Origin of the sequence: Buchananella hordeovulneris, assembly GCF_001907235.1 — a bacterium.
Lineage (GTDB): Bacteria > Actinomycetota > Actinomycetes > Actinomycetales > Actinomycetaceae > Buchananella > Buchananella hordeovulneris.
Genome location: NZ_MQVS01000008.1, coordinates 57,672 through 115,342, shown reverse-complemented (window position 1 = coordinate 115,342; position 57,671 = coordinate 57,672). Strand labels below are relative to the sequence as shown.

43 protein-coding genes, 2 tRNA genes and 1 CRISPR repeat array (2 of these 46 cut by a window edge) are annotated in these 57,671 nt (G+C 65.9%); of the genes, 30 read left to right on the top strand and 15 right to left on the bottom strand.

Translation table 11 applies throughout. From position 1 onward, the window contains the following. The 4 genes from BSZ40_RS08385 to BSZ40_RS08370 form a co-directional block, all read left to right on the top strand. Positions 1-642: the 3' portion of a metallophosphoesterase gene (locus tag BSZ40_RS08385; protein WP_073825196.1), read on the top strand. The gene continues 327 nt to the left of window position 1, outside the view; 642 of the gene's 969 nt are visible here — the last part of the coding sequence; the start codon falls outside the window, past its left edge; the stop codon is at positions 640-642. Between the two features lie 229 nt (positions 643-871). Beyond that, positions 872-945, top strand: a tRNA-Pro gene (locus tag BSZ40_RS08380). Positions 946-1,227: 282 nt separating this feature from the next. After that, the gene (locus tag BSZ40_RS08375; RefSeq protein WP_073825194.1) at positions 1,228-1,590 is read left to right on the top strand and encodes a DUF6054 family protein; all 363 of its coding nucleotides are present in this window, start codon (positions 1,228-1,230) and stop codon (positions 1,588-1,590) included. 65 nt (positions 1,591-1,655) lie between these two features. Next, positions 1,656-2,939, top strand: a complete 1,284-nt coding sequence (locus BSZ40_RS08370) for a hypothetical protein (protein ID WP_073825191.1) — start codon at positions 1,656-1,658, stop codon at positions 2,937-2,939. Positions 2,940-3,349: 410 nt separating this feature from the next. Here BSZ40_RS08370 and BSZ40_RS12395 read toward each other — a convergent pair whose 3' ends face one another. Further along, positions 3,350-3,481: a hypothetical protein gene (locus BSZ40_RS12395; RefSeq protein WP_281246640.1), complete on the bottom strand. Its 132-nt coding sequence runs from the start codon at positions 3,479-3,481 to the stop codon at positions 3,350-3,352. 130 nt (positions 3,482-3,611) lie between these two features. Here BSZ40_RS12395 and BSZ40_RS08365 point away from each other — a divergent pair, with 130 nt between their 5' ends. Continuing rightward, positions 3,612-4,202 carry a hypothetical protein gene (locus tag BSZ40_RS08365; RefSeq protein ID WP_073825188.1) on the top strand — a complete coding sequence of 197 codons (591 nt, stop codon included), beginning with the start codon at positions 3,612-3,614 and terminating at the stop codon, positions 4,200-4,202. Between the two features lie 17 nt (positions 4,203-4,219). Here the strand turns inward: BSZ40_RS08365 and BSZ40_RS08360 are convergent, their stop codons facing one another. Further along, positions 4,220-5,230: a LacI family DNA-binding transcriptional regulator gene (locus tag BSZ40_RS08360; protein WP_073825186.1), complete on the bottom strand. Its 1,011-nt coding sequence runs from the start codon at positions 5,228-5,230 to the stop codon at positions 4,220-4,222. Between the two features lie 82 nt (positions 5,231-5,312). Between BSZ40_RS08360 and BSZ40_RS08355 the strand changes: the two genes are divergently transcribed. From BSZ40_RS08355 to cas6, 6 genes are all read left to right on the top strand, one after another. Then, on the top strand, positions 5,313-8,699 hold the full coding sequence (locus BSZ40_RS08355; protein WP_084542739.1) for a glycoside hydrolase family 2 TIM barrel-domain containing protein: 3,387 nt from the start codon (positions 5,313-5,315) through the stop codon (positions 8,697-8,699). After that, entirely contained in the window at positions 8,699-9,169 is a 471-nt protein-coding gene (locus BSZ40_RS08350) for a NanQ anomerase/TabA/YiaL family protein (protein ID WP_073825182.1), read from the top strand. Before BSZ40_RS08355 ends, BSZ40_RS08350 begins: the two co-directional genes overlap by 1 nt. Before the next feature lie 7 nt (positions 9,170-9,176). Further along, positions 9,177-10,634: an amino acid permease gene (locus BSZ40_RS08345; RefSeq protein ID WP_073825179.1), complete on the top strand. Its 1,458-nt coding sequence runs from the start codon at positions 9,177-9,179 to the stop codon at positions 10,632-10,634. Positions 10,635-10,814: 180 nt separating this feature from the next. Then, a CRISPR array of direct repeats spans positions 10,815-12,000; the repeat unit is 37 nt; unit sequence GTCTTAATGCACCTTTAGTCGCGAGGTGCTTGTTGGC. 533 nt (positions 12,001-12,533) lie between these two features. Then, positions 12,534-14,510: a CRISPR-associated endonuclease Cas1 gene (cas1, locus tag BSZ40_RS08340; RefSeq protein WP_073825178.1), complete on the top strand. Its 1,977-nt coding sequence runs from the start codon at positions 12,534-12,536 to the stop codon at positions 14,508-14,510. Then, a complete protein-coding gene (gene cas2, locus BSZ40_RS08335) occupies positions 14,486-14,788 on the top strand; it encodes a CRISPR-associated endonuclease Cas2 (RefSeq protein ID WP_245793975.1) in 303 nt (100 codons plus the stop codon). The genes cas1 and cas2 overlap by 25 nt, the downstream gene beginning before the upstream one ends. A 55-nt stretch (positions 14,789-14,843) precedes the next feature. Continuing rightward, positions 14,844-15,650: a CRISPR system precrRNA processing endoribonuclease RAMP protein Cas6 gene (cas6, locus tag BSZ40_RS08330; protein WP_073825174.1), complete on the top strand. Its 807-nt coding sequence runs from the start codon at positions 14,844-14,846 to the stop codon at positions 15,648-15,650. A gap of 10 nt (positions 15,651-15,660) precedes the next feature. Here the strand turns inward: cas6 and BSZ40_RS08325 are convergent, their stop codons facing one another. The 3 genes from BSZ40_RS08325 to BSZ40_RS08315 form a co-directional block, all read right to left on the bottom strand. Then, positions 15,661-16,011, bottom strand: a complete 351-nt coding sequence (locus BSZ40_RS08325; RefSeq protein WP_073825171.1) for a Fe-S protein — start codon at positions 16,009-16,011, stop codon at positions 15,661-15,663. Between the two features lie 86 nt (positions 16,012-16,097). Then, complete coding sequence (locus BSZ40_RS08320) at positions 16,098-17,552, bottom strand: hypothetical protein (RefSeq protein WP_073825170.1); 1,455 nt, start codon at positions 17,550-17,552, stop codon at positions 16,098-16,100. Next, positions 17,549-19,861, bottom strand: a complete 2,313-nt coding sequence (locus BSZ40_RS08315; RefSeq protein ID WP_143180920.1) for a hypothetical protein — start codon at positions 19,859-19,861, stop codon at positions 17,549-17,551. The genes BSZ40_RS08320 and BSZ40_RS08315 overlap by 4 nt, the downstream gene beginning before the upstream one ends. Positions 19,862-20,044: 183 nt before the next feature. Here BSZ40_RS08315 and BSZ40_RS08310 point away from each other — a divergent pair, with 183 nt between their 5' ends. Genes BSZ40_RS08310 through BSZ40_RS08285 form a run of 6 tightly spaced genes read left to right on the top strand, consistent with a single transcriptional unit; the run spans position 20,045 to position 30,521 of the window. Next, positions 20,045-21,865 (top strand): Cas10/Cmr2 second palm domain-containing protein, encoded by a 1,821-nt coding sequence (locus BSZ40_RS08310; protein WP_073825166.1) that lies wholly within the window; start codon positions 20,045-20,047, stop codon positions 21,863-21,865. Then, positions 21,862-23,727 carry an RAMP superfamily CRISPR-associated protein gene (locus BSZ40_RS08305; RefSeq protein ID WP_073825163.1) on the top strand — a complete coding sequence of 622 codons (1,866 nt, stop codon included), beginning with the start codon at positions 21,862-21,864 and terminating at the stop codon, positions 23,725-23,727. The genes BSZ40_RS08310 and BSZ40_RS08305 overlap by 4 nt, the downstream gene beginning before the upstream one ends. Continuing rightward, positions 23,724-25,466, top strand: a complete 1,743-nt coding sequence (locus BSZ40_RS08300; RefSeq protein WP_073825162.1) for an RAMP superfamily CRISPR-associated protein — start codon at positions 23,724-23,726, stop codon at positions 25,464-25,466. Before BSZ40_RS08305 ends, BSZ40_RS08300 begins: the two co-directional genes overlap by 4 nt. Continuing rightward, positions 25,459-25,968 (top strand): hypothetical protein, encoded by a 510-nt coding sequence (locus tag BSZ40_RS08295; protein WP_143180919.1) that lies wholly within the window; start codon positions 25,459-25,461, stop codon positions 25,966-25,968. Before BSZ40_RS08300 ends, BSZ40_RS08295 begins: the two co-directional genes overlap by 8 nt. After that, complete coding sequence (locus BSZ40_RS08290) at positions 25,965-28,316, top strand: hypothetical protein (RefSeq protein WP_073825158.1); 2,352 nt, start codon at positions 25,965-25,967, stop codon at positions 28,314-28,316. Before BSZ40_RS08295 ends, BSZ40_RS08290 begins: the two co-directional genes overlap by 4 nt. A 42-nt stretch (positions 28,317-28,358) precedes the next feature. After that, entirely contained in the window at positions 28,359-30,521 is a 2,163-nt protein-coding gene (locus tag BSZ40_RS08285; RefSeq protein ID WP_073825155.1) for a hypothetical protein, read from the top strand. 422 nt (positions 30,522-30,943) lie between these two features. On the opposite strand, the gene BSZ40_RS08280 is transcribed toward BSZ40_RS08285, so the two are convergent. Then, complete coding sequence (locus BSZ40_RS08280; protein WP_158020882.1) at positions 30,944-35,287, bottom strand: cell wall-binding repeat-containing protein; 4,344 nt, start codon at positions 35,285-35,287, stop codon at positions 30,944-30,946. A gap of 127 nt (positions 35,288-35,414) precedes the next feature. Here BSZ40_RS08280 and BSZ40_RS08275 point away from each other — a divergent pair, with 127 nt between their 5' ends. Beyond that, positions 35,415-36,668: a PH domain-containing protein gene (locus tag BSZ40_RS08275; protein ID WP_073825151.1), complete on the top strand. Its 1,254-nt coding sequence runs from the start codon at positions 35,415-35,417 to the stop codon at positions 36,666-36,668. 126 nt (positions 36,669-36,794) lie between these two features. Here BSZ40_RS08275 and BSZ40_RS08270 read toward each other — a convergent pair whose 3' ends face one another. The 3 genes from BSZ40_RS08270 to BSZ40_RS08260 form a co-directional block, all read right to left on the bottom strand. Next, the gene (locus BSZ40_RS08270) at positions 36,795-37,601 is read right to left on the bottom strand and encodes a hypothetical protein (RefSeq protein WP_073825148.1); all 807 of its coding nucleotides are present in this window, start codon (positions 37,599-37,601) and stop codon (positions 36,795-36,797) included. 326 nt (positions 37,602-37,927) lie between these two features. Continuing rightward, complete coding sequence (locus BSZ40_RS08265) at positions 37,928-38,251, bottom strand: hypothetical protein (protein WP_222842767.1); 324 nt, start codon at positions 38,249-38,251, stop codon at positions 37,928-37,930. A gap of 232 nt (positions 38,252-38,483) precedes the next feature. Further along, positions 38,484-38,566, bottom strand: a tRNA-Leu gene (locus BSZ40_RS08260). Between the two features lie 500 nt (positions 38,567-39,066). On the opposite strand from BSZ40_RS08260, the gene BSZ40_RS08255 reads away from it, so the two are divergent. From BSZ40_RS08255 to BSZ40_RS08215, 9 genes are all read left to right on the top strand, one after another. Continuing rightward, entirely contained in the window at positions 39,067-39,765 is a 699-nt protein-coding gene (locus BSZ40_RS08255; RefSeq protein WP_073825147.1) for an FHA domain-containing protein, read from the top strand. After that, positions 39,762-40,244, top strand: coding sequence for an FHA domain-containing protein FhaB/FipA (locus tag BSZ40_RS08250; protein WP_073825144.1), 483 nt, complete (start codon positions 39,762-39,764; stop codon positions 40,242-40,244). Before BSZ40_RS08255 ends, BSZ40_RS08250 begins: the two co-directional genes overlap by 4 nt. Further along, the gene (locus tag BSZ40_RS08245; RefSeq protein ID WP_073825142.1) at positions 40,241-41,707 is read left to right on the top strand and encodes a PP2C family protein-serine/threonine phosphatase; all 1,467 of its coding nucleotides are present in this window, start codon (positions 40,241-40,243) and stop codon (positions 41,705-41,707) included. The genes BSZ40_RS08250 and BSZ40_RS08245 overlap by 4 nt, the downstream gene beginning before the upstream one ends. Positions 41,708-41,710: 3 nt before the next feature. Continuing rightward, positions 41,711-43,231, top strand: coding sequence for an FtsW/RodA/SpoVE family cell cycle protein (locus tag BSZ40_RS08240; RefSeq protein WP_073825140.1), 1,521 nt, complete (start codon positions 41,711-41,713; stop codon positions 43,229-43,231). Continuing rightward, positions 43,228-44,682, top strand: a complete 1,455-nt coding sequence (locus BSZ40_RS08235; RefSeq protein WP_073825138.1) for a peptidoglycan D,D-transpeptidase FtsI family protein — start codon at positions 43,228-43,230, stop codon at positions 44,680-44,682. The genes BSZ40_RS08240 and BSZ40_RS08235 overlap by 4 nt, the downstream gene beginning before the upstream one ends. After that, a complete protein-coding gene (locus BSZ40_RS08230) occupies positions 44,679-45,872 on the top strand; it encodes a serine/threonine-protein kinase (protein WP_073825135.1) in 1,194 nt (397 codons plus the stop codon). Before BSZ40_RS08235 ends, BSZ40_RS08230 begins: the two co-directional genes overlap by 4 nt. Before the next feature lie 33 nt (positions 45,873-45,905). Beyond that, positions 45,906-47,948, top strand: coding sequence for a Stk1 family PASTA domain-containing Ser/Thr kinase (gene pknB, locus BSZ40_RS08225; protein ID WP_073825134.1), 2,043 nt, complete (start codon positions 45,906-45,908; stop codon positions 47,946-47,948). Between the two features lie 135 nt (positions 47,949-48,083). Beyond that, entirely contained in the window at positions 48,084-49,748 is a 1,665-nt protein-coding gene (locus BSZ40_RS08220) for an alpha/beta hydrolase (protein ID WP_073825131.1), read from the top strand. 40 nt (positions 49,749-49,788) lie between these two features. After that, the gene (locus tag BSZ40_RS08215; RefSeq protein WP_073825130.1) at positions 49,789-50,406 is read left to right on the top strand and encodes a DUF4853 domain-containing protein; all 618 of its coding nucleotides are present in this window, start codon (positions 49,789-49,791) and stop codon (positions 50,404-50,406) included. 381 nt (positions 50,407-50,787) lie between these two features. Here the strand turns inward: BSZ40_RS08215 and BSZ40_RS08210 are convergent, their stop codons facing one another. Genes BSZ40_RS08210 through BSZ40_RS12095 form a run of 4 tightly spaced genes read right to left on the bottom strand, consistent with a single transcriptional unit; the run spans position 50,788 to position 53,705 of the window. After that, positions 50,788-51,420, bottom strand: coding sequence for an anthranilate synthase component II (locus BSZ40_RS08210; RefSeq protein WP_073825127.1), 633 nt, complete (start codon positions 51,418-51,420; stop codon positions 50,788-50,790). After that, a complete protein-coding gene (locus BSZ40_RS12010) occupies positions 51,420-51,575 on the bottom strand; it encodes a hypothetical protein (RefSeq protein WP_169832940.1) in 156 nt (51 codons plus the stop codon). The genes BSZ40_RS08210 and BSZ40_RS12010 overlap by 1 nt, the downstream gene beginning before the upstream one ends. A 1-nt stretch (position 51,576) precedes the next feature. Continuing rightward, positions 51,577-52,320: a class E sortase gene (locus tag BSZ40_RS08205; RefSeq protein WP_073825126.1), complete on the bottom strand. Its 744-nt coding sequence runs from the start codon at positions 52,318-52,320 to the stop codon at positions 51,577-51,579. A gap of 20 nt (positions 52,321-52,340) precedes the next feature. Further along, entirely contained in the window at positions 52,341-53,705 is a 1,365-nt protein-coding gene (locus BSZ40_RS12095) for a DUF881 domain-containing protein (protein WP_222842766.1), read from the bottom strand. A 105-nt stretch (positions 53,706-53,810) separates the two neighbouring features. Here BSZ40_RS12095 and BSZ40_RS08195 point away from each other — a divergent pair, with 105 nt between their 5' ends. Continuing rightward, complete coding sequence (locus BSZ40_RS08195; RefSeq protein ID WP_073825123.1) at positions 53,811-54,077, top strand: cell division protein CrgA; 267 nt, start codon at positions 53,811-53,813, stop codon at positions 54,075-54,077. Positions 54,078-54,245: 168 nt separating this feature from the next. Here the strand turns inward: BSZ40_RS08195 and BSZ40_RS08190 are convergent, their stop codons facing one another. Together BSZ40_RS08190 and BSZ40_RS08185 are read right to left on the bottom strand one after the other, a co-directional pair. Further along, entirely contained in the window at positions 54,246-55,115 is an 870-nt protein-coding gene (locus tag BSZ40_RS08190; RefSeq protein ID WP_073825120.1) for a rhomboid family intramembrane serine protease, read from the bottom strand. A 70-nt stretch (positions 55,116-55,185) separates the two neighbouring features. After that, positions 55,186-55,707 (bottom strand): peptidylprolyl isomerase, encoded by a 522-nt coding sequence (locus BSZ40_RS08185; protein WP_073825258.1) that lies wholly within the window; start codon positions 55,705-55,707, stop codon positions 55,186-55,188. Positions 55,708-55,849: 142 nt separating this feature from the next. Here BSZ40_RS08185 and BSZ40_RS08180 point away from each other — a divergent pair, with 142 nt between their 5' ends. Then, positions 55,850-56,539, top strand: coding sequence for a hypothetical protein (locus tag BSZ40_RS08180; protein ID WP_073825119.1), 690 nt, complete (start codon positions 55,850-55,852; stop codon positions 56,537-56,539). Between the two features lie 540 nt (positions 56,540-57,079). Next, positions 57,080-57,671, top strand: the 5' portion of a protein-coding gene (locus tag BSZ40_RS08175; RefSeq protein ID WP_124852884.1) for an ABC transporter substrate-binding protein. 419 nt of this gene lie beyond the right edge of the window; only the first 592 of its 1,011 coding nucleotides appear in the window; its start codon is at positions 57,080-57,082; the stop codon falls past the right edge of the window.

Below are 57,671 nucleotides of genomic sequence, written 5' to 3'. Positions count from 1 at the left end.
CTGCGCCTGCCGGGGGCGTTCGTGCTCGGATCGAACGATTATTGGGCACCGAAACTGAAGTCACCGACCCGCTACCTGCGCCGCGATCCACGCCAGGCGGACGATCCCGCCGAGGAGCGGGTGGCGCTGCCGACCGCCGAACTGGTCGCGGCCTTCACGGACGCGGGTTGGCTAGATGCCACGAATACGCGGGGACGCGTGCGGGCCGGGCGGTGGAGCGTGGAGATCACCGGCGTAGACGACCCGCACCTGGACGCCGACCGGTTCCCGGTTGACGGTGTCGACGAGGGAGCGGAAGGTCGGCAAGCGGCGGGTGGCACCGAGGGTGGGGCGGCCGGCGCACCGGACTTGCGCCTGGGATTGGCGCACGCCCCCTACCGGCGAGTGCTCAACCAGTTCGCCGCCGCGGGTGCCGACCTGGTCCTGGCGGGGCACACCCACGGCGGGCAGTTGCGGGTGCCGGGCTGGGGGGCACTGGTCACCAACTGCGACCTACCTACTCGCCACGCCGCCGGGCTCTTCCCCTGGCCGGAGACTGCCAGCCCAACCTGGGTGCACGTGGACGCGGGCATCGGCACCAGCCCGATGGCGCCGGTGCGCCTGGCCTGCCGCCCCGGGGCGACACTGCTGACCATCCTTTGAGGGGCGGGCCTGGGCGGCCAGCGAACAGGGATTGGCGGTGGCCACCGTTACCATCCTTTGAGGGGCGGGCCTGGGGGCCGGGCGGGCAAGCAGCTCTCCGCAGCCCCGCCCCCGTAGCCCGACCGGGCTTGGGCAACACGGAACGACAGGGAGGCGCAAGTGGTGAACGTCTCGCACAGGCCGATTTCCGTTAGGGCCGGAAGTGGGGCTATACTTCACGAGTTCCATTCGGGGTGTGGCGCAGCTTGGTAGCGCGCTTCGTTCGGGACGAAGAGGCCGCAGGTTCAAATCCTGTCACCCCGACTAAAAATCCGGTGCTCCACTGGCGTGGGCGCCGGATTTTTCGTTGCCCAGCAGCCTGCTCCCGGCCGGGGCGCCCGCTGGGCAGTGGCGGGGGGCCGCCGGGCCGTGCACCCGCAGGCGACCGCCCTAACTGTCCACCAGGGGAGCACAGGCGCCATATACGCCACTTATGGCTCGCTGGTGGTCAGTTAGGGCGACCCGTGCAACCTAGCTCTTCGCTTCACCCGTGCGGGCGGCAGCAATTTCGTACGATGAGCGCATCCAACCGCGAGGGAGACCCCAATGGCAGAGCTAATGCGCACGGTGAACGGCCAGCTGGAAGCATTCGTCGAGTATTTGGCCGACTACGTCCTCGCCAAGTCCTCCAGCGCCCACATCGAGACCTCCAGCATCTTCAACTCGGGGCCAACGAAGATCGCGGTGTTGGCGTTTGAGCGCTACAGCTGGACGGGCGGCAACCGGGTCGGCATGGTGGTGACGGTCGCGGGCAGCGATAACGTGCTGCAGGTGCATGGGGTCTCCCTCGGCGGCAGCCAGGCAGTGTTCTTCAAGATCAATACCTTCGGTGAGGAAAGCTTCTTGGCCACCCTGGATGAGACTCTCAACGAGTGGGAAAATCGGCAAAATAGCCCCCAATTTCACTAGCTTTTTCGCCACCGACAGCCCACAGGTACCGCTATAGTGCTGGCCGGGCGAGGAGGAATGTCCGTATGGGGTGGCGTGTAGTCGGGGCGGCACTGGCCGCTGTCGTGGCAGCGAGCGGGTGGCCGCTGCAACTGGCACAGGTGGGGCAGGCAGCGGAGTTGCCCACCGTTTCTGTCACCCCGGCCCCGCCAACGGCGGAGGTGGAGGAGGCCGACAGCGAGGAACTGGACTCTCCTGCCCCTACCCTGCCCGGGGACATGAGCCAGGAAGTGACCGTGGATGTCGGCGCTGACACCCCCGCCCTCCCCGCCCAATCGGGCTCCGCTGCTCAGCCCGCCGCCCCGGTGCCCGTCCCCGCCGATCAAGCGATGGCTTTGGAACCGGGCGAGGGCCGCCTGTTCGTCGGCAGCAACGGCACCCAATTCGCCTACCACTGGTGGCAGGCGGGCGCCAACGGCACCGTCGTCTACTTCGACGGCGATGGCACCTCAAGCTTCACGGACCTGGACCCCGGGGGATTTAGCGATCTGGTTTCCAACAGTGCACGCGTGCGGGGCATGAACTTTGTGTTCCTGAACCACCCGGACGGCGGGGACAGCTGGTGGGAGAACGGCGACCCGGACACCTGGGCGGTGGCGGTGCGCGAGTTCATCTCCAGGGTGCCCAATGACAACTTGGTTCTGGTGGGCTACTCGGGTGGGGCCGAGTTTTTGGCGCGGCACCTGCTGTTGCCGGGCACTGACTGGCTGCCCGCCAACTCGGCGGCGGTGATGATCGGCGGGGGCGACATTGAGTGGGAGGAAGTCTCACCGGCTGGCATCCGACGGGACGTGCTGCTGGACTGGGTAGTCGGTGCGGGGGATGATTCGCCGGGATGGTCAGCGCTGCGGACCAGCGAAGTGGCGCACGAGGCCTACGTGGCGGCTGGGTACACGCGTGCCGCCCGCGTCGTGACGTGCGGCAGCCACGATTCCTACGACCTGCCGTCGATCATCGGCTGGCACGCCGACCAGGTGCTGGCGCAGGCCACTAACCTGCCCGACCCGGTGTGGGGGCCGGTGGTTGACCCGGAGCCGTTCGCGGCCTGCGACGGTTCGGCCTTGCCAACCCGCCCCGGGCAGCAGGTGCCGCGGGCCCCGCGCATGTCGGCCGCGACCCTGCGCCTGGTGGGTGACAGCTTGCGGCAGCAGCTAAACCAGCCTGCCACCTTCGAAGCTGACGCGTCACCTGACTCCCTTTTGGCGACGGTGGACGACGGCTGGGGCACCCTGGCGGCCGGTGGCGCCGCGTTCGCCTTGGGGTGGGCGGCGCTGCGGCGGGTGCGGGGCCGCCGCCACGTCAGCGAGTGACGACGCTGCTGCCCTCGACGGACGCTTTCGCTTGAACGCTATTCCATTCGCATGTTTGGCGGCAACGTACCAGAATAGCCATCGCCACGACTACTGTTCCGTAGACGCTGACTCATAGATGACTTTTCCAGGTCTGTGGTGATTTGGGTGATGGCTTGTTGGAGTTGTTCTTCGTTGTGGGCGAAGTCTTTTAGGGCTTGTTGCAGGCGGGTGGTGAATTCGTCGAGTTCGGCGGCGTTTTTGCGTAGTTCGTCGGCCAGGGTGAGGATGAAGTTTTGGTAGGCGCGGCGGAAGCGTTGGGCGCCGGGTTCTACGCCCCAGCGGGCGGTGGTTTGTTGGGCGGCCCAGTCTTCGCAGGCTTTAATGCCTTTGTCTAGGGCGTCCTTGCCGTCGGCGGCCAGGCGGGCGCGTTATTGTTCGGCTAGTTCGTAGTCGATGGACAGGTCTTCTTCGTCTGGGCCCATGGTCGGCTCCTTGCCGTTGGTGGGATGCTGCCGCTCCAGCCTAGGGCAGGAGCCGGCGGCGCGGCGGGCGTTATGCACCGGTAAATGTGTCCTGCCTGGTGGGCGGGGGGCGTGTGGCATTATGTTGCGCGTCACAGTCGACCAGGGAGTGGGAGGGGCGCAGATGCGTAGCGGGTATGGAAGTCTCAGGGCGGCAGTACTGGCAGGCGTGTTACTGGCAAGTGCCTGCAGCCCAGCCACCCCCGACGCTGGCGCCACGGCAACCACGCCGACCGCTGCCGCCAACCCGGCAGACACAGCGAGCTCCTCACCCACCCCAACCCCGTCCCCAACGGGCAGCGCCCTAGGCCCGGTAGGCACCATCGCCTTCCAAGACGACAAAGTCTGGCTAGTCACCCCCGAAGGCGACTACACCATGAACATCCCCCAAGGCTACGAAGGAAAGGAACCCACCCCAGAAAGCACTGATCCCCCGCTTGTGGCCAACCTTTCTGGCGATGGGTCCCAGATCGCGTACTTCTACTCTCCTGCCGATAAAGAACTACCCCCGAAGGAGGAAGTCCTGCTAGACGTGACATACAGCATGGTCAATGACCCTCACGCTCGTGATGACATTAACGAATTTGCAGGCAAACCGGCCGTCGCGGTGCAGGCGCGGACCATAACCGACAGATGGACGGTGGTTTATCTCTATTCGAAATTTGGTGGCGGGGTGTGGCAAATAAACTTCGCCGGCACCTCTCAGGAGCAAGCCGATGATCTCATCCGCCAGGCCAGCGAGTCCCTAACCAAGCAGTAGCCCGCAAGGCCGCTGCTCTACACACTGTCACGCGTCACCAGTTCCATCGGCAGCACGATGCGCTCGGGGGCTCCGCCGGCCAGCAGGTCGAGGGCGGCGCGGGCGGCGAGCTGGCCCTGGGTACGCAGCGGTTGGCGGATGGTGGTCAACGGTGGCTGCGTGTGGGCGGCAAGCGCGTGGTCATCGAAGCCGATGACGGAGACGTCGGCCGGGACGCGGCGTCCCGCGGTGCGCAGGGCGGCCAAGGCCCCGGCGGCGAGCCGGTCGGAGGCGGCCAGCACCCCGTCGAGCTCGGGCTGTCGACGCAGCAGCTCGACCATGGCGGCCCGTCCCGATTCCTCATCCCACCCGGTCCACACGATACGCTCGGGCCCCAGTTTCCCCGGTAGGCCGCGGCGGTAGCCGGTGAGCCGATCCTCAGCAGCGGGGTTACTGGCGGGCCCCAGCAGGGCCACAACGTCGGTGCGCCCGCGCGTCCACAGGGCGCGGGCGGCCTGCTCGGCACCGGCCTCGTCGTCGGCGTAGATGGTGGTGAAGTGCCGCTGCCACGGCTCGTCGCGCACCTGGCCGCACAGCACGACGGGCAGCCCGAGCTCTGCCAACGCCTCCAGCAGGGGCGTGCCGGTGTAGGGCGACAGGGCGATGACGGCGTCGACTGCGCGGCGGGACAGGTGCCGCAGTGCCCGGTCGTATTCGGCGGGGGTGGCGGCCTGCAGGAGGACGGGCAGGTACGGGGTGGTGCCCAGCTGATCGGTTATGCCGCGCAGGATCGTGGCGTAGGTGGGGTCGACGAAGAGTTCGTCCAGGGTTTCGGTCAGCAGCACGGCGATAGCTTCGGTGCGGCCGGTGGCCAGGGCGCGGCCAACCGCGCTGGTGACGAAGCCGGTCTCGGCGATGGCTTGGTCGATTTTGGCGCGGGTGGCGGGGGTGACTTGGGCGGTGCCGTTGAGGGCGCGCGAGACGGTGGCGCGGGAGACTCCGGCGCGGGCAGCCACGTCCGCAATAGTGGCGGCGGGGCGGCGGGGCATTGGTTTCCTTCAGTCTCTTGCGCGGCGGTCACCGACACTCTACAGTCTATGAAACCGGTTTCATAGCGGGTGGGAGGACACGGTGGGTGATCAGCAGCCGAGCGCACCAAGCCGTCACGATTGGGAGAACCCCCACCTTTTGCATCGCCACCGCCTACCCGCCCGCGCCTATTTCTTCGGCTATCCCGACGCGCAGGCCGCCGCCAGCCACGACCGGCAAAACGCCTGGGGCTTTACGGACCTGACCGGAGCGTGGCACTTCCACCTGGTCGATCACCCGCGGCGTCTGGCGCCCGTCGAACTGGGCCAGCCCCACCCGGACTGGCCGCTCGTGCAGGTACCGCACCTCTGGCAGGTCGACGGTTGGGGCCCGCTGCAATACACCGACGAGGCCTACCCCTTCCCCGTCGATCCGCCGCGCGTGCCCAGCCACAACCCGACCGGCATCTACCAGCGCCTCGTCGACGTGCCACCCCCGCCCCCGGGTGCGCGCGTGTGGCTGCGGCTGGACGGGGTGGAGAGCTACGCGGAGGTCTACGTCGGCGGGCGCTTCGTTGGCATGACCAAGGGCTCGCGCCTGGCCGCCGAGTTTGACCTCACCGACTTTCTCCAACCAGGCGAGAACCTGCTGACCCTGGTGGTGGCGCAGTTCAGCGACGGCACCTACCTGGAGGATCAGGACATGTGGTGGGCGGCGGGGCTCTTCCGCGCCATCTACCTGCACACCCGACCCGTCGCGCACCTGAGCGACTTTTGGGTGCGCACCGTACGCGAGGGCGACGACGCCCGCCTCACCGTGCACGCCGATGCCGTCGGCGCCGAAAAGCTCACCTGGACCCTGCACGCCGCCGGGCAGCTGGTGGCCCGCCGCGAGTTGCAACCGGGACAGAGCATTGAGGTGAGCGTGCCCGCTGCGCGGTTCTGGTCCCCGGAGGAGCCGTTCCTGTACGACATGCTGCTGGCGGTGCACAGCGCGGCTAACCCGGGCGGCCCGGACGCCGCCCCGACCGTAACAAACCCGGCCGCCCCACCCGCGACGAACGCGGGCGTCACCACCCCAACCGCAGCGAGCCCTGCCGTCGCCGCCCCGGCCACCCCAGACGTCGTTGCCCCAGACGTCACGGCCCCAGCGAGCGAGTACGTGCCCCACCGGCTGGGACTGGCCGAGGTGCGCATCGACGGCGGCCGCCTGCTACTGAACGGCCAGTACTTCAAGATGCATGGCGTCAACCGGCACGACCACGATCCGCACACCGGCCGCGCAGTGAGCGTGGAGCGGATGCGCCGCGACCTGGAACTGATGAAGGCGCACAACATCAACGCCGTGCGCACCGCCCACTACCCCAACGATCCGCGCTTCTACGAGCTGTGCGACGAGCTGGGCCTGCTGGTGCTAGCGGAGACCGACCTGGAGACGCACGGTTTCGCGTGCGTGGGTGATTTGGCGCGTCTGACCGACGATCCGGGGTGGCAGGCCGCGTTCGTCGATCGCATCACCCGGCACGTGGTGGCGCAACGCAACCACGCCTGCATCGTCGCCTGGTCGCTGGGCAACGAGTCCGGGTTCGGCTGCAACATCGCCGCCGCCACCGCCGCCTGCAAAGCGCTCGATCCACGACCGGTGCACTACGAGGAGGATCGGGACGCCGAGGTGGTGGACCTGATCTCCACCATGTACTCGCGCGTGTCCCAGATGCACGACTTCGGCGAGTTCCCCCACCCCAAGCCGCGCATCTTGTGCGAGTACGCGCACGCGATGGGCAACGGACCGGGCGGGCTGGCCGAGTATCAGGCGGTCTTCACCAAGTGGGACTGCCTGCAGGGGCACTTCGTGTGGGAATGGTGCGATCACGGGCTGGCGGCGCGCGCCGCGGACGGCACCGAGTTCCACACCTATGGCGGAGACCACGGCGACTACCCCCACAACGGCAACTTCTGCATCGACGGCTTGGTTTTCCCCTGGCAGTCCCCCAGCCCGGGGTTGGTGGAGTACGCCCAGGTGCTGTGTCCCGTCGGGGTGGAATTGGCCGCCGACGCCGCCCCCGCTCTGCAGGTGACCAACCGGCGCTACTTCACGGACCTAACCGACGTCACCCTGCAGGTGGCGCTCGCCCCCGAGGGGCAGGCCGGGGCGCCGTGGCTGGTGCGGCCCGGGCCAGTGCCGCCCGGGGCGACCGCGCGGGTGGAGCTTCCGACTGAGCTGGCGGAGGCGTTATCCCACCCGGCGTTGCTGGCGCGCCCGCCGCTGCCGGGCGCGGGCCGGGACCGGCCCGGCGGGGTGCCGGTGACGGGCGAGAACTGGCTGGTCGTCTCGGTGCGGGGCCGGGTGCTCGACGCCGCCGCCCACGAACTGGGCCGCTTCCAGTTCGCCCTGCCGCCGAGCCCGGCGGCGCACGCCGCGCCGCGGGCGCACGCTGATCCGGCCGCGCCGGGGTTCGCCGGGCCCCCCACCCCGGAAGCCACCACGCCGCCCCCGCCGGAGACCACCGCTGTAGTAGCGGAAACAGCAGTGCGGGATGCGGGCGACGCCGCGGCTGCGGCATCCGCCCCGCGCGCCGTCACCGCTCCCCCCACTCCGCGCGCCGTCGCCGCTCCCCCCGCCCCGCTCGCCGTCGCTGCCTCCCACGACCGCCTGACCCTGACCTCCCCCACCGACCGCTGGCAGCTGGACCTGCTGTCCGGGGAGCTGACCGTGTGGCACCACCGGGACCAGCCGGTGCTGGCCAGCGGCCCGCGCGTGGGGCTATGGAAGCCGCTGATCGACAACCATGCGCCCGAGCATGAGGCGCTGTGGCGGCCGCGCCACCTGCACGCCCTGCAGACCGCCACCCGGGAGGTGACGTGGCGGCAGGACGGGACGGACGTCGTCGTGCACGTCACCCAACTCCTCGGCCCGCCCGGCCTGGGGTGGGGCGTCGACCTGGAGCTGGACTACCGGTTCACCCCCAACGGCCTCACGCTGGGGGTGGCGGGGCGACCGCGCGGCGACTTTCTGCCCCTCGTGCCCCGCATCGGCCTGACCTGCGAACTGCCGGGGCAACTGCGAGACGTGGAGTGGTACGGGCGCGGGCCAGGCGAGAACTATCCCGACTCGGCCACCGCGAACCTGATCGGCCAGTGGCGCGCCACGGTGGACGACATGTTCACCCCGTACGTGGTGCCGCAGGACTGCGGCAACCGGGGCGAGGTGCGGTGGGTGCGCCTGTCCGGGGCGGGCCGGGCCTTGACGGTGGCCCCCAGCCGGGGCGGGCGGCCGCTGGCGTTCTCGGCGTGGCCGTACCGAGCCGCCGACATCGACGCGGCCCGCCACCGCTGTGACCTGGTGGCCCGCGACACCGTCACCCTGAACCTCAACGATGCGGTGCTGGGGCTCGGGTCGAACTCGTGGGGATCGGAAGTATTGGACAGTTACCGGTTGCGGCTCGCGCCGTTCACGTTCAGCTACGACTTGTGGGCGGGGGTGGCGTGATGCGGGTGGTCAGCCGGTCACAGTTGGCGGCGTGGGGCGGGCCGCGCGGCGAGCCCCGCTGGGCGCGCGTGGCGGCGGCGCTAACGCGGGCGCAGCCGGGCGGGGTGGTGGCGGCCGACGTCGCCCACTCGCTCGGCGACAGCCTCACCTACCGCCGCATCGAGGCCCAGCAGCTGGTGGGCGGGCCACTGCGCGGGCACCGCCGCTACCTGACGCTGCTGGCCCCGCTGGACGCCGCGCTGCAGGTAGAGGTGGCGCCACAGGCCGAGTTGGCGGCCGCCGGGCCGTACAGCGACCTGACCGACTGCCAACTGTTCACCCCGCCCCCCGCGGGCCTCGACGCGGTCGAGGTGGCGGCGGGCCGGGTAGGGATCGTGGAGATCGCCGAGGCGGCAAGAGTGCGGGCCGGGCGCGGGAACGTCGTCGTGCTGCGGGTGACGGTGGAAGGCACCGAGGTGGCGCAACTGTGAGGCAGAAATGAGCAAACGTAAACAGATCGGCCGCCTCGCCCTGCTGGCGATGATCGTGTCCGCGACGTTCAACATCAACCACGTGCTCAACAACCACGTGGCGATCGGCTTGGCGTCGGCCCCGACATTCCTGGCGGCCACATTCATCTACTTCGTGCCGTTCACACTGGTGATCGCCGAGTTCGCCGCGCTCAACCACAGCTCCGAATCGGGCGTCTACCAGTGGGTACGCACCTCCCTGGGGGGCCGCTGGGCGTTCCTGACGGCGTTTTGCTACTGGTTCGTCAACCTGTTTTATTTCGCGGCCCTCCTGCCGATGACCCTGGTTTTCGCCTCGTACTTGTGGCTCGGCTATCCAGCGCGGCTGTCACAGGGCTGGATCACGGTGCTGTCGCTAGTGATCTTCGCGGCCACCACGTGGCTGTCGACGCACGGGGCCCGCCGCATCGGCAGCCTCACCGCCATCGGGGCCCTGGCGGTGCTGACGCTCACGGTGGGATTCGTGCTCTTCAGTGGGCTGGCGCTGGCGGGCGGCGTGCAGGCAGCGACACCGCTGACGGTGCGCAACATGACACCCGACCTAGGGTCGTTCGCGTCCGTGTGGCTCTACTTGGGGACGCTCGCGTGGATCATTCAAGGCGTCGGCGGCGCCGAATCCGTGGGGGTGTTCCTGCAGGACCTGCGCGGCGGCGTGCGGGCATTCGTGCGCACCATCGTCGTCGCCGGGGTGCTGATCGGGCTGCTGTATGCGGGGGCCTCGGCGATGCTGACAGTGTTCGTGCCCGCGGGACAGCTGGAGATTTCGAACGGCCTGTTCGTGGCGCTCGGGGCCGTGGCGGAACACTTCGGTATCTCGGCGGCGGTGTCGTATCGGGTGATCGGCGTCGTGCTGCTGGCGGCGACCCTCTCAACGATCCTGGTGTGGACGGCCACGCCCGTGAAAGTCATGTTCGCGGAGATCCCGCCGGGGGTCTTCGGGCCGCGCCTGGCCCGCCTGAACAGTCACGGCGTGCCGGAGCGGGCGGCGTGGCTCCAGTTCCTCATCGTTGCCCCCATGCTGGCGCTGCCCGCGCTCGGCAGCGGCAACATCAACGAACTGCTGCGAATCGTCGTGAACATGACGGCGGTGACGGCGCTGCTGCCGAGCCTCATCATCATGTACGCCTACCTGGTTTTGCGGTGGAAGTACGACGCCGTCCCCCGCAACTTCCGCTTCCTGCCCCGCCGGGCGGCGCTCGCCGTCATCGGGCCCCTGCTCGCCGGGTGCTGCGTCGTGTTCGTCGCCGGGACGATTCCGCTGGCCCAGCCGCTGTGGCTGACCTTGACATACAACATTGGCGGGCTCGTGCTCTTCGTCGGCTCGGCGGCGCTGTGGTATCAGCGCTACCTGCGACGGCTGCGGCGCGCCAACCCGGCCGCCGCCCGGGCCGCACTCGCCCCGGGAGTGCACGACGGGGAAGGGTAGGGGCGGGCGGCGCGGGATGCGGTGGCGCGGTACTAGGTGCAGCGGCCCGGTGGCCGGGCTTGGGTGCGGCAGCCCGGTGGCCGACCAGACGAAACCTTGAAGCTCAGGTCGTAGAACCCCTTAAGTCGCGAGGGGTTTGCTAGATTCCGACTCTCAGCCCAGCCTGGTCACCAACTCCAAATCCTAATTCACCTTTAATCGCGAGGTGCTTGTTGGCGGGAGAATTACGAGTCTCTCGCTGGCCAGGACCGGTCTTAATGCACCTTTAGTCGCGAGGTGCTTGTTGGCCGCTACCGAGACGCCGAGCACGCCACGGAGCCACCGTCTTAATGCACCTTTAGTCGCGAGGTGCTTGTTGGCGTGACATCGTCCTAGGAGAGAGGCTGCCCATCACCCGTCTTAATGCACCTTTAGTCGCGAGGTGCTTGTTGGCATCGCTACACCGTACATACTGCGTCGGGCAGTATGTCTTAATGCACCTTTAGTCGCGAGGTGCTTGTTGGCTCTGAAGGAGGTTCAGAAGGAGGGTAGTCAGCGCGGGTCTTAATGCACCTTTAGTCGCGAGGTGCTTGTTGGCCCTACACGGACGCCGACCACCGCGCCGCCCTCCAGGCGTCTTAATGCACCTTTAGTCGCGAGGTGCTTGTTGGCCGGTGAACCCGTAGCCTTGGCGGCGCCCGACGGCACGTCTTAATGCACCTTTAGTCGCGAGGTGCTTGTTGGCCCTCGTGGAGGGCCAGGGGAAACCCTGACCCACGTCTTAATGCACCTTTAGTCGCGAGGTGCTTGTTGGCCCCCAGCCCCGGACCCGACGCCGAGTCCGACTATGTCTTAATGCACCTTTAGTCGCGAGGTGCTTGTTGGCGGGCCTGCCCGAGCCGACTGAGGGGGTGGTGTTCATGTCTTAATGCACCTTTAGTCGCGAGGTGCTTGTTGGCCCGGGCATTCGGCCGCAACCGGGTGCTCACGGCGCGTCTTAATGCACCTTTAGTCGCGAGGTGCTTGTTGGCCCCCGTAGGGGCACGTGGTCCGCCGGCCGGAAGTGTCTTAATGCACCTTTAGTCGCGAGGTGCTTGTTTGCACCGGAAGCCGCTGGCTTCCGGTTCTTTGTCAGCGAGTCTTAATGCACCTTTAGTCGCGAGGTGCTTGTTGGCGAGGGTGGCCGCGATACACGGCTGCCCTTGTGATGTCTTAATGCACCTTTAGTCGCGAGGTGCTTGTTGGCCGTATCGCTGGGGTTTGAAAACCCCGACGGAAGAGTCTTAATGCACCTTTAGTCGCGAGGTGCTTGTTGGCGCTAGTGGTGGCGCTTATAGTCAGTACGGCAGTGTCTTAATGCACCTTTAGTCGCGAGGTGCTTGTTGGCCCTGCGCTGAGAGTCAGCTGAGGGCCGCCGTCTCGGCCTGGACCGCGCCAACGCCCCCATGCTAGCACTTAGCTGAACGATGTGCGCTGATTTTCGTCACGTTCACGCACCCAAACTTGATCCTGACAATAACCTGAACAATAACAGCAGTTCGCGCTGTTGACAGCAGTCCACACCACTCCCCCCTTCTTCTGCCCTACATACAGCACCCTTTGCATGCACACGATTGCCCTGACATATGCGCGGAGCAACAGTCACACACCTAGACTTTTCGTTGATACACCAACAAAAAACCCATCCACAGTGACATGCGCCACACTTGCGGCCTGGAGCAAGTACCACAAACGCCCTCCTACCCCTATGCTGGACCTAGGCATAGCAGCCAGGTAGCGCCCCGACTGCTTCAGCAACAAAGTTGCTGCTGAAGCAAACTTACGCGATTCCAGCACTTTGGTGCATCTGTTTCAGGATACGCGAGTTAACTCGCGGATTTTCGCGCCCGAAAACAAATATCCCGAAAGTTGGTGACCCACATGGAAACCTCTGTACGCCATTTAGGTGAGCTCACCTATCCGTTGCGCGCAAGCGCCGCTTTCCAGCGTCAAGCCCTGACCGGGGAGCCGGACTTGTTAACCGAGATCGCCGCACCCGACTCACTCCTAAACGCCTGGCGCTACGTCTTCACCCGCGATGCCAAGGACGGCTACCTCCTGCAGCAAAGCCAGCAGATCGCCGCGGATCCCGACCGCTTCGTCGCCGCCCTCTCCGGAGCGTTGCTGAGCGGCCGGTACCAACCCGAGCCCCAAGTGGAGGTACTCATCCCCAAAAAGGGCAAGACATCCGCCATGCGGGAGCTTTCCATCCCCTCCATTCGCGACCGCGTGGTGGAACGGGCCGTCCTCAACGCCATCATCGACCGCGCCGACCTCCTGCAGTGCTCAGCGTCATTCGCCTTCCGGCGCGGCCTCGGCGTCCAGGCCGCCACCCACGAGATAACCCAACTCCGTGATAGTGGCAATCGGTACGTCCTGCTGACCGACATCGCCAACTACTTCGGCCGCATCAACATCGCCGACTCCCTACGGGTGCTGCAACGTGGCCTGTTCTGTTCCCGCACCCTCGCCCTCTTGCGTTTCATCGCCAAGCCACGTCGTGTCGTCGGGCGACGTCGCATCCGCTCCCGCGGTCTCGCCCAAGGTTCCTGCCTCTCCCCCCTCCTCGCCAACCTCGCCTTGACCGATATCGACTTCGCCCTGGCCGACACTGGTGTCGGTTACGTACGTTTTGCCGACGACATCCTCCTGTGCGCTCCCTCCCGTACTGAACTTGCCGCTTCCCAGCGACTCCTGGCATCCCTCGCTGCCCACCAAGGTTTACAGCTCAATGAGGAGAAAACCATGCACACCAGCTTCGACGCCGGGTTTTGCTACCTCGGGGTGGATTTCACCGCTCACCAGCCCGTCACCGACCTGCACTACGGCGTCAAGCACACCAAGCAGCCTGCCAAAGTGCTCTACGTCGGACAGGATGGTGCCCGTGTGAGCCTCACCCGCGAACGCCTCGTCATCACGGGACCCGATACGCTCCCTCAAGTATCTGTGCCTCGCCGCCTCGTGAGCCGAATCGTGCTCAGCGGCAACGTCGGGCTGAGCGCAGGCGCCCGCAACTGGGCGTTGTTTAACGAGATTGATGTCATCTGTCTGTCCCGGCGCGGCAGCTACCTCGGCCAGATGACGGGACTACGTTCCGCCCTGAACGCCTCGCGGCTGCTGCGGCAAGCCGAGTTTGCCGCGAACCCAGCGGCGCGCCTCCCGCTCGCCAAGCAGTTCGTGGGAGCCAAGCTCAACAACCAGCTGCACATGCTGCACCGGCTCGGGCGCCGCAGCAAGAACATCGACGTTGCCGACACGTGCGTCACGATCCGCGGATTGACCACGCAACTGCCGGATGCGACCACCGTGGACGAGGTGCGCGGCCTGGAGGGACAAGGCTCAGCGCTGTATTTCCCCTGCGCAGCCGAACTGCTGCCCACCGAGATGTGGTTCGCTGGCCGGAGCCGCCGCCCACCCCGGGACGTCGCCAATGCAGCCTTGTCTTACGGGTACGCGATCCTGCTCGGTGAGTGCACCGCCGCCCTGTACGCCGCCGGTTTAGAACCCTCCCTCGGGCTCCTACATGCCTCCACCGACAAGCGCCCCAGCCTGTCACTCGACCTGATGGAAGAGTTTCGGCCACTGTTGGTGGACCGGGTGGTCTGGTCACTGCTGCGGTTGCGGCGCTTGCGGGCCGAGCACGGCACTGCCAGCCCCGACGGCGACGGGGTATGGCTCACCAACGAGGGCAAGCGCATCCTCGTTGACGGCTACGAGGCGATGCTGCAGCGCAGTGTTAAGGGTTCCCTACCGGGCTTTGCTGGTACGTGGCGGCGCCACATTCACCACCAAGCCCAGCGCCTGGCCCACGCCATCTTCGACCCCGTCTACTCGTGGAGCGCAGCGGCGTGGCGTTAGACGCCATCATTGCCTACGACATTGCCTCCAACAGGCGCCGCACCCGTATTGCGGCCCTGTTGGAGGGGTGGGGCTTTCGCATCCAAGAATCGGTATTCCAACTCTCCGTCTCGCAGGCCGAGTTGGCCGAGATCCAGCGCCAGTTGCAGGAGCTGATCGTGGAGTCCGACGACGTTATCCACATCTACCGCCTGTGCCGCAGCTGTGCCAACGGCATCGTCGTGCTCGGCACTGCTCCCACCATCCACGACCGCGGGCTCTACCTCGGTGTGTGGTAACCAAAAGCTACGTCCCGATTAGGCCTACACTCGGGCGAGGAGTCGAGGAGGAGCCATGCCCACCACGGTCTACATCGAGTTCACTGCCGACAGCCCGGTGGAACCAACGCCGCGCCGCCTGCACGCTGCCCTCAGCGGCATCCTAGATCTGCCGGTGGGAATCTCGCCGCAGCGCGCCGCCACCCTGCCCGCCCTAGCGGTGCGGCCGGTGCACGACGCGCCCGGCCCTAAGCCCTACAGTCTGGGCCAGTTGATGACTCGGCTGGGCGTGCTCGGCATGGAGGTGCGTTTCCTCGACGATCGGTTGGTCTCCACTCTCGATGCCTGGCTCGCGTGGGGCGGTGTGCTGCCGCTCGGCAGCGGGGACGAGCACACGGCGCTGCTGTGTGCGCAGCAGGCAGAGGTGATACAGACCGCCACCTGGCAGGAACTGGCCGACACTACCGACAACACGGCGTGGGAAATCACGCTGCTTTCCCCCACCGTCTTCTCCCGGCACGCTCAGCACACAGCGGACTTCACTGCGGTATCTTTCGCCGACTCGCTGCATGCACGCTGGCGGGCGTGGAACGTCGGCTACGACTTTCCCCTGCCTCGCCGCGCCGACCTTGCCCACCTACTGGTCATGGACGATCACACCCGTCCCGTAACGGTGAACCTCGGCATGCCACACAAGGATCGGCGCGGACGTTTGGCTTCTCGTGCCATCACAGCCCGCGAAGGCAGGCTGCGGATAAGTGGCCGCACCGGCACCCCCGCCACCGCAGCCTTCTCGCGCCTGATGGCGCTGGCGCAGTTCACCAGCGTGGGCTCCCACGGAGCCTTCGGCATGGGGCTAATCGACGTGGTGCCAAGCTCCTGATGTGCAGCGGTCAGACGAGGACCGCGATCGCGGCATTGACGACCGTCAGCACGCCGACGGCCCAGAAGAGTCCCGTGGGAACAGTCTCGTTGCGCTTCTGCCGGGCCCCGGCCACCCCTAGGGCCGCCCCTATCACCAGCAGCACTCCGAGCTTGATGCCGATCTTGCCGTAGTTGAGGTCCTGCTCCAACCCCCACGGGGCAGCCAAAACCAGGCCGGTGACGAAGGCCAGCGCCATGCCCCACTGCATCAGGGGCGTCACCCGGCTCCGGCGCTGGAAGGCCTCGACGGCCCACGCCCCCAGTAGCAGCGCAAAGCCCACCAGGTGCAAAACAACAACGATGTTCCGCAGCATGCCCATGGCCCCATCCTTCACTCTCGGCGGCGCGCCCCGGGTAGGCAGTGCCGACACTGTCACCAGTATGGGGCCACAGTCACCGATGATGGTCAGCGGCGAAAGAAATCCCGCACCGGTACTTTCAGCATCAAGGCCACCACCAGCCCGATCAAGATCGGGACGGCCACCACCCACCAAGCAAAACTCAGCACCCCACACACCGAGCCCAGCCGCTCAGCAATGGGAACTGCCGACCAATTTGCCCACAACTCCAGGCACACCGTCAGCGGCACCCCCACAAATCCCAAGAGCCCCAGGGCCTTCTCCCGGAAGCGGGCCGAACGCTGCTCGCGATACTCCAGCAGGCTCTGCACGCTTTCGCGCACCGTGCGTGCCTGTTCCGCCACCTGAGTCACCATCTCGTTCACCCCACTGACATCTTGCAGCTTGGTGAGTAGCTTGCGCGCGTTGATCCGTTCCGTCACATCGGTCCACCACTCGCTCGCCAGGAAAACTGCCGCCCGGCCATCTAGCTGCAGGGCCCGGTAGATGAGGGCGTCTCGGTCAGTGGAGGGACCGGCGTTGTCCGCCAGTTCGCTCAGGGACCGCTCCACGTCCCGCGCCACCTTGGCGAGCTGGTGCGATAGCTTCCGCACCTGCAAGCGATCCAGCTCCAGCAACAAGCAAACATCCGCGAACTGGGTCAGAGTCAGCCCCAACGCCAACGGCCAGAAACGATTGTCGGCACCACTTGGCAAAACCGCCACTCCACGCGGATACACGGCGACCGCCCAGTTACTGGAAAATCGTTCCAGGCGCTCCCGCGCCAGCTCGGCCTGGGTGTCGTCGTAGGGCGGTCCCCACGTGCCCTGCAAGTGGCCCCACCGCCACCCTGCCTCCGCCAGGGCGGTATCGTCCCCGGCTGTTGCCTGCCAGCGGCTGGCTGGCACCCAGGTGAGCACGAATGGGCGGGCGGGACGCTGCCCCCCGATCTCCCCACTATCACCCAACTCCAAGTCCCCGCAGTGCGCATCGGCGGCCAGCCGCTGCTGCAACTCACCGATGAGGTTCATCAATTCGTTGGTGAGACGCAAGGCCCGATGCATTTCGTCCGGCCCCGTACAGGTGACCTCAGCGTGCACAACGACCAGCGCGAATTTCTCCTCCACCCGCAGCGTCTCCAGCGCCTGCACCAGCAATTGCACGTGTTGAGCATCCCCCGGGTGCTCCGACTCGCCAGAGCGCGGAGTGACGTCGATGTCTAGCTTCCACGGGTTAGCCAGCAATTGCCAGCGCCGCACATCTGCATTCAGCAGCCGCTCCTTTATCTCGGGAAAGAAGTCGGTCTCCCGCGCCTGTTGGGTAATAGTCGTGTGTTGCCCCGGGGTGGCGCCCTCCCCAAAGGCCACATGCTTTACCTGCAACGCTCCCTCCTGCCAGCCTGCCCGCCCGACAGAGGCCAACGGGAAGGTCTCCTCCCACGGCTTTGTCAACGCGGCTCGGAAGATGAGGGCGCAACGCAAGCGAGCGGGATCAGCCAGCAGCGCCGCCTGCGCGGGGCTCACGATTCCGTCCCGGTGGCGGCAGCCGCCCCTGCCAGACAGTCCCGCAGTTGGCGGAACGTATCCGCCCAGTCGACATCCTCACCATGCTCGCGGCCCAGAAATTCCCGCGCGCCGCACAGCAATTCCAAGTACGAACAGCCCGCCAACCCCACCTTCTCGCAGGCCGCCTGCAACGAGGCCGCAAAGTCGCTGTGGCCGTGCGAATACGGACTGAGATTGCGCACCTCCTCTAACGCCCACAGATACTTGAGCTCGGCAGGAAAGCTGGACTTCTGCTGTAAAAGCTTCTTCCGCTTCTGACCTGATTTTTTCAGGTACTTGGCCGCCAACTCCCCCACAATCACCGCGACACGTCCCTTATCGCGCTCACTCCAGTCCGCGAAATTCTCGTTGTCTACCACCACGCCTGCCAGCGCCGCCAGGATGTAGGCCCGCTCGTCTTCCGTACCCAGGCTCGCCCGCATCCGTTCAGCCAACTCCTGGGCCTGTTTGGCCACCTCCTGGAACTCACTACCAGTCACGCGCAAAATCCGGGCGACCGTCAACAGGTCTAGGCGGCGGAGGCAATCATGCGCCACCCGCAGCAGTTGTTCCCGATCCCGCGGGCTAACGACGAAGTAGTGCAGCTGAGTGCGATGCTGCAACTCGCCGTCTGTGCCCTTTACGTGCGACAGGAGGGTAACTGGCAGCCCGAAGCGGGCGCCAAAGCGTTGCGCGGCTCGGGTGGCAGCGAGGAATGCGTGTTTCTCACCTGGCACATCGAGAATAACCGCCTGGACACGCGGTTCCAGTTGCTCCAGTGCCGCATACACCCGCTTCTCGATGACCTTCATGCGGGCGGTTATCTCATCTGCCTTCTTCAGATCCCGGAAGGCAGTGCCGTACTCGATGATCTCCCCGTCGCCGTCGCAACGCCACCCGTTGGCGGCAATCTGCTCCCGGCGCACCTGTTCGGCCACAGTAGCGGTGTCTTTCGAGGCAAGTAATATCCGATGGATATAGGTTTCTGCACTACCCGGCGTCAACCCCAGATCAAGAGGGCAAACTCCGTTACACAGATTCACTAATACAGAGTTCTCATGCTCGGTCTTGTCGCTCGGGCCGACTGCGTGCACAAAGGCCACGTCCCCCGTGGGCCACACCAGCCCGGTGGGCAGGTCTCCCCCAATTAGATGCCGGACAGAGTCTCGGGTCTGTTGCGCCTCCCGCGAATCCGCACCCATCAGGCGATGCGTTGCGTCCTTGCCTACCTGGTTCAGCTCCTTGACACGCAACAGCCATTGCTGAGCAAAGGTAGGTTCGGGCTGCTTACTCACCCACCCGATATGGTGGCCGAGTGTAAGATGAGTTTCCTTCTGTAACTCTTCCTCCGCAGTCTTCTCTCCCGGCGCCAGCCGGGCTCGGTAGCCGGCGTATACCCAGGCTCGCACCGCCAAGCCCGCGCCGATATCACCCCGGGCGATATCAGCCAGGACGATGTTGCGCAGGGCCTCGGCCCTGTCCTCCCAAGACGCATCCTCGCTAAACGCCGCGGCCGTCACCTGCTCCAGTTCCGTCAACGCGCCGTCCGCCACCGCGGCTAGATCAGCCAAGCCCAGTGCAGTCGTCCATCCCCGGTAGGCGTCAACATCGTGGCTGAAACTAACCGCCTCAGCGGCCTCGTTTGGGGCTTGGCTCGGAATCAGCAGCTCGACGGTTCTATCGCCATTCTCCTGCAGCGCCCGCAGCAAAATGACCAAAAGTGTATTCGCCCCCGCCCCGATGGCCACGTAGATGGGTCCCGCCGTGGCCCGCAGTTGCTCGGCGAGCCGTCCCACCACCTCGTCTTCCACCAAGCTCTGACAGTCGAATACCGTGCACTTCCTCAGGTCGATTCCGGCAGTCTCCCGGACCCTATCGCCGCACGCTGACCAGGCGTCTGCCAGCAGCTCAGCCAGCGGAGTCGTCGGTCTCTGCCCGAAGGACGATCCGAGCAGCAGCAGGTCCACTGGCTCCCCCGCCCGTTTCGCGACGGCCCGCAGCGCACTCGGTAACGGCAGCTGCCGCCCCGAGGTGGAGGGGCTAGTAATCTCCTGCGGATCGGACCGGTAGTCGGCATTCCACAGCCGCGCGAACACCTGGGCGGATTCCCCGATCTTCCGGGCTTCCCGCAGCTCACCCTGCCGTGCCGACTCCAAGTTGTTAAACAACTTGCAGATATCTGAGTCCGATCCACCCGGCACCAGCCTTTGCTCTTTGCCCTCCACCTTCCCGCGCGGTTCATCGATCCCCAGGTCTGACACCCCGACGATGTGCACGAGTAATGCCACTTTGAACCTCCTTGTTGCGGGCTAGCAGTCAATTGTGCCGCGGTTTAGCCGTCCTGCCACGAAAAATGAAAAGTGATGATCGTTACTTCCCAGCCATGGCTGTGCTGTGGGCTGCAAGCTGCCATACTGAAGCAGTTCAGGTCCCCAAAGGAGGGGCGCAGACACCTGACGGAGGAGCGCCACATGAACCCCGCGCCAGATGAAGACCGCATGTACCTCGTGCTGCTGGAAACTAGTGGCAATCAAGGTTTTGTTTTCTCGTCCCCGCGCCAGCGCGAGAACATCGGCGCCTCCTGGCTACTGACCAGACTGCCGTGCTGGGTGCGGCAGGAGTTGTCCAAGCAACAGCTAGCCGGACTCACCAAGGAGGAGTGCTGGGTCACCCGCACCTCCGGCAAGGTCATTGTCCGGCTGCCTACGGAGAACCACTGCCGCGAACTCGTTACCGCCGTCACCAAGAAGGCAGCCGCGGAGGCCCCCGGTCTGGCGGTAGCGGGTGTTTGGGAAAGGATGCCCTCAAAGCACGTCACACAGCAAGAAATTAGGAGCATTCACGAATTGGCGGCCAGGCATGCTGCCAGCCGTCCGCCCTCAGTAACCCGCTTCGCGCAATTACCCTTCCTGCAGCCCGCCCAGGACTCGACCGAACCCGCCAGCGGGCCGCTAGGTTGTGACGGGGAGGCCAACCAGGACAAACAAACTCCCCTATCGCTGGGGGCCCGCATCCGCCGCCATCATGCTCACGACTTCCGGGAATATTTTGCAGCCCTAGCAGCACCCGAGATTGAAGAGTTACTCAAGGGAAAGCTCGCCCGTCACTCGTACGAACAAAGCCGCAAGCACCTAGCCGCCCAGAGACGTAGGGAGTACGAGGCCCTGCAGAAACAGGTCGAGGATCTCCGCAAAGGAGTCGCAAACATCCTCTTCGAGGACGAACACGCCGACGTCGATATCAGCCGCGCCGCCGTCATCCACATTGATGGCAACGGCATCGGCGCCCTCATGACCAGTCTGGCAGACAAGATGAAGAGCGTCCCAGCCACCGAGTTTGGTCAACACTGTGACGGCCTAAAGACTGAAGATCCGGACGCATTTCGCCTTTTCTCCTTGGCGGTGAGCAACGAGCTGGAGGAAGCCACCCGGCGCGCGTTCGTGGCCGCCTGGGCCGAGGTTGCGTATCTGTCAGAGCAGGAACACAAAGAGGGCCTATCCGTGGTGCCAGTGGTGCCGGTCCTGCTGGGCGGAGACGACGTCACCGTCATTACTAATGGTGACTACGCCCTCCCCTTCGTGGAGCGCTACCTGACCGAATTCACCGACCAGACGCGCAAACAGGACGGCCTGCTGCGCCATCTCACTGACGAAGCTGGCCTGACCGCCGGGGCCGGGATCGCTGTCGTCGGCGCCCAATTTCCCTTCCACCTGGCCTACACCCTGGCCGAGAAGCTCGCCGCGGATGCCAAGAAGTACGGTAAAGAGCTTGCGCCCGCCCGCTCGACTCTCAACTTCCATCTGCTGCGCGACACCACCATCCTCGACCCGGTCACACTGGTGGAGTCGTACGCGCGTCTCACCAACCGGCCCTACCACCTCGGAGAGGACGAGCACGGCTGGCAGAAAATGTGCGAACTCACCGCGTTCTTCTCGGGCGCGCGCCCCGTCTCGCAAACCACCGCCCACCTGACCCCGGCGGATCGCCGTTTCCCCACCACTCGGGCGGTGCGCATCCGGCGGTTGCTTGCGCAGGCCGCCAGCGCGACCGGGGAAACGCAAGCCGAGCTGGAAGCCCAGATCAAGGCGGAGTGGCAGGCGGTGCCCGCAGAGCTGGCCGAGCTGCGAGACAAGATCAGCGACCCGAAGCATATCTACGACCTACTGGAGTTAAGCGAGCTGCTGCCGACCAGCTACCTGTCCCCCTCTGCGGGCACATCCGCCTCCACAGGCCAACAGGGCAGCGACGAACCTGGGCGCATCGCCGGACTGGACACGGAGGAGCAGCAGTGACCGCCACCGAACTGAGCCTGGAGATTGTCTTCACCACCGACTGGGGGATCGGCACCGGCCTTGGGCGGGCAGGCGGCGTGAATGCCGCACTGAAGCGGGACGAAGACGGTCAGCCGTTCGTGCCCGCCTCCACCCTGACTGGTGCTATCCGCCAGCAGGCCTTCGTGGTGGCCGACGCCCTAGACGAGGCAACCGGTGGCGGCGAACCGAGTGGGACCGCGACCCGGCCTTCCTGGAGCCAATTCGTCACCGGTTTGTTCGGCAGCCCGCAACATGCCCGGCTCGTCACCTTCACCTCCGCCCACCTGTCCACCTTGGACGCAGAGGCCGCGGCCCCCACCGACTCTGAAACGATGGCGGCCCCGTTCCACGACGTCGTCAGCCTGGCCATCGACGCAGACACCGGAACCGCAAAGAACAACATGCTGCGGGTCATCGAGCGGGCTGCCCCCGCCACGCTCACCGCGACGGCGCGGCTGCTGGAGGAGGATCAGGCCGGCAATCAGTTGCGGTGGACCAAGGAGCAGCGGGAGGCGGCACTGCTCGTGGTTGGGCTCGCCTGTCGCCTGGTCGACACCCTGGGTGGGGAGCGCACCGGTGGCGATGGCCGCTGCCGAATCACTCCCAGCAATGAGGAACAACTGCTCTCACAGCTGCAACAGCCCCCGGCCGCCCCCACCCTCCCGCAGACCGCGTCGTGGCAGGCACATCTTTGCGCTACCGCGCGGCAAGACTACGACCTTGCCTCCTTTACCCTCGACATTGAACTGTGCTCACCGCTGGTGTCCTTCGCGGTGCCGATGTCCAACGAGGTCCCCACCCTGGATTTTCTCCGCGGCACGGCCCTGCTCCCGTGGGTGCACACCAAGCTACGCGGGCATTGCCCCGATAACGCCCTGGTGGCAAACGCGGTCGTAAATGGCGAGCTATACGTGTCGGACGCGCTGCCCGTCGTTGACGGCGTGCGGGGACTGCCGCTGCCGCTCGCGCTGACCAGACCTAAGACGTCGGAGGCTCGGGGCGGCGACAGCAGCACCGTGGCCTTCACCAACCGGCTACGGGCAGCGGCGGGAGACACCCCACAAAAACAGGTCCGCCACGGCTACCTGTTCCCGGCTGCTGAGCGCGGCGCCTTCGGCACGCCACCCCAGCTCGGGCAGCAGCACATCTCGTACGACGCCGTCTCCCGCACCGCGAAGACCGGCCACCTCTACCTGGCCCGCTCCCTGCCTGCAGGCATGCGCCTGCGTGCCACCCTGCACCTGTCAACGCGGTTGGCAGCGGAACTATCGCAGCCCCTGGAGGATTTGCTTACGGGGACCGCTCAACTTGGTTCGCGCCGCCTAACGAGCACTTACGGAAAAGTCAAGGTCAACGTGTCGGCGCTGCCCAAATCGCCACCCCAGCCGGATGCTAGTAGCGCTGCGGAAGTTACGCTCTGGTTCACTTCCGACGTGTTGGTGCGGTCCGGCTCCCTGGGGCCGTGCGGCGGGGTGGAAGACCTGTTGGCCGAGTTCGCGCGCCGCGGTGTGGAATTGAAACTTGCCGACTCCACAGACACCTCAGCCGTCTTCGTGCGCTACCGCCGGATCGACTCCTGGTCTGCGGCGGGCCAGCAGCCGCGTGCTAGCCGTGTTGCGATCCAAGCCGGGTCGGTATTGCGCCTGCAGCTAGGAGACGAGGCAGACCGGGATGTCGTCCTGCCCAAGTTACAGCGCTTGGGAGAGCTCGGGATAGGCGAGTTGGGGGCGCAGGGCTTCGGCCGCTTCGTCGTCAACCACTCGTTCCTCGAGCAGGGCAGACGAGAACTACGGGAACTGACCGCTGATGAGTTCTTCACCGGGAAGGAGGCAGACAAGTGAGCGTCAACCGGTACGAGCTAGAGATCAGGCTCCGCACCACCTCGCCCCTGCACTCGGGCGGAGTGGACGAGGTCGCGGATCGCTCCCAGAAGGAACGTAAGCGTGCCGGGGAGCTGGCGGAAGTCGAGTGTACGCCCCGGCGATTTGCTCGGGACGGAGCCGGACGCGCAGTGCTGACCGGACGCTCCATTAAGGGAGCGCTGCGAGCCGCCTGTGCCCAGCTGTTCCCAGAGGCAGAAAAGATGCGCGAGCGAGTCTTCGGGAAGGAATCGCAGCAAGGACACGGACAGGGCGGCGACGCCGGCTGGGGAGCACTCCTCCAGTTCCACCCCATTTTGTTGGGGGAGACACAGACCGAAACCGACCTGATGCTGCGCACCGGGATCGCCGTGGATCGGCATTGGGGGGCGGTGGCCGATGGTGCCCTCTTTCAACACGAGGTGCTGCCAACCAACCGGGAGCTGACGCTGCGCATCACCGCCGAGGTGGGTGCCTCCAGCACTGCCCAGGACGAACACAAGGTCGCGGCCGCGGGCTTTCGGGAGCGACGAGGCCGAGACCAGACACTTGAAGATTACCTTGCCCACGCGAGAGGCAAGTTTGACCCGGACTTGTTGGACGACGTCGCAGTGCAGTTCACCTTCGCCCAGATCATCGCGGCACTAGCGACGGAGCGGGTGGCCTTCGGGGGCCGCAAGGGCGCCGGGTGGGGGCGCGTTGAGCTGGCCGAACCCGGATCCTGGAAGTGCACCCGCGTGGACGTCGCGAGCCTGCACGGGCTGCAGGCGCTGCTGCGGGGCGAACCGGAAGCAGTCGAGTTGCAGGTGCCACAAGACACTGCAGGGTTGCAGCCGCTGCGCTTCAAGATCGCCTGGCACAGCCCCACCGGTATCCTGGTGGCCGCCACGCCGCCCAAAGCATCCGCGGATAGCACCCCACCGCCCACGGAGAAGGACGCGGTCCCCACCGAGCCACTGCTGGCCTGGCAGACCTCCTCCCGCCAGTCCGGGGAGTCCAACCAGGACGCAGCCAAACCGGCCCCACTTGTGCTGCCGGGTAGTTCGGTGCGCGGCGCGCTGCGCTCCCGTGCCAGCCGCATCGCCCGCACCATCCTGGCCGCAAGGGAGTCCCTTGAGCACCCGGATTGGAGCGCCACCGACGTCCACACCCAGCTACGGCAGGACGCCCCGTTGGTGCGCGACCTGTTCGGCGATACCACCCGTCGGGGGGCAGTGACCGTGCTGGAGACCCTGGCCAACCCGGTATCGCGGGAAAGATGGGTGACGGTTAGCCACAACGCGGGCGATCGCTGGACTGGCGGGGTGGCTATCGGGGCGTTCTATAAGGAAACCTACCCGCTGCCGCAGTGGAACGACATAGTGATCGAGGTTGATCCGCTCCGCCTGCCAGCCGGAACGCTCCCGGACGAAAACTCAGCGTGGACCGACCGACGGCGAGCCGCCCTGTGTTTGCTGGGACTCGTGCTGGCGGAACTGGCCACTGGCAGTCTGCCCCTCGGCAGTCGCGTGACCCGCGGACTGGGAGAAGTCGAGGTTAAGGCAGTCACGCTGGAAAACTGGCCTTCCGGCGAATCTTTGCTGGGTGGCTCCAGGCTGGAGATAGCGCAGAAGTTGCTTAAATGCCTGCAGGGGCTGGAGGTCGTCGGGCGCCCGGATGTGCAAGAGGTTGCGGGCTGGGCGAGCTACCTGTGGCCGGAAAGAAGGACTGGCGATGCCTGAGCAGAAATGTGATAGGAAAATCGAAACGCTAACGGAGCTGCGCCCCGGGAAGCTAGCGAAGCAAGAACTGGGCAGCTCTCTAACCGATGCGATAGCAGAATGCAGCTCAGAAACAGAAGCCTGGCAAGGGTTAGCGTTCACTACCGCTGGGGCACGAATGGTTGTGCGGGTGGAAGGCTCAACTCTTCTCAGCAGCCAGACCCAGCCCATCGACCAGGCAACGGTATATGAGCTGCGCTTATGGCGCACAGGTGTCGCGCAGCACTGTGCCACCGAGGTGCGGTGGCTCAACGGATGGGGTGCAGTGCGGGTAGATGTCTACCCTGCAGGCGACACTACCACCCAAGCCGAGCGCACATCGTGCCTACTGCGGGAAAACAACTATCTGCAGAACGGCAAAGACGCCGCGCAGATGCACACCGTCGAGGTCTTCACCACGGACAACTACGGCAACGTGAACTTTGTCGATGAACTCTTTTGCGGGGAATGGAGCATAAAATGACGGCCTTTCACTCCGCAGTGAACCGCATCCCGGTGCTGCGGGGCGAGCATCGCCACCAGCATGCCCCTGATACTGCGGACCTCACCTTTCTCGACGACGCCGTCCCCGGCGGGCACGCGGCTTTGGAGCCGGGGCTCTACAGTGGGACATTGACACTCAAGCTCACCACCGCCACCCCGCTGGTATACGGGGAACGCATAGATACGGCGGCGGGCCCCGCAGTCTCCATCCCCATGCGCGACGGGCAAGTGTTTGTCCCACCCACCATGCTCAAGGGCATGCTGTCCCGGGCCTACGAAGCCGTCACGGCGTCCCGCTTTCGTATTTTTGGGCAGACTAAATGGTCGGCTACCGAGGGTTTTACTAACTCCCACGCCACCCCACTTACCTACCGCTGCGAACCGATCGAAGCGTTGCAACTGGTGCCCGTCCGGGTTGTCAGCAAAGATGGACGCCCGCACGCCGAAATCCTGTGGGGCCCCAACACCCAGCCCTCAGGAAAGGGCAAGCTCCAGACCCACATGCGAGCCGCCGCCCTGCCGGACCGCGCCAACCACCACGTCAATCTACTCAAACCTCTTGCCACCATCCGAGCCCTGACCCCCCACGGGCAAGCGGTGAGGTTCGAGGCAATCAAAGTAAGACATCCAAAAAATCCATATTTCTACTGGCTGGTCACGTCCATCCACGACGGCAACAAGTTCGTGCAAATTGCTTCCCCGACTAACGGTTCACCGACCCCACCACAAAGAAAACAGTTCTCTGGCTACGTTTATCGCACTGCCGATCACGACGACCACACGGGAGACACGCCCGATGGCACAGACGGCATCCACCAGGGCAAGCACGACGAGAAGATATTCTTCTGCTCCCCCGCCCCGCTCGTTGTGCCACTGGCACCGGAGGCACTGACCGCTTACAAGCTGGTGCGGGAAAGCTACCTGCGCAACGCCTTGGATGAGCTGGATCCCAGCGACGGCTCCCGTCGGCCCCGCACCCCACCTCCCCCGGACTTCAATCGCTTCACCAAAGCTTCACTCGCTCACATGCCAGCACAACTAGCCGATGGCGATCTGGCCTTCGCGGTGCTCTCGCCCGCCAGTTATCTGGATCGCGGCAGCATCTGCAGGGAGCCGGTGATCGAGCAACTCGTGCCGATCATGATCGGGCAACGCGCCTACCGCCTCAGCCCCCACTCCCTGGCACAGGCGCAGCAGGTGCTACCACTGGCTAGCCCGCACGAGGCCTCGCCCGCGGACCGGCTCTTCGGCTACGTAACTCACGAGGGCAATATCACCTCCGCTCAAGGGCACAACTACCGCAGTCGCCTGTGGGTGTCGGGCATCGACACCAGCGGGATGCAGGTCAGGGATACTTCCAAGACCCTGGCGCCGCTCATGTCACCGAAACCCGCCAGCGGCCGTCGCTTCCTGCTGTCGGCAGCCGGAGAAAACCTGACCACGGCCGAGGAGCATCCCCTGCCTCGCCGCCAGTTGTTCCAGACTGGACAGTTCCTGGGCCGGGCCGCCTTTCCGGTGCACCGACAAGCCGTTGTTGGTCTTCGCTCAGCGTTAGATGAGCACCAGTTTCCCCGCGCCGCCACCCACACCCGCCACACGGAGCTGCCGGATGGCGGCCAGGAAACCCAGACCACCGTCCTCACCTGGATCCCCGCCGGGCAGGAGTTCACCGCCACGCTTACCTGCGAGAACCTAACCATCGAAGAAGTAGCGGTCCTGCGTTGGCTGCTGCAACCTGGCAATCTCTGCCCGAAGGGCGACAAACGCCGGTTTCCCGACGATGTTGGCTACCTGCAAATGGGACTCGGTAAGCCGTTCGGTCTGGGCGCGGTGCGCGTGGAACTAGAGTCAGAAAACCTGGTGGGTGGGGCCGATCTCGCTGCTGCTTACGAGCAACTGTCTGGCTGCCTGGGGGCATCACATTCTCCCGGCCCGAAGCCGACCGTTGTCGCCGAATCGCTGCAAGACTCGGTGTGGGTGCGGGCCTTCAAGCAGGCCGCTTACGGCTACCGCGAGAAAGACGGCAGCCCTATCGCTCTGGGCTACCTCACACCCGCCGAGCACAAGGAGAACAACGCCTGCAGCCCGGACGGCACCGTGAGTGACAATGCGGGCTGGCCGCCGCCCCTCAGCCACGGCCGCGCCCAGCCAGCACCTTTCCCGTATGGCACCCTGCGGAAGGTCCCGCAAAGCCCCGGGGTCGGGACATATCAACCTGCTCCGCCCGCGGGCAACCCAGACGGTCCGGCAGCGCCTGCCGCAACCGTCCGGCGTCCGCCCACCCCCGCCGAGCTATTCCGGCAACGGCGGCCACCTGCGGGACGCTAGTTCAGCGCTGAGCAGCCAACAGTCGGGGCGAGGAGAAGCAACGTGAACGATTTCCATTCGGCGGTGAACCGCATCCCGGTGCTGCGGCGCGAGGCCATGGCTGCAGCGGGCAGGGGCGAGCTGTCGCCTGCCCTGTTCGGGGAGCACGCGCCGACCGGCCAGGACCGGCTGCACGCCGAGCGCCTGACGGGCACGCTCGACCTGGAGATGATCGTACGCACGCCCCTGGTGTACGGCGAGCAAACCTGCCAGTCGGACGGCAGTAGCCCGGAGGTGAAGGTGCCGCGCGACGCGGCAAGCAACCCCATCATGCCGCCCACCATGATCAAGGGGATGCTCTCGCGCGCCTACGAACTGCTCACCACTTCCCGCTTTCGCGTCTTCGGCGATACCTCGCGCCGCCAGCGGCAGGAACGCACCGTGCGCGGTCACAGTGAGCCCCTGACTTACCGGGCCGCGACGGCCCAGGCAACTACCCTGTTTCCCGGGCGGGTATTGCAGATCGGGGACCAGTGGGTGGTGGAGATACTACGTGGCCGCAGCCGCAACTTTAGGGCGGCACTGGTGGCGGACGATGCCGAAAAAGGCGCGGGAAAAATCATTGACCGCGCTGGCCAAGACTTGCCCCCTGGGTCCGCAGCAGCCCGCGAGCGACTGGAGGAGTTTCGGCGCGCTACACCTCACGGCAGCCGCGTAAAGGTGAAGATCGGACTCGGCTCCACGCCGTTAGTGACACACGTGTGGAACAAAGACCTGCAGGACTACGAGGAGTTCTTCCAGGCCAAAGACAAGGATTTTTCGGACTACCTAACCACAGTTGGTTTCACCTGCCGCACTGCACCAGCTGACCGACACGCCCGTCATCTGTTCTCCACCAAGGTCTACGAGCGTTTCTTCTTTAGTGATGATGTGGAGCCATCGCGGCTGCCACTCACCGCTGAGCATCTGGAGCGCTACCAACAGGTGCTCCAGTCGTATCTGGATTGTCACGCCGCCCCTGGAGGGAGACGGAATCGCCTCAACCGGGCAGCGTTGCGTCTGCAGCGTCTCCAGAAACGGTCGACCCCACCAGGCGCGGTGCGGACATCGTCTCTATCCCACGATGACCTGGTCTTTGTCCAGTTGAGGGACGCCCAATTTTACCCGAAAAGCGGCGTGTTTCCGCCCTCCACTCAGGTCATGGACGTGCTGCCGACGATGGTGGGGAGGCGCCCCTACCGCCTCTCGCCCGCCCAGCTTGCCGAGAGCCAGCTGGTTCAACCCCTCCCGTCTCGTGCTCAGGCATCCGCCGCTGATCGGCTCTTCGGCTTCGTAATCCCTGGGGTTGAGCCCGAGGCCACCGGCGCTGTTGGCGGCGACGTCGCGGCGCAGGGACGCTTGAAATTCGGTCCTGTTCGTATCAGCCCACCGCCAGGTGAGGAGAAGGCAATCTGCAAGCCACCGAAACCGCAACGGCTTGTGCCACTCATGGCGCCGAAGACCACCTCAGCCCGCAGATTCCTGACCGACGCCCAAGGTGCAACCCCACGGAAGAAGGGAGGGCCGCTGGCCCGCCACGAGTACTTCCAAAAGGGGCAACTGTTGGGGGCTGCCGCCTACCCGGTACACCGCACAATCCTCAACGGGGCAGGCCTTCCTGCGCGCGCCGTAAACGTCACTGAGGAACTGGGCACCAAACAAGACAACCCGAAGGTGAGACTCGCGGTGTGCGACTGGCTCAAACCGGGAACCCGCATGACCTGTCGAGTGCAATTCACCGACATTACGGCGCCCGAGTTGGCCGCGTTGCTGTGGCTGTTGGAGCCTCGAAACCTAGTACCACCCGGTGCCAATCGTCGAAAGTCCGGCTTCCTCCGTTTGGGCCTCGGTAAGCCGCTCGGACTGGGTGCTGTCGAAGTGCGGTTGGCGTCCGACGGTTTGCAGCTGGTGGATCATCAGACGCTGGTGGAAAACTACCTGAAGCTGACCGGCTGCCTCGGCACCGTCTCCAAAGTCGTCGATCCGCACCACTTCCCTCTTCCCCACGAGGAATACCTCCGCACCACCCCCTGGGTGCGCGCCCTCCAACGGGCAGCGTTCGGATATAGCGACAATCTGCCCGTCCGATACATGTCGCTGGACGAAAACAAGGCAAACAACCAGACAGACTCTCGTACTGGCGAGCCCAAGCCTGGCTGCGGGAAATCTCCAGCAGACCTTTTCTGAGCCCGCCGGGCAGCCATTCTGCCCCGAGGGCTCAGCTTTCTCTAGTGTGCTTCGCTAGGCAGTCCGTGCGTGTCCCCCTTTCGCGAACCGCCTGCCCCAGTTGGGGCAGGCGGTAGCGGGTAGCGGTAGCGGCTCTAACCGACGCATTTAGGAAGTAACGGGCCGCCACCGCGCGGGGACGGCCGCAAATGAGGCTTGCCCGCGCGTTTAGGGGACGGAACGAACGCAGTGGGGTCGAGGTCTCTGAATAGGGCCTGCTCGCGTGTTTAGGGGCGGCGAGCGCCCTAGATGGCTACCAGCGGATGACAGCTGCCAAATACACCGGATGGGGCGCGTAGGTGGACAGTTAGGGCGGTTGGCCAAGCAACTCACGCCACGGGGGGCGGGCCGCATCGGCCCGCCCCCCGTGGCTTTCCGCAGACTTACGGCGTGATCGCCTGCGTGATGCCCGCCAGCACCTTGTCGGATACCGACCCGCTGCCGCCGAGGACCCAGATTTTCTCCAGTGTGCCTCGCCGCTTGGTCAGCACCTGGCCGACCTCTGCGGGCAACCTGTCTGGGCCGGTCAGCAGCAGGATCGCCCGCTGCTGCGCGGCGAAGGCCCCGCCCGCGAGCGCGTCGGGGAACGTGACCCCCGAGGCCAGCACCACGCCGGTCTTGCCGTCTCCCAGCAGGGTGGCCAACTGGGTGGCGGTGGCGTACCGGTTGGGACCGGCCACGAACGTGGCGGTCACCCCGTTAATGAATCCTTCCCCGGCGAGTGCCCGGGTGGCGTTGCCGCCCACCCCGATTACGCGAGCGGGCAGCAGGCGGCGCACATCGGCCGCGACCGGCGCGGGTAGCGTCGCCCCGTCGCTCAGGAGCACCACTCCGCCTTCGGCCGCCGCGTAGGCTCCGGCGGCCAGGGCGTCGGCGAAGTTGGTGCCGTCAGCGACGAAGACGTACCGCACCTGCCCCTGCTCGGCCACCTTGGCGGCCACGGCTCGGGCGGTCTCGTACCGGTTCTTACCCGCGACGCGTTCGATCCGCAGGCCTGCCCGCCACAGCGCGGCGTCCTTCCCGGCGTCAACGGAGCCAAAGCCCCCCACGACGACGACCCGCCGCACCCCCAGCTGCTGCAACCCCGCCAGGACCTCGGGTTCTAGCTGAGCGCCGACAGTCAGGAGCACCGGGGCCCGCAAGCTGCCTGCGAGCCCGCTGGCTGCCAATGCGTCGGCGTAGTTCTTGCCGTCCACCAGCACGGCCACCCCGCTGTCGAAGTTGCCCTGCTGAGCGGCCGCCAGGGCAGTGGCCACCCGGTTGGTGCCGCTGAGACGCTGGGGGGCGGGCGTGGTCGGCGGCACGCTCGGCTCCCCGGTCGGGGTCGGCGTCGCGGTCGGCTCCGGCGTGGCCGTCGCGGTCGGCGTTGGGCTCGGCTCCACCGTAGGCGTAGCCGTCGGCATTGGCTCCGGCTCCGGCTCCGGCGCTGGGTCCTGCGGCCCGACTTGCCCCGGCCGGTTGGACAGCACGGTCCACCGGTAGATCCGCTGCTGGAGCTGGTTTTCGGCGGTCACCCACACCTCAAGCACGGTCGCCCCGCGCCGCAGCGGTACGGTGTAGGCCCCGTCGGCGTCGGCCGCGAGCGGTCGCCCGTCGAGCCGCACCTTGACGGTGGCGCCCGCCTGGGCGGGAGTGAAGGCCGCCCGGTACTCGCTCACGTCGGCGGGCGCGGTGGTGACGAAGCCGTCGCGGCGCGCGAGATCCGCCTCGTCGCTGGGCATGGTGATGCCGGTGAACTGGGCGCGGGCAAGGTCCGCGACCAGGGACGGCCCCAGGTCCGGCAGCGGCACTGGGTCGAAACTGCCGTCGGGTGCCACCGACCCAATCTCGCGAGTCAGCGGCACCAGCTCGTCCCCTATCCGCAGGTCGGTGAAGAGGAACGGGTGGTTGTCGGCCTGGTTGTCGCGCCGCGTGGCGGCCAGCAGGCCGAGGCGGGTGGCGTCGCTGATGGCGGTGTTCTCCACCACCGAACCGATCGGGATGAACTCGTTGCCGTCCAGCGAGTAGGAACCCTGCAGGCCGGCGGCGGTGCGTTCCAGGCGGAGCCAGATCGCGTCGGCCGCCGGGTCGACCACCTTGCGGGACTCCTCGCCGCGCCCGCCCTGCTCATTGACCACGGTGATGCTGGGGTTGCCGCCGTTGTGTTTGCGTTGCAGGGCGACATAGTTGTCGTCATCAAGGTAGGCGATGAGCCCGGCTTCTTCGTACCAGTCTTGGGTGCGACCGGTCATCTTCACCGTCACCGCCTGGCCGACGGCCAGCGAGCGCTGCGGCAGCAGGTGAATGTTGTCGGCCCCGTTTTGCTCGTTCCACAGCGACCCGCGCCCCGACGGCACTAGCCGCAGCGCCTCGCCTTCGGCGCGCGCGTGGTCTCGGTTGGGCCGCACGACCTCGAAGTCGATCAGCTCCCGGCCGGCCGCGGCCGGTCCCACCTGTACGGCGACGGGGGCGGTGCGCACGTGCCCGAAGGGCGTGACGATGACGGCGGAGATTTCGGCGGTACCTTCCTGTTTGCCGACGACGACGCCCGCCTGGTTCACGGCCGCCACCTCTGGGTGGGAGGACAGGTAGTACACGGCGCGGTTGTTGGCGTCGCCGCCGCGGATCTGGACGCCCTCGTCGGCGATGGAGACGTTGTCTGCCCCCATGTGTTGCAGGTCGACGCGCCGCAAGATGCCGGGGCCGTAAGTGTTGCCCGCCAGCTCCACGTTGTTGGAGCCGCGGAAGACGAACGCACTGCGGGGCGCGCTCGGCAGGTTTACTTCTGCCTGTATGCGCTGGCCGACGCCGACGGTGGGGGCGGCCAGGCGGAGCAGCGGCGGGGTGGAGTCCTCATACCGCATGATCTTGTTGTTTTTGAAGCTCAAGCCGTTGACGGACTTGGCGTCCAGGACGGTGCGGTCGGTCACGAGGAAGGTGTTGTCTTCGATCTTGACGCCCGCGTGTGCGGCCTTGGCCGGATCTGTCCCGCCCGCCAGCGGCTCGAAGAAGATGACCGGTTGCGGGTTGTGGGCTTGGATGCCGGGGCGGATGAAGAGGTTGTTGCGCACGGTGAAGTCCCGCACCACGGACGACTCGTACCAGTTGTTGGAGTCCGCCGAGACGTAGATGGAGGCCATCTCCATTTGGTCGAATATGTTGTTCTCGATCAGCACGGGACGGCGGGTGGTCATGAGGATGCCGCGGGTCGGGATTGATTCAAAGTGGCAGCCGCGGATAGTCACCTGCGGGCTGTAGGTGACGTTCTCGGCCACCACCCGGTTGGGTACCGCCTCGGCGGGCAGGTCCCGGTCGAAGGTGACGGTCATCTGCCGCAGGTCGTGTTTCGAGTCGCGCCCGCTCGGGCCGTCCACGCTCACTACCCGGCCGCGCCAGTCCCCAAGGTCCAACATCGTGGCCCGGTCCACCAACGCCACCTCGTCGCCCTCGTAGAACTGCGGGAATCCGGCCGTCTCGCGGTGCATGTAGCGGAACGTGGCGGTGCGGCCGTTCTTGGCCACTAGTTGCAGGTAGGTGCCGTGTACGTTGATCGGGTCGTCGTGGGCGAAGCCGAACTGGCTGTTTTCGATCAGCACCTGCCCCTTGTCTCCCGAGACCTGGATCAGGTCCGCGAAGCCCACGGTCTGCCGGAACGACTCGTTGGGGGCCCGGAAGTTGACGTCCCGCACCGTCAGGCCGTCGTTGAACTGGGCGATGATGCCAAAACCGTGCAGGTGGCCGACATCCAAGCCTTCCAGCGTCGTGTTCTGCGACTCCCAAATGAAACCGCCCGGGTGGTCGCGGTACCAGGTGCGAATGTGGAAGACCCGGCCCAGGGGCCCCGGCTCGGCCGAGGGGGCGTACGTCATGCGCACCACGCCCGGCTCCACCTCTTCGATCTGTTGCAGCCCGTTGTGCAGCGGCTCAACCGACAAGGTCCAGGCCGCCCGGAAAGCGTGCCCCGTATCCAGATCGAGCAGCTGCTCGTAGAGGTCGTCCAGACTCGTCCAGTCCGGGCGGGGGTTGAGCCGCATCGGCGAGTACTGCCAGTACGGCTCCTTGGTGTAGGGCGAGTTCTCCGCCTTAATGTTCAGGAGGCGGCCGTTGATCTCGTACTGGTAGCCGTCAGGAATCCGCACGTCGCGCACGTGCCGACCATCCGCCGTGGTGCTGGCACCGACGAACGTCAGGTCCAACGTGCGGGGCGCCACCCAGTCGGTGGCGAAGTTCTTTACCTGCGTGTTCTTGGAGCGAATGATCGCGAAGGTTGATTGCAAGCCGTGCAGGCGCAGGAGAGAACCGCCACCGTCGATGGTGACGTTCTCCATGTCCTCCACCAGGATGGCAATGTTCTTTATTTTGTAGCGGGGATCCTCCCCCACCGTGTTCGATACGTACAGCTCACGCTTTTCGGCCTGATCCGGGTACAGATCGTAGGTGCCGCGCGGGAACTTAATGGTCACCGGACCGGTAAGCGTCTTGGCATGCCGCAGGGCGTCCCGCACCGCCGGGGCCGAGTCCCGACTGCCCGTCGGGTCCGCGCCGAAGGTCGTAACATCCACGACGGTGCCGACGCTGGGGGCCGGGTCCGTGGGGGCAGCAACGCTGGAGGGGGCGGGCTGAGCGAGAACAGACGCGCCGCTGGGCGCGTGGTGGGCACTGAGTGCCGGGACTGCAGCAGCGACAACTAACGCCAATGCAGTGGCAGGAACAGACAACATCGTCAAAAGTCCGCGTCTTTGCGTCATGAAACCAACATTAGCTGGCTGTTCGCCGTAAGTGGGTGAGCCGCGCCCCGCCCTGCTTTTGCCCCCTCTTGCCCAGGCAGCGGCTCGCTTCCTGGCTGTCAGCGCCCAGCGGGCGCAGGATGAAGGCATGGAACCTTCCGCAGATCAGCTAGCCAGCCAACTGCGCGACCGTGCCTTTTTCCTCCGGCACGCCCGGCAGGCGCCCCGCTCCCCCGGCAGCGTCCTGCTGCCAGTGTTTGCTGGCTCCTTCTTTGTGCTTTTCGGCGTGCTTCCGTGGTACTTGCTGGTTCGCAGATTCACCGACGGCAGCTCCCTGCCCCTTGATCCCGTGCAGGTGGCCTTGGCGGTCATTCCGGCCGTCGGGCTGGTGGCCTGCTTGGCGGGCCTGATCGTCCCGCCCCTGCGGCGGCGCGCCCGTCTGCGCGGCTACTACCAGCAGTTCCTGACCGGGGGCCAGGTGTGGTGGCAGGCCGACCTCGGCGTCGTGCTCGACACCGACAAGTCCCCCACCAAGACCGTGCCGGGCCTGGCCCTGATCTTTCCGCCCTCCGCGCCGACGGAGACGGCGTGGCAGCAGGCGGCCGAAGTCGGCCAACTCCTCGCCCAGTCCGCCGACAGCCCACTGGCCACCCTCACCCCCACCCTCCGCGACCCCGCCCCCAACTGGCCCGCCGACGGGCTGGCCACCGATCAGGCGGGTCATCACTTCAGCCGCCTGCGCCCCGGCAGACACGTGGTGGTGTTGCCAGATAAGACGGTGCTGGCCCTCCACCCGGGCTGGGGCGAGTCACTCGACGCGGTGAGCGTCGTCAATTCTGCCCTGGCCGCGCCCGCCATGCCGCCCGCCGCGGAAACCTACCTGATCCGCAAATCCACCTGGCTGCGGCTGCTGGGCCTCGGTGTCTGCCTATTCATCCTGGGGATGGCCGCCACCTTGACCCTCAGCTTCGCGCGCCTGCAAGGTGCGCACCCGGCGCTGCGCTTCGGCGCACCTGCGTTCGCGGGGCTCATAATGGTGGTCCTTCTCTTCGTGATTTCCTCCCTTTTTGGCCGCACCCGTGCCACCACCGCCGGGCTGCACATCGCCACCCTTTTTCATCGTCGCTTCATCCCGTGGAGCCAGGTGCGGGGGTTCGCCGTGCATACACGCGCCATGCGCCAGGATCGTGAGCGGACGATGAGCAGCTTCAACTACCGCTACCAGCACCAGGTGGTAGCTGTCTTGCAAGATTCGCGAGCGGTGGCGCTGGCGGCCGCCGATGCAGTCACCGACACTCGCCACACTCCTCCCCGCGTTACTGAATGGTTGGCAATCCTGGAAGGCTATCGGCGGGCCGGTCTCGGGCAGCCCGCCGACGCCACCTGGCCGGGGCAGCTGTAGGTACCCCCGACCGGGTACCGCGGTAGCGCCCCTGACCGGAGCGATCGCAGGCTGCACCCTGTCCGGGAAGACCGTCGTTGACACCTGCCCGGAGCCAGCCTCCTGGCCGGGGCAAGCGGTAGGTCCCTACTTGCCGCCGCCCCGCCCACCGCCGCCGTAGATGCTGCGGCTGGGCGTGTAGTGGTAATCGCCGTCGCCACCGAGCAGGTCGCCATTGACTGCCAGGACCACCAACACCAACATCAGGATCACCATCACCGCCACGGTAAACGGGTTCCAGTCCGACGATTCCTCCTCGTCGTCCGAATAGGCGGCACGCGTGGGGCGAGGACGAGGTCGGGGGCGAGGACGGGGACGGGGCTGAGGACGGGGCGCGGAGGTCGCGGCCGCCCCTAGGGCTTGCCGTTGCAGCGCCTTGCCGAACTCCAGGCGTTGTAGGTGGACGGGCAAAGGCTCCGCCCGATAGACCGTTGCCTGGCCTGCCGCGTCTACCCACACCAGCCACTGCCCGGAGTGATTTCCCTCCCCACCTGACACCAACATCCAGGTAAAAGCCTTGCCGTTTTGGCAGCTCGCGGAGATCTCCCCGTCGGTTTGTTGTACCCGGACCACCCGCCGCTCGTGCACCACCACGTCAACGCTCTTGTCCGGCAACTGCAGCTGATAGGTCTGCCGCTCCAAAGCCCCGGTAGTCTCGGGGAACACCACTTCTGGCGCTGGCGTCAGCAACAGGGTGTCTTCGGGCTTGTGGTGATGCAGGATCACCACTTCAGCACCGTCGTTGGCGGTGAGGAACCAGCACTCGCTGATTTGCGGCACGGCCCCCGCGACGGCCGTGTTATTCCCCACCAGGCCCCCGGCAACGGTCCAGTTCTTGTCTTTTCCTTCCAAGACCTCGCCCGGCTGGAGGTAGAGCCAGAAGTTGCTCGCCATGCCGCCCTCATTTCTCTGAGCCTGCCAGGTGGACCGACCGCGGCCCCACCGGTCTGCACGGTAGCGCACCCTTGGCAGGGGCGGGGAGCGTTTGGGGCCCGGCTTCGGGGGAGCTGCCCGCTGGTCGCCGCCCCGGAGTCTGCCCGCTCCTCGCCCTAACTAGCTACCAGGGCGCCACAGGCGCCATATACACCGGATGCGGCTCCCCCATAGCCAACTAGGGCGGTCTCCCCGGCCGCCACCCGCCCCAGCACGGGCCCTAACCGCGCCCGGCAGCCAGCTCCGCGGCCTGCACTTAGCCGCGCTCGGCCCGCCCGCGCCGACCCCTAACCGTGCTCGTCACGAGCCAGCAGCTCAGCAAGTTCGGTGCTGTCGGCCACCGGGACGGTGAGTGGCCAGGGCGGGATTTGCGGCCCCTGCCATGTCAGGTGCACCAGGAAGAGCTGATCCTCGGCGACCACCAGCAGGTCGTCCTGGGTGGGGTGTGAGGCCAGTACCTGCACGTTACGGTCATGCAGTGGGTGACCCGGCTGCAGTTCGATTGACAGCTGGGCAGCCAGTGCCGCGGCCCGCTTTGGATGGGGACGCACGTCCACCAAAGGCGAGGGAATATGCCGCGCTTCGCCCGCTCCCATAGTCACCTCGCTCATGCCCCTCGCCCTAACTAGCTACCAGGGCGCCACAAGCGCCATATACACCGGATGAGGCTCCCCCATAGCCAACTAGGGCGGTTATTCCCAACCGTCTGGGTGCAATCTACCTGGCTCGGCCCCCTGGTCGTGCGCGTCTGCAGCCAGCTCCGCGGCCTGCACGGGCTGGGGCGCGGGTCAGCCAGCGGCGGGGAAAACAAATCCGGCTGGTGGGATCCACCAGCCGGATTAGTGCGCGAGGGGGGAGTCGAACCCCCATGCCCTCTCGGGCACACGGACCTGAACCGTGCGCGTCTGCCATTTCGCCACTCGCGCGAGTGATGTCTTGACGACAGCGGGGAAACAGTAGCACGTTTCCCCGCTCAACACACAATGGCCCCGGCCACATCACCCGGCCCCGCCACGCCCAGACAACCTGCCGCACGCCAACCAACTGCAGTTTTGCGCCGTTTTATGCGCCACATCAGCCCCGGACAGCCGCCCGTGTGCAGGGTCAGAGCGTTACAGACCTCACCCTGCACCCACCCCACACCCTTCCCGCACCACCCCTCCCCGATTGGTTCAGAGTTGTATCAATCACATTGCGGGCCCGCAGTGACCCACCCGCACCCCCGAGCTACGGGGTCGCCCTCGCCGCCCTACCTGGTCGTTTGCCCCTCATTTACCCCGGGTTCAATCGGCGAGCCGCCCCGCACTATAACTCAAGCGGTACACCCCACTTACACTGCCACCACTTGGCTGTGACGCGCCTCAAGGCGTCCCCCAGCGTCGACAGCTAACATTCGTTTAGATGTGGGTTGTGGAAGGAGCCGGACGTGGGTGTGCTGGACCGTTTTGAGCAGGGCATGGAGCGCCTCCTCGCGGGCTCGTTCGACCGGGCGGGCCGAGGCACTGTGCAACCAGTGGAAATCGCTTCGGCGATTAGAAACCTGATGGATGAAAACACTGTCCGCCTCGGCCGAGACCGGGTGGTCGGCAATAACGCCTTTCAGGTGGAATTATCGCCTTCTGATTATGCCTGGGTGGAGAGCATCGGGGAGCGCATGCTCTCTGAAGAATTAGCAAACATGGCCCTAGAGCACGGTCAGGAGCAGGGTTATTCCTTTGTCGGCCAGATAACAGTGGAATTCACGCCCGTGGAAACTTTGCAGGGAGGATCCTTCGAGGTGCACGGAGAGAACCGACGCGGCAATGTCGCCCCCATCGGACAGAGCGACTCCAGCCCACACCACCCAATCATCGAGATCGAGGGCCGCCGCTACCTGCTGACCGGCCCGGTGACCACCATCGGCCGCGGCAGCGACGCTGACATCGTCGTCGACGACTCCGGGGTCTCGCGCGTGCACCTGGAACTGCGGGTGACTCCGCGCGGCACCATCGTCACCGACCTGGATTCCACTAACGGCACTTTCGTAGAGGGCTACCGCGTGGACGCCGCGACCCTGGTGGACGGAAACACGGTGACCTTGGGGCGCACAAGTTTCATGTTTTGGACCTCTGCGGAGGGCGCGTGAGCGAACTAGCTTTTACGCTCCTACGTTTTGCCTTTCTCGGCTTGCTGTGGGTGTTCGTATTTTCCATCGTTGGGGTGTTGCGCACCGACTTGTTTGGTACGACGGTGAAGTCACGCGGGCAGGGCCGGGCCCCGGCTCCTCGGGCGGCCTCTCCCCTCCCCCCACCCCCTTCTCGGTCCACGCCGGGCCCGCTGCGGCGCTTGCTCGTCACCCAGGGACCTCTGGCGGGCACATCGATACCGTTGGTGGGTACCTCGATCGTGGTGGGGCGCTCCCCGGCCGCCACCCTGGTGCTTGACGATGACTACGCCTCGGGGCGGCACGCCCGCTTTTACCCGACCGACGACGCCTGGTTCGTTGAAGACTTGAACTCCACTAATGGCACCCTGGTAAACGGTCACCCGATCCAAGCTCCGACACCGGTCGAGCTGGGGACGGTGGTACGCATCGGGCAGACTGCAATCGAGTTGCGCCGATGAGTGTGTTCCTGAACTACGCCGCTCGCTCCGATGTTGGCCTGGTGCGTCGCTCTAACCAGGATTCCGGCTACGCCGGGCCGCACTTGGCGGTGCTGGCCGACGGCATGGGCGGCCCGGCGGGCGGCGACATTGCCTCGTCGGTGGCAGTGGCACACCTGGCTCCCCTGGACTCGGACGCGCACGGGGCCGACGACCTTTTGGACCTGCTGCGCCAAGCGATCGGCAGCGCGCACGCCGAGCTGGTGGAGCGCTCCCGGCTGGATCCGGAACTGGAGGGCCTGGGCACCACCTGCATCGCGCTGCTGCGGGCCGGCACCAAGATCGGCATGGTGCACATCGGTGACTCGCGGGCCTACCTGCTGCGTGATGGCCGCTTCACCCAAGTGACCACGGATCATACGTTCGTCAACTACCTGGTGCAGACGGGACGGTTGAGCGAAGAGCAGGCCGCCCGCCACCCCCAACGCAGCGTGCTGTTGCGGGTGCTGGGGGACGCCGACGAGCCCGTTGAACTGGACGAGTCCGTGCGCGAAGCCCACCCGGGTGACCGGTGGTTGTTGTGCTCCGATGGTCTTTCGGGCGTCGTCTCGGCGGAGACGATCGCCGAGGTGGTGGGCGCCGAAGCCGACCCCGGCAGCTGTGCCGACAAACTCGTGGATCTGGCGCTGCGGGCGGGCGCCCCCGACAACGTTACCGTCGTGGTCGTCGACGTGCTGGACGACGCCAACTCCAACCCCGTCAATCTACCCACCTCGGCCCAGGTGGTGGGTTCGGCCGCCACCGACCGGCTGGCCGCCACCCGCGGCGGCGGTTCGGCGGCCGCGCGCGCCCACGCCCTGGCTGCGCCCACCGCCCCCCCGGAGGAAGTAGACGAGGAGCCCTCCCACCCGCCGCAGCGCCCCCACCGCAAACGCAACATCATCCTGTCGCTCCTGCTTTCCCTCGCCTTGTTCCTGGGGGTGGGCGGCTGGTTGGCCTATCGGTGGGCCCACTCCCACTACTACGTACAGGCCAGCGACGGCACGATCCGCATCTACCGAGGCATTCCGCAGCAGCTGGGACCGTTAAAGTTCTCCCACGAGTACGAAGACACCGGGCTGCGCTTGTCTTCCCTGCCGCAGGCCCGGCAGGACAACCTCCGCACCCCGGTGACCCGCTCCAGTCTGGAGGAGATCCGGTCGTTCGTGGCGGGGCTGAAGGCCGAGGCGCAGCAACGCGAGCAGCGGCGGGTCATTCCCTTGCCGCTCCCCGGGCAAACCGTTAGCCCCAGCGCGTCCCCGACGGCCAGCCCGTCGCCGAGTGCCGTCCCGAGTCCGACGTCGACCATCCCTCCACCGGCCACCGCCGTCCCCACCCCGGTTCCCTCCCTGAGCCCGGGGGCGCAACTCAATCGGATCACGTCGCATTCGCTGCCTTCGGCACCGGCCACCCCCACCCCAACTTCCCCGGCGCCAAGGAGTTAACCCGTGGCGACCATTACCCAAACCCATGGGCGGCGCCGGTTTGTGGCCGAGCTGTACTTGCTGAGCCTGGCCATCGCCCTCAGCGTCGGGGCTTACGTCTTGGTGTCCCTGGCGATGGAGACGGAACTGCCGTCGGCGCTGGCGACCCACCTGGTGGTGGTGTTTGGCACCGCCCTAGTGATGTACGTGCTGAAGTACTGGCTCGCCCCGCACGCTGACCCGGTAATCCTGCCGATCGCGGTGGCCCTCAACGGCCTGGGGCTGGCCATGATCTTCCGGCTGGACGTGACCTACCTGGAGCTGGAGACGTACGACTCGTTCGTGGGCACCAAACAGCTGCTGCACACGGGCGTCGGCATCCTGGGGGCGCTGGCGGTGCTGATGTTCGTGCGCGACCACCGCAGTTTGAAGCGTTACACGTACCTGTCGATGGCGACGGCCGTCGTCTTGCTCTTCCTGCCGATCCTGCCGGTAATCGGGCAGGAAATAAACGGGGCGCGCATCTGGATCAACCTTGGGGTAGCGACCCTGCAGCCCGCCGAGCTGGCGAAGATCCTGTTGGCCATCTTCTTCGCCTCCTACCTGGCCAACAACCGAGACAACCTGGCGTTGGTCTCCCGCCGCTTCATGGGCTTGCAGCTGCCGGTGCTGCGCTACACCGGACCGCTGGCGACGGCCTGGCTGATCGGGGTCGGCATCCTAGTGCTGCAAAACGACTACGGCACCTCCATTTTGCTGTTCGGCCTGTTCGTCGTCATGCTGTACATCGCCACCGATCGGCCCAGCTGGATCGTCATCGGTTTCCTCGCGGTGGCGGTGGCGGGCTACGGCGCCTACCTCATCAAGCCCCACATCGCCAACCGGGTCATTGGCTGGCTGGACGCCATGAACCCGGAGGTCTACGACGCGCCGGGCGGCTCCTATCAGCTGGTGCAAGGCATTTACGGGCTGGCCACGGGCGGGCTGCTCGGCACCGGCCTCGGCCGGGGCCACCCAACGCTGGTGCCGTTCGCCAACTCCGACTTCATCATGACTTCCTTCGGTGAGGAGCTGGGGCTGACCGGTTCGCTGGCGATGCTGGCGCTGTACGGCATCCTGGTGGAACGGTCCTTCCGCATCGCTATCGGCTCGCGCGACGGTTTCGGCAAGCTGCTGGCCTCCGGCCTCGGTTTCACGATGGCGCTGCAGGTCTTCGTCGTTGTCGGCGGGTTGACGCGGGTGCTGCCGCTGACGGGACTGACCATGCCGTTCCTGTCCGCCGGGGGCTCGTCCCTCATCTCCTCGTGGCTCATCATTGCCCTGTTGCTGCGCATGTCGGATGCGGCCCGGCGGCCCCGGTCGGGCGCCGTGGTGACGGCCGCCGACCTGCCGCCCGATCCGCCGAAGGAGCCCGACACCCCGCCGTCCCTCCCGCCGCCGAGCGGCCCCATGGAGCTCGCGGGTGGGCCCGGGCCGGTGCAGCTTGAGGGTGGCCCCGCCCCCGCCCCAGATCAGCAGGAGACCACGGTGGTGCAGTTGCCGTGAATAAGCAGATTTTGTCCACCGCCCGCCTGGTGGTCCTCATGTTCCTGACGTTAGCGGTCGCTTTGTCGCTGACGCAGGTCATCACTGCCCAGGACGTGCGGGCTGATGAACGCAACAAGCGCAGGCTGTACGAGTCGTACAACGTCGAGCGCGGCCCGATCATTGTCGCGGGCCAGAAGATTGCCTACTCCGAACCATCCGACGACGCGTTCAAGTTCCAGCGGCGGTATTCCGCCGGGCCACTCTACGCCCCGGTGACCGGCTACCACTCGGTCACCGCGCAGTCCGCAACGGGCCTGGAGAGCATCGCCAACGCGGAGCTGTCTGGCACCGCCTCCTCCCAGTGGATTTCGCGCCTGGAGCAGCTGTTGGCGGGCGCCAAGCCGCGCGGGGGTGCCCTCGAGTTGACCATCAACCCGGCGGTACAGGAGGCCGCCTGGGAGGCGCTCGGGGAGCGGCGGGGCGCCGTCGTCGCCCTCGAACCGGGCTCGGGACGCATCCTGGCCCTGGTTTCCCGCCCCACCTTCGACCCGAGCCTGGTGACCAGCAATGATGCCGTTGCTAACCGGGAGCGGTTCACCGAGTTGGAAAACGACCCGGCCCGCCCCCTAGTTAACCGCGCCATCGCGGGCGACCTGTATGCCCCCGGCTCCACTTTCAAGGTCGTCACCGCCTCGGCCCTGCTCACCCACAAGCTGATCACCCCCGAGACCGAGATCGATGCGCCCGCCGAGGTGACGCTGCCCGGGACAGACAGTGTGCTCATCAACTACGGCGGAGCGGAGTGTGGGGACGGGCGGGTGACGTTCCAGGAGGCCTTCGACCAGTCCTGCAACACCCCGTTCGTGGAGCTATCCCAAAAGCTCGGCAGCGAGCGGCTCGCCAGCGAGGCCAAAGCCTACGGGTTCGGCGAACCGCTGGAGATCCCGCTGCGGGTGACGCCCTCCAATTACCCGGAAGGCAGCGACCCGGCCCAAAACGCCATGCTGTCCATCGGCCAGTTTGACCTGCGGGCCACGCCGCTGCAGATGGCGCTGGTGGCCGCCACCATCGCCAACGGTGGGGTGCAGATGCAGCCGTACCTGGTGGAGCGGGAACTGTCGGCAGATCTGGAGACGACGGCGACGACGTCCCCGCAGGTGCTGCGGCAATCCACCAGCCCAGAGGTGGCGCAGGTCCTGAGCCAGATGATGGTCAGCGAGGTCGAAAACGGTACCGGTGAGGCGGCCGGGCTGCCGGACGTGTCGGTGGCTGGCAAGACCGGCACGGCCCAAACCGGGAGCGACGAGGGGGGACCCCACACGTGGTTCATCGGTTTCGCACCCGCCAACAAGCCCACCATTGCGGTGGCGGTACTGGTGGAGGGCGGCGAGCAAGCCGGAGACTACGACACCGGGGGCGCCGTGGCGGCCCCGATCGCCCGCGCGGTTTTTGAGGCGGCCCTGCGATGAGCACGCACGCTTTGTCGATTACGCCTGGGCGGCTCTTTGGCGGCCGCTACCAGGTGGCGGCCCAGATCGCCGTCGGCGGCATGGGGGAGGTGTGGCGGGCCACCGATAAGCGCACCGGCGCCCAGGTGGCGCTCAAGGTGCTGCGCCCCGAGTTGGCGGGCCAGGAGGTGTTGCTGCGCCGTATGAACGCCGAGGCCCGCAACGCAGAGGGGCTCAGCCACGAAAACCTGGCGGCGGTGCTGGACCACGGGACGGGCGACAACACCGCCTGGATCGTGATGGAGCTGGTGGACGGCAAGCCCCTGACGGACATGCTGCGGGGCGGGGGCCGCCTCGCCCCGGCGCAGGTGGCGCACGTGCTGGCGTGCACGGCACGCGCCCTGTATGTCGCCCACCAGGCGGGCATCATCCACCGTGACGTCAAGCCCTCCAACCTGCTGATCACCCCGGCCGGGCAGGTCAAACTCACGGACTTCGGCATTTCGATCGCCGCGAATCAGACGCCCATGACGCAGGCGGGCCAGGTGATGGGCACCGCCCAATACTTGGCACCGGAGCAGGCGATGGGGCGGCCCGCTACGCCGGCGGGTGACCTCTACGCCTTGGGGGTGGTGGCCTACGAGGCCTTGGCGGGGCGCCGCCCGTTCACCGGGAAGTCCGACGTCGACATCGCCTTCGCCCACGTCAACCAGGAGGTGCCGCGCCTGCCCGCGGACGTGCCCAGTGAGCTGGCCGACCTGGTCTACGAACTACTCGTGAAAGAGCCGTCCCGCAGGCCCCGCAACGCCCAGCAGGTGGCCGACCGCTTACAGCGGATTGCGACCAAGCTGGACCCGCAGTTCGCGGGTGCGGACATCGTCGGCACGCCGGCGCTGCCCCCCGGCAGCGAGGCGTTGCCAACCCGCCGGTCGATGCGCGACGCCCGGGGTGGGCGACGGGCCGGTCAGCCGCGCGCCCGGTTGACCGGCTACCGGCCGCAGTTTTCTAGCGACGAAGAGGCCCCCACCCTGCCTACCCCTACTGACGCCCGTTTGGGCTCCGGGCCCGCCCACGCCCCGTTTGGGACCCACCTGCTGTCCGGCTGGGCCCCTTTGGACCGGCTGCCCCAGTGGGCAGGACTCAGCATTTTGACTACGATTTCGGCGACTATCGTCACCTTGACGGTCATCGCGCTTACGACCTTGGGATAATCCCTCTGGCGGAACGAACGAAGGACGATCACTATGACCCAGCTGCCTCGCATTCTCGGCGGTCGGTACGAGGTGCGCCAGCTCATTGGCCGTGGCGGCATGGCCGACGTCTATGTCGGCTTTGACTCCCGGTTGAACCGGACGGTGGCTATCAAGGTGCTGCGGGCGGACCTAGCGCGTGATCCGATGTTCCAAAACCGGTTCCGCCGCGAGGCGCAGTCGGCAGGCCGGTTGAACCACCCGGCCATCGTGGCCGTCTACGACACCGGGGAGGAGGCCACGCGGTTCGCCGACGGTGCCACCGGCACGGTGCCCTACATCATCATGGAGTACGTGGAAGGGCACACGGTGCGGGAGCTGCTCTCGGAGGGTGACCCCGTGCCGATCCCCGAGGCGGTGGAGATCGTCGCCGGCATTCTCAACGCGCTGGAGTATTCGCACCGCGAGGGCATCGTGCACCGCGACATCAAGCCCGGTAACGTCATGTTGACGACTGACGGCAAAATCAAGGTGATGGACTTCGGGATCGCGCGCGCGATCGAGGACTCCCAGTCGTCGATGACGCAGACGCACGGCGTGGTCGGCACCGCCCAGTACCTCTCCCCGGAGCAGGCGCGGGGCGAGATCGTCGACTCCCGGTCCGACCTGTACTCCACTGGCTGTGTCCTGTTTGAACTGCTGACCGGGCGGCCACCGTTCTCCGGTGACACGGCCGTGTCGGTGGCCTACCAGCACGTGCAGGAGCTCCCCAAGCCGCCTAGCTCGATCGCGGCCGACATTCCGGGGTCGCTGGACCGTGTCGTGCTCAAGTCGCTGGCGAAGAACCGGGACGAACGCTACCCGGATGCGGCCACTATGCGCCAAGACATGCTGGCCGCTGAACGCGGTGGCGCCATCTCGGCTCCCCCGATCTCGTCGTGGGCGGAACGCGCCGGAGACCAGACGGCGGTGCTTGGATCGTCGGCCGTCACCGGGAACACGAGCCAGTTCCCGCAGGTCTCTCCCCCGCTCGGCACCACGGCTCTCATGGGCAGCGGCCCGGCCCCGGCGCCCGCGCCGCCTGCGGCCGTCGCTGCCCCGACGCAGACGGAGCCCAAGAAGCCGGTGTGGCCGTGGATTGTCGGCGTGTTGGCGTTCCTGCTGGCGGGCCTGGGCTTAGCCTACGCCTTGAGCGGCGGCGAGGAGCAGGAGGGGACGGAGGAGGCGCCCGCGCTGGTAACGGTGCCGGACCTGGAAGGCCTGGATCGGCAGGGGGCGCGCGCCGCGCTGGAAAAGGCGGACTTGCAGTTAGACCCGGGCCCGGAGGTGCAGTCCGATACGGTCGAGCGCGGGCGCTTCGTGTCCTCGGACCCGACAGCGGGCGCCTCGGTGCCGCCGAAGACCAAGGTGAAAGTGTCGTTTTCTGCTGGGGCGGAGACGATCAGAGTGCCTGATGTGCGGGGCCAAGACGAGGAGACGGCCCGCAGGAAGTTGGAGGAAGCCAAGCTGACGGTCGGCACGGTCGCGGAGGAGGCCTCCAACGACGTGCCGGAGGGCCAGGTGGTGCGCACCAGCCCGGAGGCGGGCACGTCGGTGAAGAGTGGCGAGAAGGTCAACCTCTTCCTCTCGTCCGGGCCCGGGGAGCTGGAGGTGCCTGACATGCGCGGCTGGGATTCGACGCGGGCCCGTCAGGAGCTGGAGCGCCTCGGCCTGAAGGTGGGAGCCATCAGCTCGGTTGACACCGGCGAGTTCGGCCGCGATGAGTTGGTATCCACCGCGCCCGAGTCGGGCTCCACGGTAAAGAAGGGCGACACCGTTGACATCGTTATCTCTACCGGTCTGACCGAAATTCAGGACTTCACGGGTCGGCAGTTGGCCGAGGCACAGGAGTTCTTCGCCAAGAACGGCCTGAACCTGGAGATCACCACGATCCAAACCAACGATCGCCCCGACGGCACGGTGCTGACCCAAAACCCGACGGCCGGCAAATTTGATCGCGGTCAGACGATCAAGATCTCGGTGGCGCGCCCGCTGGCGCAGCAGCCGACCCCCGAACCGTCGGCCAGCACCACGCCTGCCGCCACCGACGACGACTAGCGCAACCGAGAGTTCCGCGGGCCCTGCAGAGTTTTCTGCGGGGCCCGCAGCATTGGGGAGCTCTTATCATGTAGTTACTAACACGGTTTCGGTGGGAGCAGGCCAGCGGGGGCGCTGCTGGGAAGGAAAGGGCAGATGGTTTCGTGGGGGAGCTTGCGGTTGTGGAATCGTGAGGCGCTGGAGGAGGTGGTTGATGAGTTGATTGTGGCCCGCCGGGTGGTTAATGACGCCAGTGATCTGATTGATGGGGAGGGCAGGCGGCTGCGGTCGCAGGGGATGACGGCCGATGCTTTGCGGGGCCGTTTGGGGACGATGGCTGGGCAGGGCTACAGCCTGGTGGAAAAGCTCAGCGAGGTGATGCTGGCGACCTCGGAAATGTCGGACGCGGTGTGGGGTCTGCAGCAAGAGGTGCTGGACTGTGAGCAGTATGCGCGAATTAACGAGCTGCATATTGATGATGCGGGGATGGTGACTATCACGGCCGATATGGCCGGGATGATGATTGATCGGACCTCGGCCTACAGAGTGGCCGAGATACAAGCCGCACAAAAAGCGTTGGCTAAACGGGTGACTGCGGTAATTAAGCACGCCGACGAAGTTGATTTCAATTACCAGTCGCGGTTGCGGGCGATCGCGCAGGGTACTTACCAGGTGGTAGAGAAGGGGCGCACTGGCACGCAGGGCTTGCCGGATTTGCCGGGCAAGGATTGGGGACCGGTGCAGGTGGCGGCCTGGTGGCAAGCGCTGAGCCAGGGCGAGAAGGACAAGTTGATAGCTGAGCGTCCGGAGTTGATTGGGAATCTGGACGGCATCGATATGGCCTCGCGGTCTCGGGCCAATAAGCAGCGGGTACCAGATTTGTTGGCAGCGGAGAAGGCAAAGCTGGCGGATCTTGAAGCCAAGGTTGAGGCAGCAAAGCGCTTGCCCAGCACCTCCCACCCCGATTCGACCCCCGGTCCACTTTTGCGTGCTATGAAAGAGCGAGATGTTGCTCGTCAGCGGGTCGAGGACTTGCAGTACCTCAACGATCACGTGTTGGACGATGCGAGCCGGACGTTGACAACTCTGGATACCTCCAGCGAACGGGTTAAGGCTGCTGTCGCGCTGGGGGATGTGGATAAGGCGAAGCATGTGGCGGTCTTTACTCCCGGCATCGGCTCGAAAGTCGCCGGTATGGAGGGCTACTTAGAGAGCATGGGAGACCTCCGGGAAACTGCTAGCGAAGAGGGAAATGTGCCGCCGGATGAGGTGGCTACGGTGATGTGGCTCGGCTATCAGGCGCCGCTGGGTTTTGGAGATCAGTCTTCTTTGCCGGAGTACTCCACCACGACGCTCGCCGACCGGGGTGCTGACGAGCTGAGCAGTTACCTGGAGGGGATTCAGGCCTCGCGGGAGGCCAGTGGGGCGGGTGATCCGCACCTGACCGCACTAGGCCACTCATATGGGTCGACTACCACAGGGATGGCGGCGGCGCGGGTGCGGCCCGGCGTGATCGACGACCTAGTGTTGTTCGGCTCGCCTGGGGCCGGGGTGCAAAACGTGGAGGAGTACAACGTGCCCGAGGGACATGCCTGGGTCAGCGGCGTGGAGGACGGTGACGCAGTGCTGGGGCGCGGCCCCGACTGGGACTTCGGCCCCAACCCCATGGGCATGGACGGGTTTACCCACCTGTCCAACGAAGCTCCCGACCCCCGCAGCGGCCTATGGAGCTGGAACCCCTTCGGCAGGCACTCCGTCTACCTCGCCCCGGACTCCGGCACCCTGAAAGACTTCGGAAAAGTAGTCGCCGGGGTGAAATAGCCCCCAACCCGCGCCAACAGCAAGAAGGAAGGGGAAGAGCATGCGCAAGAAGCTGGCCGCAGTCATTTTTGCCGCAGCAGTCGCTTTGGGAGGATGCACAGCGGAGGAGATTAACCAGATGCCGCTGTATGGCGACGGCTCCCTACCAGTGGAAGAACGCCAATCACTGGAAGAATTCATCTCCACTGTTGAACCCCACATAGTGGAGTTTATGCAAACCCTGGACGCTGAAGGGGCCAACGTCTACCTGCCCCGGAGCGCCGAATCATATACTGAATCATGCGGGTACCCGATTTTCGGCTACCGACTGAAAGGGCCAATGCTCTTCGGTAAAGCAGTCCCCGAAGACAAACTGCTAGAAATATATGAGCAACAGGTCAAACCGCTTGGCTTTGACCGCCTATACCATAGCTCTGACGAGGTCAATACCTCTTACAAGTGGTTCAATACCCAAGACGGCGGATTTGTAAGTGTCACCCTGTTTCCCGACGGAGACCTAGTGGCGAGGTACGCCTCCGGCTGCCGCCCCTACCACGGCGCGGGCAAACCCGAGCACGTGCGCACCGCCTGGGAGCAGGAGCTGATCTCCCGCCAATCACCCACACCGGACCCCAGTGAATCTCCAACCTCGAACAAAACGGCCATAGGAGGAAAATAGACAGCAGCATGGCAGACTGCGGGCTTATACCCCTCCGCGCAAACGCCGCTAAAGCCCGCAGGTATGTCAATGGCGTAGGTGCCGTCTTTGCACACGAGCCAGACTTTATTGTCTTTGATGACGACGGTGCCCTCGGGGTCGAGAGACTGTGGGGCGGGGGTTGGGGTGGCAGTGGAGGTTGGCGCGAGAGTGGCTGTCTGCGTAGCTCGGTCACCAGTAACGATGGGGGAAGCCGACATGGTGGGGGCGGGGTTCGCGGTACAGGCGGGCTAGGAGGAGGGCGAGAAGCGGCGGAAAGCTTCCGATTTTACGGAATGACAAGGCTGCCTCCTAGATCGGGTAACTCTTGGCTGCCAGGCTCCGGAGCTGGGTCGCCGCCGCCTACGCCCTCACCGCCGGGGTGACCACGGGCGCCAAAGGCAGGGACCGCTCCACCGCGCCGGTCAAACCCAGGCTCTCCAGCCAGGTGGCGAACATGCGGTGCCCCCCGACGGTCATGACGGCCTCGGGGTGGAACTGCACAGCCTCAGCAGGAGCCGAGCGGTGCTTGAGCCCCATGATGATGCCGTCGTCCGTCCAGGCGGTTACCTCCAGCTCGGGTGGCACCGTGTTCGGTTCGACCGCCAGCGAATGGTAGCGGGTCACCCGCACCGGGTGGGGGGCACCCGCGAAGCAGCCCTGGTCAGAGTGTTCTATGTCGCTGGTGCGGCCGTGCATCAACTCCGGCGCGTGGCTGACAGTAGCGCCGCACACCTCTGCCAAGGCCTGCATGCCTAGACACACCCCGAAGAGCGGAATCTGCTCGGCCAGGCACTGGCGGATCACGTCCAGGCTCTGCCCGGCTTCGTGCGGCGCACCCGGACCAGGAGAAATGAGCACTCCCGCGAAACCTGCCAGCGGGGGGACGACGTCGTTGCGCGCCACCGTCACCTCCGCACCGAGCTGCTCAAGATAGCCGACGATGGTGTAGACGAAGGAATCGTAGTTATCGACGACCAAGATGCGGGTGGCCATCAGCTCACCGTCTGCTCAGACAGGCCGAAGTAGACGTATGCCCACGGAAACACCCACGTGAAGAGCACGAAGATCACGCCTGCCAACAGCAGCAGGAACTCGATGGCCTTGAACCACTTCGGGCCGGGCAGCAAGCGAAATAAGGCAGCGTACACGTCAGGCTCCCTTCAATTCGGGCGGCACACCCTCGCTGCGCGGCACCCAGTGATCAAACTCGGAGTAGACGATATACCTATGCGAGTTGCCCCATTCGGGGTCACACGTAGTCATCGTCAGCAGGCGCTTGGTGGGGGTCTGGTCCGGTTGGTTCGGCACCGGGGCCACCACCTCCACCTGCTCGGGCAACACGATCTCGTAACTGGTCATCTTGTAGACAAGCCAGGCGTCGGCCGTCTCCACGATGATGGGATCGCCCACCTCCAGCTCATGCACCCGGCGGAAATTGTGACCCCAGGTCTGCCGGTGGCCGGCCACCGCAAAGTTGCCGACGTCGCCGGGGGCCTGGGTGTCTGGGTAGTGCCCGGCCCACCCCTGGTCCAAAACCGTGGCCTCGGTGCCCTCGGCGATGGGGATCTCCATGTGGTCCCAACGGGGCACGTGCAGGGTGCCGAAGATCTCGTCCATGCCGGGCACCGCCCCGACCGGGGGCGGCGTGTCACGTTTAACGACCTCGGGCGCCACCACCTTGTCCACTTTCGGGGGTGCCGCTTTCTCAAACTGGGCGACCCCCGCCGCCATCGAACTCTGCGCCAGGTAGCTGGTCCAGTGCAGTTGCCACACCACAAACAGGCCCAGCAGCGCCCCCGCGGTCAGGAGCAACTCGCCCAAGAACCCGAAAAACGTGGCTACTGCGGAGACCGTGCCGCGGCGCCGATGCCGCGGCGCCTGAGGCTGGTTCACACCATGCATTCCAACTCGATTCACTCTTCAACTTTCGCATAACGCAGGATAGAGATGCTGCTATGCGCCGGGATGTTGAGGGTTTGCTCTTCGCGTAGTTCCCACCCGAGCCCGAGGGCGTCGACGTATTGCCGGTAGATCCGCACCTGTTGGGAAGTGTCGAGGGCGGCCTGCAATCTCGCGGGATCGCCCACGGCCCGGATTTCGTAGGGCGGGGAGTAGCTGCGGCCCGCAATGTAGAGCACATTGCCGACGCAACGCACCCCCGTGGTGGAAATTACACGGTGCCCCTGCACCGACATCGCTTCGGCTCCCCCGGACCACAGCGCATTCATGACGCCTTCAATATCGCCCTGGTGGACGACGTAGTCGTCGTTCTTCCATTTGCCTTTGTCGCCTTCGGGCACCTTGGCGTCCCACAACCGCACCACCACCCCGGGCCCCTCCACTTCTTCTAGCCCGGCGGCGAGGGCGACGGCCGGGTCGGGTGGCTGCAGGTTACCCCCCTGTTTGATTACCCAGTCAGCTACTTGGGAGCGCAGTTCAGCGTTGCGAGTTTCCGCCTTGTCGTGTTGCGTGGACCGGGCAGTCACTAGCGACACTAAGTCACTGACGTCTTCCTCCTCGGTGCGCGGCCCATGCGATAAAGCATTCGCGGTAATTATCAAACCCATAGCGAAGGCCACGAGCGCCACGGACAAGTGCCGCCAGGTTAGCTGCGGGCCGCGGAAGGAATCCTCGAACAGTCGCCGTAGCTGCGCCCTGGGGGCGGAGCGGGAGCGGGCTTTGGCGGCAATGGCAGCCACGTCTAACGGCTCCAGCTCCTGCGGTTCGTGGGCTGGTTGTCCGGCAGGGGGTGCCGACGTTGGGATCGACTCTGCCGAGACTGCCAACGTTTGGTCGTTGTCTTCTTCTTGCGCGGCGTGCTCCTGCTCGCTGTCGGCCACCTCGTCCGACGCCGCGAGCTCCACCTCCACGTCGGTAGGCACCACCGCACCTACCCCGACCGGCGGGGTCGGTACCGCTAACCACTCCAGGATCGGGGCAGCCAGCTCATCAATGGGCTCGGTGGGCGACGCTGCCGGATCGGGCTCCGTATCCGCCTGTTTCGTGGCCTCGGTGCCTGGCTCGGTGGGCGACGCTGCCGGGTCGGGCTCCGTATCCGCTTGTTCCGTGGCCTCGGTGCCTGGCTCGGTGGGCGACGCTGCCGGATCGGGCTCCGCATCCGCCTCCGCGATGAGCTCCGTGCCGATGTCCTCTGCTGGCACCGGCTCTCCCGACCCCGCCGACTCCGTCGGCAGAACCATAGCCTCCGGAAGTTCCTCAACCTCGGCTTGTTCGGTCTCCGCCTCATCCCAGCCTGGCGTCTGTTCGTCCTGTTTCACTGCTCACCCCCGCCCATTAGTCGTATCGAACACTGCAACGGAAAGGCTACGCTAGGGGTGGCTGTCAGGCGGTCCACCCGCCATGGTTGAAATCTAGGAGTTCTGGTGCCCGAATCGAAAAAGCGGAAGAGCCGTGGTCGCACGGTGCACGCTGACACGGAGATCCGCCCGTCGTGGCAGGACGACATCAAGCCCAGCCCGCAATGGTGGCCCTTGGTCATGGTGGCCCTGATGGTGCTGGGGTTGGTCTGGGTGGTAGTTACCCACATGTCGAGCGGCCGGTTCCCCATCCCGGGGCTGGGAGACTGGAACCAGTTCGTCGGCTTCGGGGTCATGATTACGGGCTTCCTGATGATGCTGCGCTGGCGCTGAGTTTCCCACAGCGGCGAGCAGACAAGGGCGGGGGTTATCCCCCGCCCTTTCCACATCCACAGTTTCCTGCCTTTTACCTGTGCTTGCAACGATTGCTGCCAACTGGCGCGGGAATGACACGGCTGTCATTACCCACAGGGGTGGATAACCCTGTGGATAACTTCTGGCTTAGGCGACGGCATAGCGCACCAGCGTCAGGACAACGAGCAGGGCAGCCACTGCTATGGGAGCCAGCCAAGTCACGGTTCCTTTCGCGGTCACTTGCCCGCCCCGCGTCGTTGGGCTTGCCACCGCTCGCCGCGCCACGGCTTGGCGCAGCAGCAAAGTCAGCCAGCCCAACAGCAGGCCGGTGACAAAACCACCGAGATGGCCCTGCCAGGAGATACCTGGCACCGTCACCGAGATGATGCCGTTGACGACGAGCAACCCGAGGATCGGGGCCGTGTCCGTCCCCAGGTGCCGTTGGATCACGAACACCGCCGCAAACAGGGCGAAGACCGCCCCCGACGCCCCTACCGTCACCGTGTACCAGCTCGTCGCAGCGGGACTCGACAGCCACAGGACCGCCACCGAGCCGCCTACTGCCCCCAGCAGGTACAGGGCGAGGAACTGTCCGCGCCCCAACACCCGTTCTAAGGAACTACCGGTGACATACAAGGCCAGCATGTTCATGGCCAGGTGCCAGATCCCGGCGTGCAACAACGTGGTGGTGAGGAAACGGTGCGGCTCGTGGGAGCCCAACACCGGGGCGAAAGCCAGCCATTTGAAAACCGCCGGGCTGGCCTTGTCGCCCACGAACACCGCTAGGCACAGGCCGATCAGGGTGTAGGTCACCACCGGCTGTCCGGTCGCTGCCCCAAATCGCGCTGCCACGCGCTTGCGTCCGGCGTGGGCACACGTCGTGCAGTGCACGCCCACGGCGGCCTGCACCTGGCATTGGGGACACACCGCGTTCCCGCATCGCTGACACAGCACCCAACTTGGCTGCCCGTGCGCCCGGCAGCGCGGCGGCTCCGGCATCACGCTTTCTTCACTCATCACATTCCCTCATGTGCCAGGACGCGCCGCCCGACGACCGGACGGCGCGCCACCGCTGCTTGCTCCCGGGTCACTCGACGATGTCGATGCCCTCAATTACCACGTCGGTCAGCGGCCGGTCCCGTCCGTCGACCTTCACCGCCGCGATCTCATCGACCACGGCACGGGAGGCCTCGTCCGCCACCTGGCCGAAGATCGTGTGCTTGCCGTCGAGCCACGGGGTGGGCTCCACGGTGATGAAGAACTGCGAGCCGTTCGTCCCGCGCCCACCCCGGGTCCCCGCGTTGGCCATGGCCAGCAGGTAGGGGGTGTTGAACGTGCGGGCCGGGTCGATCTCGTCGTCAAACTGGTAGCCGGGACCGCCCACGCCGACACCGAGGGGGTCGCCACCCTGGATCATGAATTTGGCGATTACCCGGTGGAAGATGACCCCCTTGTAGAGCGGCTCGTGCATCGTTTCCCCGGTGCGCGGGTGGGTCCACTCTTTGGTGCCCTTAGCTAGGCCCACGAAGTTGTCCACCGTGACGGGTGCCGAGTCGGGGAACAGCTCGACGACGATGTTGCCTGCGGAAGTGCGAATAGTTGCTTGCATGCCCAAATGGTCCCACGGCCACGCCACCCCACCTGGCTGCCGAACCGCAATGCGCCATGAGCGTAGATGCTGCGCAATGGCCTGCGGCACGGAATAATGGGACGTTAACAGCGCACACGCGAGTATCCGAAGGTGGTCAAAGATGAGCTGGTGCAAGAAGAAGAAGGCTGAGGCTAAGGTTCGTTCTTTCGCGGGACGGGCTGCGGGAACTGCGGCCGACCTTGGCATGTTGGCTGTCGGCAAGGCCCAAGACGGCTTGGACTGGTTGACTCCGCGCGCTGAACGCGCCTGGACGCAGGCGCAAGTTCGTGCGGCCGCCGCTAACACTCGCTTGCGGGAGGATTACGTGCCGCGGGTGCAGCGGGCACTGCACGAGGCCAATGTGGCAGCGCACGGCGAAGGCACGTTGTCTGAGCGCGCCCAGCACGTGGCGGCCTCTGCCCGCAAGGCACTGGCCGAGCCGCCCGCGAAGGCCAAGCGGCGGCGGGGTCTGCGAACCTTGGGCTGGCTGCTGGTTGGCGCGGCCGCTGCAGGCGCGGGCTATGTTGCCTGGCGGCGCACGCAGCCGGTGGACGACCCGTGGGCTGAGGACTACTGGGCCGAAAGCACCGTGGTGCCGAGCGACCTGCAGGCCCGGGCGGCCGGAGCTATGGACGCCGTCAAAGCGAAGGTCGGGGAGGCTAAGGAACGGGTGGCCGACGCTCTGAAGGATGGCCGTTCGGAAGCCAAGGATGCCGCCCGCGACGTGAAGGATGCCGCCAAGGACGCCCGGTCCGAGGCCAAGGATGTCGTTCGGGACGTCAAGGACGCCGCCAAGGACAAGTTGAGCTAACAGCGACAGTAGCCGGTTGGGGGCGGGGTCGTTGACCCTGCCCCCAACCGCATTTAGTCTCCCGCCAGACTGCGCGCAGCGTGGGGACTGCCCCCGCCGATGTCGAAAAACACCGGCGTTTGTGCGTCAGACTGCGCGGGCTATCCGGACGCGCCCTCCACCCCTGCCCACCGCCATGCCCTTAGCTCACCATCAGGCCCTTATTCCAGTGTTTTAAGGGCATGGCGGTGCCACAAGGGCATGATGGTGGGTATTGGCATCGGTGCGCTCTTTCACGAACGTCTCCCAGCAAGCTGCCGTAGCGGGTGTCCTTGGTTGACGGCGGGGCAGTTACCTTCACCCGGGCCGAAAGACCCTGTCCCTCCGGCATTCCCCCGCCCCGCCTCCCTGCCTAACTTTCTGGAGCTTTACAGGTTGCACACAGGAGCTTGACAGCCTGGAACTCCAGTTCCAAACTGAGTTCTGCGTCACACTTTTGCTGTGAAGCCGGCTGTTTACAACGCAGAGACAGCCGGGCTTATGGGCACTCAAGGAGGAACGATGACCCAGTTACCGGTACGCAGATTCATCGCCGCCACCGCCGTGGCCCTGGTGGCTTTGGCTGGCTGCAGCTCTGACACCACCAGCTCCGACTCCAACAGCACTGCCCCCGGTGACGGGAAGCAGTCCACCGCCGCCGACGCGGGTGGTGAGGAGCTGTTGCGGGTGGGCTTTAGCCAATTGGGGGCCGAGTCCGGTTGGCGCACGGCCAACACCGAATCCATCAAGGCCACCTTCACAGAGGCCAACGGCTACGAGCTGACGTTCGTCGACGCGCAGCAGAAGCAAGAAAATCAGATCAAGGCGCTGCGCGACTTCATCGACCAGGACGTTGATGTCATCGCCTTCTCCCCTGTGGTGGAAACCGGTTGGGACGAGGTGCTGCAGGAGATCAAGGACGCCGGGATCCCCGTCGTGCTGTCTGACCGCACCATTGAAACGAGCGTGCCCGACGCCTACGTCACCTTCATCGGTTCCGACTTCGTTGCCGAGGGCCGCACCGCCGGGGAGTGGGTGAAGGCCAACGTGCCCGAACCGAAGATCTTTGAGCTGCAGGGCACCTTAGGGTCCGGCCCCCAGCTGGACCGCGAGG

Bases quoted from the DNA above. Each gene is read 5' to 3' on its own strand.
- BSZ40_RS08375 (WP_073825194.1), top strand. From the start codon at position 1,228: ATGGCAGAGCTAATGCGCACGGTGAACGGCCAGCTGGAAGCATTCGTC.
- BSZ40_RS08370 (WP_073825191.1), top strand. From the start codon at position 1,656: ATGGGGTGGCGTGTAGTCGGGGCGGCACTGGCCGCTGTCGTGGCAGCG.
- BSZ40_RS08360 (WP_073825186.1), bottom strand. From the start codon at position 5,230: ATGCCCCGCCGCCCCGCCGCCACTATTGCGGACGTGGCTGCCCGCGCC.
- BSZ40_RS08350 (WP_073825182.1), top strand. From the start codon at position 8,699: ATGCGGGTGGTCAGCCGGTCACAGTTGGCGGCGTGGGGCGGGCCGCGC.
- BSZ40_RS08345 (WP_073825179.1), top strand. From the start codon at position 9,177: ATGAGCAAACGTAAACAGATCGGCCGCCTCGCCCTGCTGGCGATGATC.
- cas1 (WP_073825178.1), top strand. From the start codon at position 12,534: ATGGAAACCTCTGTACGCCATTTAGGTGAGCTCACCTATCCGTTGCGC.
- cas6 (WP_073825174.1), top strand. From the start codon at position 14,844: ATGCCCACCACGGTCTACATCGAGTTCACTGCCGACAGCCCGGTGGAA.
- BSZ40_RS08325 (WP_073825171.1), bottom strand. From the start codon at position 16,011: ATGGGCATGCTGCGGAACATCGTTGTTGTTTTGCACCTGGTGGGCTTT.
- BSZ40_RS08310 (WP_073825166.1), top strand. From the start codon at position 20,045: ATGAACCCCGCGCCAGATGAAGACCGCATGTACCTCGTGCTGCTGGAA.
- BSZ40_RS08295 (WP_143180919.1), top strand. From the start codon at position 25,459: ATGCCTGAGCAGAAATGTGATAGGAAAATCGAAACGCTAACGGAGCTG.
- BSZ40_RS08290 (WP_073825158.1), top strand. From the start codon at position 25,965: ATGACGGCCTTTCACTCCGCAGTGAACCGCATCCCGGTGCTGCGGGGC.
- BSZ40_RS08280 (WP_158020882.1), bottom strand. From the start codon at position 35,287: ATGACGCAAAGACGCGGACTTTTGACGATGTTGTCTGTTCCTGCCACT.
- BSZ40_RS08275 (WP_073825151.1), top strand. From the start codon at position 35,415: ATGGAACCTTCCGCAGATCAGCTAGCCAGCCAACTGCGCGACCGTGCC.
- BSZ40_RS08270 (WP_073825148.1), bottom strand. From the start codon at position 37,601: ATGGCGAGCAACTTCTGGCTCTACCTCCAGCCGGGCGAGGTCTTGGAA.
- BSZ40_RS08265 (WP_222842767.1), bottom strand. From the start codon at position 38,251: ATGAGCGAGGTGACTATGGGAGCGGGCGAAGCGCGGCATATTCCCTCG.
- BSZ40_RS08245 (WP_073825142.1), top strand. From the start codon at position 40,241: ATGAGTGTGTTCCTGAACTACGCCGCTCGCTCCGATGTTGGCCTGGTG.
- BSZ40_RS08230 (WP_073825135.1), top strand. From the start codon at position 44,679: ATGAGCACGCACGCTTTGTCGATTACGCCTGGGCGGCTCTTTGGCGGC.
- pknB (WP_073825134.1), top strand. From the start codon at position 45,906: ATGACCCAGCTGCCTCGCATTCTCGGCGGTCGGTACGAGGTGCGCCAG.
- BSZ40_RS08220 (WP_073825131.1), top strand. From the start codon at position 48,084: ATGGTTTCGTGGGGGAGCTTGCGGTTGTGGAATCGTGAGGCGCTGGAG.
- BSZ40_RS08215 (WP_073825130.1), top strand. From the start codon at position 49,789: ATGCGCAAGAAGCTGGCCGCAGTCATTTTTGCCGCAGCAGTCGCTTTG.
- BSZ40_RS08210 (WP_073825127.1), bottom strand. From the start codon at position 51,420: ATGGCCACCCGCATCTTGGTCGTCGATAACTACGATTCCTTCGTCTAC.
- BSZ40_RS08190 (WP_073825120.1), bottom strand. From the start codon at position 55,115: ATGAGTGAAGAAAGCGTGATGCCGGAGCCGCCGCGCTGCCGGGCGCAC.
- BSZ40_RS08185 (WP_073825258.1), bottom strand. From the start codon at position 55,707: ATGCAAGCAACTATTCGCACTTCCGCAGGCAACATCGTCGTCGAGCTG.
- BSZ40_RS08180 (WP_073825119.1), top strand. From the start codon at position 55,850: ATGAGCTGGTGCAAGAAGAAGAAGGCTGAGGCTAAGGTTCGTTCTTTC.